At 64.9% G+C, this 57,276-nt stretch carries 51 protein-coding genes (2 of these 51 cut by a window edge); 30 read left to right on the top strand and 21 right to left on the bottom strand.

What is annotated here, in order from left to right:
• The 8 genes from MRB47_RS15500 to MRB47_RS15465 all read right to left on the bottom strand — a co-directional run.
• Positions 1-428 carry the 5' portion of a nitrous oxide reductase accessory protein NosL gene (locus MRB47_RS15500; RefSeq protein WP_252102642.1) on the bottom strand. Its footprint begins 187 nt before the window's first position, so the window shows 428 of its 615 coding nt (coding positions 1-428); it begins with the start codon at positions 426-428; its stop codon lies beyond the left edge, outside the window.
• A gap of 64 nt (positions 429-492) precedes the next feature.
• The gene (locus tag MRB47_RS15495) at positions 493-1,041 is read right to left on the bottom strand and encodes a nitrous oxide reductase accessory protein NosL (protein ID WP_252101142.1); all 549 of its coding nucleotides are present in this window, start codon (positions 1,039-1,041) and stop codon (positions 493-495) included.
• Positions 1,038-1,853: an ABC transporter permease gene (locus MRB47_RS15490; RefSeq protein WP_011804568.1), complete on the bottom strand. Its 816-nt coding sequence runs from the start codon at positions 1,851-1,853 to the stop codon at positions 1,038-1,040. Before MRB47_RS15490 ends, MRB47_RS15495 begins: the two co-directional genes overlap by 4 nt.
• Before the next feature lie 20 nt (positions 1,854-1,873).
• On the bottom strand, positions 1,874-2,806 hold the full coding sequence (locus MRB47_RS15485) for an ATP-binding cassette domain-containing protein (RefSeq protein WP_011804569.1): 933 nt from the start codon (positions 2,804-2,806) through the stop codon (positions 1,874-1,876).
• On the bottom strand, positions 2,781-4,028 hold the full coding sequence (locus MRB47_RS15480) for a nitrous oxide reductase family maturation protein NosD (protein WP_411275755.1): 1,248 nt from the start codon (positions 4,026-4,028) through the stop codon (positions 2,781-2,783). Before MRB47_RS15480 ends, MRB47_RS15485 begins: the two co-directional genes overlap by 26 nt.
• Before the next feature lie 20 nt (positions 4,029-4,048).
• Entirely contained in the window at positions 4,049-6,670 is a 2,622-nt protein-coding gene (locus tag MRB47_RS15475; RefSeq protein WP_252101140.1) for a NosR/NirI family protein, read from the bottom strand.
• A gap of 101 nt (positions 6,671-6,771) precedes the next feature.
• Positions 6,772-8,712 (bottom strand): TAT-dependent nitrous-oxide reductase, encoded by a 1,941-nt coding sequence (gene nosZ, locus MRB47_RS15470; RefSeq protein WP_011804572.1) that lies wholly within the window; start codon positions 8,710-8,712, stop codon positions 6,772-6,774.
• An 11-nt stretch (positions 8,713-8,723) separates the two neighbouring features.
• The gene (locus MRB47_RS15465; RefSeq protein WP_234305558.1) at positions 8,724-8,984 is read right to left on the bottom strand and encodes a hypothetical protein; all 261 of its coding nucleotides are present in this window, start codon (positions 8,982-8,984) and stop codon (positions 8,724-8,726) included.
• 320 nt (positions 8,985-9,304) lie between these two features.
• Here MRB47_RS15465 and MRB47_RS15460 point away from each other — a divergent pair, with 320 nt between their 5' ends.
• Together MRB47_RS15460 and MRB47_RS15455 are read left to right on the top strand one after the other, a co-directional pair.
• On the top strand, positions 9,305-9,745 hold the full coding sequence (locus MRB47_RS15460; RefSeq protein ID WP_041835930.1) for a c-type cytochrome: 441 nt from the start codon (positions 9,305-9,307) through the stop codon (positions 9,743-9,745).
• An 18-nt stretch (positions 9,746-9,763) separates the two neighbouring features.
• Positions 9,764-10,852 carry an FAD:protein FMN transferase gene (locus tag MRB47_RS15455; RefSeq protein WP_252101139.1) on the top strand — a complete coding sequence of 363 codons (1,089 nt, stop codon included), beginning with the start codon at positions 9,764-9,766 and terminating at the stop codon, positions 10,850-10,852.
• Between the two features lie 105 nt (positions 10,853-10,957).
• Here the strand turns inward: MRB47_RS15455 and MRB47_RS15450 are convergent, their stop codons facing one another.
• Together MRB47_RS15450 and MRB47_RS15445 are read right to left on the bottom strand one after the other, a co-directional pair.
• The gene (locus tag MRB47_RS15450; RefSeq protein WP_252101138.1) at positions 10,958-11,803 is read right to left on the bottom strand and encodes a symmetrical bis(5'-nucleosyl)-tetraphosphatase; all 846 of its coding nucleotides are present in this window, start codon (positions 11,801-11,803) and stop codon (positions 10,958-10,960) included.
• A 296-nt stretch (positions 11,804-12,099) separates the two neighbouring features.
• Positions 12,100-13,119 (bottom strand): IS30 family transposase, encoded by a 1,020-nt coding sequence (locus tag MRB47_RS15445; RefSeq protein ID WP_252100635.1) that lies wholly within the window; start codon positions 13,117-13,119, stop codon positions 12,100-12,102.
• Between the two features lie 137 nt (positions 13,120-13,256).
• On the opposite strand from MRB47_RS15445, the gene MRB47_RS15440 reads away from it, so the two are divergent.
• The 3 genes from MRB47_RS15440 (at position 13,257) to MRB47_RS15430 (ending at position 18,232) form a co-directional block, all read left to right on the top strand.
• Complete coding sequence (locus tag MRB47_RS15440) at positions 13,257-13,553, top strand: H-NS histone family protein (RefSeq protein WP_011804577.1); 297 nt, start codon at positions 13,257-13,259, stop codon at positions 13,551-13,553.
• A gap of 389 nt (positions 13,554-13,942) precedes the next feature.
• The gene (locus tag MRB47_RS15435; protein WP_252101137.1) at positions 13,943-16,861 is read left to right on the top strand and encodes an aconitate hydratase; all 2,919 of its coding nucleotides are present in this window, start codon (positions 13,943-13,945) and stop codon (positions 16,859-16,861) included.
• 126 nt (positions 16,862-16,987) lie between these two features.
• Positions 16,988-18,232, top strand: coding sequence for an FAD-dependent monooxygenase (locus MRB47_RS15430; protein WP_252101136.1), 1,245 nt, complete (start codon positions 16,988-16,990; stop codon positions 18,230-18,232).
• Between the two features lie 87 nt (positions 18,233-18,319).
• On the opposite strand, the gene MRB47_RS15425 is transcribed toward MRB47_RS15430, so the two are convergent.
• Genes MRB47_RS15425 through MRB47_RS15410 form a run of 4 tightly spaced genes read right to left on the bottom strand, consistent with a single transcriptional unit; the run spans position 18,320 to position 21,903 of the window.
• The gene (locus MRB47_RS15425; protein ID WP_252101135.1) at positions 18,320-19,582 is read right to left on the bottom strand and encodes an MFS transporter; all 1,263 of its coding nucleotides are present in this window, start codon (positions 19,580-19,582) and stop codon (positions 18,320-18,322) included.
• A 60-nt stretch (positions 19,583-19,642) separates the two neighbouring features.
• Positions 19,643-20,473 (bottom strand): LytR/AlgR family response regulator transcription factor, encoded by an 831-nt coding sequence (locus tag MRB47_RS15420; protein WP_252101134.1) that lies wholly within the window; start codon positions 20,471-20,473, stop codon positions 19,643-19,645.
• Entirely contained in the window at positions 20,433-21,539 is a 1,107-nt protein-coding gene (locus tag MRB47_RS15415; protein ID WP_252101133.1) for a sensor histidine kinase, read from the bottom strand. The genes MRB47_RS15420 and MRB47_RS15415 overlap by 41 nt, the downstream gene beginning before the upstream one ends.
• 43 nt (positions 21,540-21,582) lie before the next feature.
• Positions 21,583-21,903, bottom strand: coding sequence for a 2TM domain-containing protein (locus MRB47_RS15410; protein ID WP_015912771.1), 321 nt, complete (start codon positions 21,901-21,903; stop codon positions 21,583-21,585).
• A 232-nt stretch (positions 21,904-22,135) separates the two neighbouring features.
• Here MRB47_RS15410 and MRB47_RS15405 point away from each other — a divergent pair, with 232 nt between their 5' ends.
• On the top strand, positions 22,136-22,960 hold the full coding sequence (locus MRB47_RS15405) for an undecaprenyl-diphosphate phosphatase (protein ID WP_015912772.1): 825 nt from the start codon (positions 22,136-22,138) through the stop codon (positions 22,958-22,960).
• 5 nt (positions 22,961-22,965) lie between these two features.
• Here the strand turns inward: MRB47_RS15405 and MRB47_RS15400 are convergent, their stop codons facing one another.
• The 7 genes from MRB47_RS15400 to MRB47_RS15370 form a co-directional block, all read right to left on the bottom strand.
• The gene (locus tag MRB47_RS15400; RefSeq protein ID WP_252101132.1) at positions 22,966-24,756 is read right to left on the bottom strand and encodes a diguanylate cyclase; all 1,791 of its coding nucleotides are present in this window, start codon (positions 24,754-24,756) and stop codon (positions 22,966-22,968) included.
• A 118-nt stretch (positions 24,757-24,874) separates the two neighbouring features.
• Entirely contained in the window at positions 24,875-25,690 is an 816-nt protein-coding gene (locus tag MRB47_RS15395; RefSeq protein WP_088888586.1) for an alpha/beta fold hydrolase, read from the bottom strand.
• A gap of 8 nt (positions 25,691-25,698) precedes the next feature.
• Complete coding sequence (locus tag MRB47_RS15390; RefSeq protein ID WP_252101131.1) at positions 25,699-26,526, bottom strand: proteasome-type protease; 828 nt, start codon at positions 26,524-26,526, stop codon at positions 25,699-25,701.
• 166 nt (positions 26,527-26,692) lie between these two features.
• Complete coding sequence (gene mutS / locus MRB47_RS15385; RefSeq protein ID WP_252101130.1) at positions 26,693-29,347, bottom strand: DNA mismatch repair protein MutS; 2,655 nt, start codon at positions 29,345-29,347, stop codon at positions 26,693-26,695.
• A gap of 70 nt (positions 29,348-29,417) precedes the next feature.
• Positions 29,418-31,022 carry an alkaline phosphatase D family protein gene (locus MRB47_RS15380; RefSeq protein WP_411275704.1) on the bottom strand — a complete coding sequence of 535 codons (1,605 nt, stop codon included), beginning with the start codon at positions 31,020-31,022 and terminating at the stop codon, positions 29,418-29,420.
• 13 nt (positions 31,023-31,035) lie between these two features.
• Positions 31,036-32,559 (bottom strand): GGDEF domain-containing protein, encoded by a 1,524-nt coding sequence (locus tag MRB47_RS15375; RefSeq protein ID WP_252101129.1) that lies wholly within the window; start codon positions 32,557-32,559, stop codon positions 31,036-31,038.
• Positions 32,560-32,652: 93 nt separating this feature from the next.
• Entirely contained in the window at positions 32,653-33,627 is a 975-nt protein-coding gene (locus MRB47_RS15370; protein WP_088887371.1) for an NADPH:quinone oxidoreductase family protein, read from the bottom strand.
• A gap of 136 nt (positions 33,628-33,763) precedes the next feature.
• On the opposite strand from MRB47_RS15370, the gene surE reads away from it, so the two are divergent.
• From surE to MRB47_RS15250, 24 genes are all read left to right on the top strand, one after another.
• Positions 33,764-34,546 (top strand): 5'/3'-nucleotidase SurE, encoded by a 783-nt coding sequence (gene surE, locus MRB47_RS15365; protein ID WP_015912780.1) that lies wholly within the window; start codon positions 33,764-33,766, stop codon positions 34,544-34,546.
• The gene (locus MRB47_RS15360; RefSeq protein ID WP_011804593.1) at positions 34,546-35,316 is read left to right on the top strand and encodes a protein-L-isoaspartate(D-aspartate) O-methyltransferase; all 771 of its coding nucleotides are present in this window, start codon (positions 34,546-34,548) and stop codon (positions 35,314-35,316) included. Before surE ends, MRB47_RS15360 begins: the two co-directional genes overlap by 1 nt.
• An 11-nt stretch (positions 35,317-35,327) precedes the next feature.
• A complete protein-coding gene (locus tag MRB47_RS15355) occupies positions 35,328-36,239 on the top strand; it encodes a peptidoglycan DD-metalloendopeptidase family protein (RefSeq protein WP_252101128.1) in 912 nt (303 codons plus the stop codon).
• 14 nt (positions 36,240-36,253) lie between these two features.
• Positions 36,254-37,258: an RluA family pseudouridine synthase gene (locus tag MRB47_RS15350; RefSeq protein WP_252101127.1), complete on the top strand. Its 1,005-nt coding sequence runs from the start codon at positions 36,254-36,256 to the stop codon at positions 37,256-37,258.
• 150 nt (positions 37,259-37,408) lie between these two features.
• On the top strand, positions 37,409-38,113 hold the full coding sequence (scpB, locus tag MRB47_RS15345; RefSeq protein WP_252101126.1) for an SMC-Scp complex subunit ScpB: 705 nt from the start codon (positions 37,409-37,411) through the stop codon (positions 38,111-38,113).
• The gene (locus tag MRB47_RS15340; RefSeq protein WP_252101125.1) at positions 38,110-39,453 is read left to right on the top strand and encodes a pseudouridine synthase; all 1,344 of its coding nucleotides are present in this window, start codon (positions 38,110-38,112) and stop codon (positions 39,451-39,453) included. Before scpB ends, MRB47_RS15340 begins: the two co-directional genes overlap by 4 nt.
• Before the next feature lie 77 nt (positions 39,454-39,530).
• The gene (ndk, locus tag MRB47_RS15335; protein ID WP_011804598.1) at positions 39,531-39,956 is read left to right on the top strand and encodes a nucleoside-diphosphate kinase; all 426 of its coding nucleotides are present in this window, start codon (positions 39,531-39,533) and stop codon (positions 39,954-39,956) included.
• A gap of 84 nt (positions 39,957-40,040) precedes the next feature.
• The gene (gene rlmN, locus MRB47_RS15330) at positions 40,041-41,165 is read left to right on the top strand and encodes a 23S rRNA (adenine(2503)-C(2))-methyltransferase RlmN (RefSeq protein ID WP_011804599.1); all 1,125 of its coding nucleotides are present in this window, start codon (positions 40,041-40,043) and stop codon (positions 41,163-41,165) included.
• A gap of 31 nt (positions 41,166-41,196) precedes the next feature.
• Positions 41,197-42,024: a type IV pilus biogenesis/stability protein PilW gene (pilW, locus tag MRB47_RS15325; RefSeq protein WP_015912788.1), complete on the top strand. Its 828-nt coding sequence runs from the start codon at positions 41,197-41,199 to the stop codon at positions 42,022-42,024.
• On the top strand, positions 42,017-42,991 hold the full coding sequence (locus tag MRB47_RS15320) for a helix-turn-helix domain-containing protein (RefSeq protein ID WP_252101124.1): 975 nt from the start codon (positions 42,017-42,019) through the stop codon (positions 42,989-42,991). The genes pilW and MRB47_RS15320 overlap by 8 nt, the downstream gene beginning before the upstream one ends.
• Complete coding sequence (gene ispG / locus MRB47_RS15315) at positions 42,992-44,269, top strand: flavodoxin-dependent (E)-4-hydroxy-3-methylbut-2-enyl-diphosphate synthase (RefSeq protein ID WP_252101123.1); 1,278 nt, start codon at positions 42,992-42,994, stop codon at positions 44,267-44,269.
• A 97-nt stretch (positions 44,270-44,366) separates the two neighbouring features.
• Positions 44,367-45,656 (top strand): histidine--tRNA ligase, encoded by a 1,290-nt coding sequence (gene hisS, locus MRB47_RS15310; protein WP_252101122.1) that lies wholly within the window; start codon positions 44,367-44,369, stop codon positions 45,654-45,656.
• A 13-nt stretch (positions 45,657-45,669) separates the two neighbouring features.
• Positions 45,670-46,347, top strand: a complete 678-nt coding sequence (locus tag MRB47_RS15305; RefSeq protein WP_252101121.1) for a YfgM family protein — start codon at positions 45,670-45,672, stop codon at positions 46,345-46,347.
• A 20-nt stretch (positions 46,348-46,367) separates the two neighbouring features.
• Complete coding sequence (gene bamB / locus MRB47_RS15300) at positions 46,368-47,495, top strand: outer membrane protein assembly factor BamB (protein ID WP_411275703.1); 1,128 nt, start codon at positions 46,368-46,370, stop codon at positions 47,493-47,495.
• A 19-nt stretch (positions 47,496-47,514) separates the two neighbouring features.
• On the top strand, positions 47,515-48,858 hold the full coding sequence (gene der, locus MRB47_RS15295) for a ribosome biogenesis GTPase Der (RefSeq protein WP_123675222.1): 1,344 nt from the start codon (positions 47,515-47,517) through the stop codon (positions 48,856-48,858).
• 77 nt (positions 48,859-48,935) lie between these two features.
• Positions 48,936-49,187 carry an RNA chaperone Hfq gene (hfq, locus tag MRB47_RS15290; RefSeq protein ID WP_011804607.1) on the top strand — a complete coding sequence of 84 codons (252 nt, stop codon included), beginning with the start codon at positions 48,936-48,938 and terminating at the stop codon, positions 49,185-49,187.
• Between the two features lie 63 nt (positions 49,188-49,250).
• A complete protein-coding gene (gene hflX / locus MRB47_RS15285) occupies positions 49,251-50,429 on the top strand; it encodes a GTPase HflX (protein WP_088887359.1) in 1,179 nt (392 codons plus the stop codon).
• Between the two features lie 51 nt (positions 50,430-50,480).
• Positions 50,481-51,836: an FtsH protease activity modulator HflK gene (gene hflK / locus MRB47_RS15280; RefSeq protein WP_011804609.1), complete on the top strand. Its 1,356-nt coding sequence runs from the start codon at positions 50,481-50,483 to the stop codon at positions 51,834-51,836.
• Between the two features lie 9 nt (positions 51,837-51,845).
• Complete coding sequence (gene hflC, locus MRB47_RS15275) at positions 51,846-52,751, top strand: protease modulator HflC (protein WP_252101119.1); 906 nt, start codon at positions 51,846-51,848, stop codon at positions 52,749-52,751.
• Positions 52,752-52,780: 29 nt separating this feature from the next.
• Positions 52,781-52,960 carry a DUF2065 domain-containing protein gene (locus tag MRB47_RS15270; RefSeq protein WP_103737220.1) on the top strand — a complete coding sequence of 60 codons (180 nt, stop codon included), beginning with the start codon at positions 52,781-52,783 and terminating at the stop codon, positions 52,958-52,960.
• 75 nt (positions 52,961-53,035) lie between these two features.
• Complete coding sequence (locus tag MRB47_RS15265) at positions 53,036-54,184, top strand: ATP phosphoribosyltransferase regulatory subunit (RefSeq protein ID WP_252101118.1); 1,149 nt, start codon at positions 53,036-53,038, stop codon at positions 54,182-54,184.
• Between the two features lie 29 nt (positions 54,185-54,213).
• Entirely contained in the window at positions 54,214-55,590 is a 1,377-nt protein-coding gene (locus MRB47_RS15260; protein ID WP_252101117.1) for an adenylosuccinate synthase, read from the top strand.
• Between the two features lie 71 nt (positions 55,591-55,661).
• A complete protein-coding gene (locus tag MRB47_RS15255; RefSeq protein ID WP_011804614.1) occupies positions 55,662-56,186 on the top strand; it encodes a phosphoribosyltransferase in 525 nt (174 codons plus the stop codon).
• Between the two features lie 79 nt (positions 56,187-56,265).
• Positions 56,266-57,276, top strand: the 5' portion of a protein-coding gene (locus MRB47_RS15250; RefSeq protein WP_252100635.1) for an IS30 family transposase. 9 nt of this gene lie beyond the right edge of the window; 1,011 of the gene's 1,020 nt are visible here — the first part of the coding sequence; it begins with the start codon at positions 56,266-56,268; the stop codon falls past the right edge of the window.

Raw genomic sequence — 57,276 nt, 5'->3', positions numbered from 1 at the left:
GACAGCGCGTCCGTCCAGCGGGCGCCGCCCGCGGCCGCAGGCCGCGTGGTGTCGGTGACGTAGTGCGCCATGATGTCCCGTGCACTGCGGCCGGGGCTGTAGCGGGCCACGTCCTGCAGGTACATGAACAGCGACAGGGGCGAGTCGAAAAACTGTGCGTCGCCATTGCGAAAGATGACCTGCGCCGCCCAGTCGGGCGAACGGGCGGGGAACATGCCGCATACGGGACAGCGCGCATCCACCGGAATGGGGCGCGCTGCCGTGGGAGGCAGGCCTGACGCGGGGTCGTACGGCGTCGGGGGTGCGACGATGCACACGTCCGGCTCCAGGGCGGGAGCCGGCTGGGGCCGCAGCGCGCTGCGCAGGCTCGGCACGCCCCAGAGCCCGCCCGCCGCGGCTGCAAACGCCAGCGTGCCCGCAACCAGCATGCGCCTGCGGCGTGGCTGGTGCGGCGGAGGACTCAGGGTGGATGCAGACATGGTGCAAGGGCTGTTACATGCGGGTGTCGTGCAGCGCACCGCCGCTCAGGTCCACCATGTCGAGCTTGATGTCCGCAAAGCGCAGCACCTTGCCGCCATGTTCACCGGCGAACTTGGCTGCATCGGCCTCCTGCGCGAAGCTGGCGATGGTGGGGCCCATGGAGCCATGCCGCTTGCTGCCCAGCACGTAGACGGCGGTCTTGGCGTCGATCCAGTGGCCTTTGGGTTCGTTCCAGTCGGCCTCGCCCATGTCCTGCACGTACACGGCGCGCACTGCACGCACTTGTTCGCCGGCGAGCAGGGTGTTGAACAGTTCGATGGTGTCGCAGAAGAAGGAGGGCTTTTCCTGGCCCGCGTAGTGGATCTGCGCCTTGGGGCCGGGGTAGTCTGCAAGCAGCATGCCGTCGAGCTCGCAACTTGTGGAACGGTCGATCTCCACGGGCGCAAGGGACTGCTGTTCGGCTGCCTTGTCGCCGCAGCCAGCCAGCAGGCTGCTGGTGGCCAGCGCCGTGAAGGCGGCCATGCACAGTGCACGGCGACGGGTGATGCAGGAACAGGTCATGGCTTGAATCTCCAGTTGGCGATGGCGAGCGGCAGGGCGATCCACGCCAGCATCACGCCACCCATGATTGCGGGGCTACCCAGCGACGAGGGAACGACGCTGGCGAGCCCGTAGAGCGTGCGCACGTCTTCGAGCGAGAACACGTTGAGGATACGGAACACGTCGGCCGGGTTCAGCAGCAGCAGCCAGGCGAACGCATCGCCCGCGAACTGCCCGCCCGTGGCCACCAGCAGGCCCAGCAGCAGCAAATCGAACACCAGCACGAAGAAGAACCAGGTAGCGATGGCCAGGCCCGAGGCGCGCGTGCGGTCGCGAGCCAGCACTGACAGCATCACTGCCAGGCTCAGGAATGCGAGGCCCAGCAATACCGAGCTGATCATGAAGCCGCCGTAGTGGAACAGGGCATTGGCGCTCATGTGACGCCACAGCAGCACCGCCACCAGCCCGAAGCCCGCCAGGGTGGAGAGCGCCAGCGCAGCCGCCAAGCCCAGGTATTTGCCCAGCAGCAATTCCAGCCGGGTGATGGGCAGGGCCAGCAGCAGATCGAGTGAGCCGCGCTCGCGCTCGCCCACGATGGCATCGAACCCCAGCAACAGCGCAATCAGCGGGATGAGGTAGATGACCAGGCTGACGAGGCTGGCGATGGTGAACTCGATGGAGCGAAAGCCCACCGTGCCCTGCTGCGCGCCGCCGAAGTAGGCGATGACGAGTGAGAACACGGTGAAGACGAGGGCCACCGCAAGCACCCAGCGATTGCGCATGCGATCGCGGAATTCCTTGGCGGCGATGGTGAAGATCTGGGTCAGTTCCATGGGGCGTCGTGGGCAGGGTGTCAGTCGGCGAAGCCGAAGAACACGTCTTCGAGCGAGGGCTCCAGCAGCTTGAGGTCGCGCACGCGCGCACCCAGTGGCGCGAGGGCGGCCAGCACGGCCATCTTCTGCTCGCGCGGGCAGTGCAGGCGCAAGCCTTCGGGCGTGTGCTCGGGGACGATGCCCGTCGCTTGTTCCAGCGCCTGTGCGGCGGCGGGCCGGTCGGCGGGTGCGATGTCCAGTTCGAACGACAGCGGCATGCGGGTTTGCTCGCGCAGCTGCTGCACGCTGCCCAGCGCCTGGATGCGGCCGGCCGAGAGAATGGCGAGCCGGTCCACGCGTTCTTGCAGTTCGGCGAGGATGTGCGAGGTGATGACCATGGTCACGCCCTCGGCCTGCAGGCCCCGCAGCGTGGCGTAGAAGTCGCGGATCGCCTGCGGGTCCAGGCCGTTGGTGGGTTCGTCCAGGAACAACACGCGCGGGCTGCCCAGCAATGCCTGCGCGAAGCCCAGGCGCTGGCGCATGCCCTTGGAATACTCGCGCACCGGGCGCTTGCCGGCGTGTGCCAGGCCCACGCGCTCCAGAATGTCCGCGCACTGCGCCAGCGGGGCGGATTTCAGCCGCGCGAAAAAGCGCAGCGTCTCCAACCCGTCCAGGTTGTCGTAGAGCACCACGTTCTCGGGCAGGTAGCCCAGTTGGCGGCGGGCGGCGCGGAATCCCCGCCCACCCACCTGGGCGCCCGCGATCAAAAGCGTGCCCTGCGTGGGCTTCACCAGCCCCAGCATCATCTTGAACAGCGTGCTCTTGCCTGCGCCGTTGTGCCCGATCAGGCCGAAGATCTCGCCCTTGGGGATGTCCAGGTCCACGCCGTCCACGGCGTGCAGCGCGCCGTAGTGCTTGCTGACGCCGCGCAGCGAGATGGCCACGTTGTCACTGGCCGGGGAAATGCTTGCCACGCCATTCACTCCATTGTTGATTGCTGGGCTGCATGCGCGGCTTCGGGTCCACGACCGATGGCACGCGCAGCACAGGGAACTGCCGGCCCACCAGGCGCAGGGCCTGCACGGCCGGGCTGGCCAGCAGCAGCTTGACGCTAGGGTGGCGCCAGGTCAGGCGGTCCACCATGTCGTTGGCCTCGTAGGGCACATCGCCGACACCGTCGCCATCGCGGTCCCAGCCCAGGTAGTTGCTCCAGTGGTTGCCGCTCTTGGCGCCCCAGCGCTCGTCGCGCGCACCCACGTAGCGTACCTGCTCGCGGTTGGAGATGAAGTCGTTGCCTTCGACTTCGTTGTTCTTCGAGCCCGCGGCCAGGTGCACGCCGACGGTGTTGTCCACCACCAGGTTGTTGTTGAGCTTGATGTACTCCACGTCGTAGATGAAGAAGCCCCGGCTGTTGCCGGCCACGACGTTGCCTTCGATCACCGAATCCTGCAGCGTGCGCAGCATGATGCCGTGGTCGGAGTTGCCCCAGGCGCGGTTGTTGCGCACGGTTTGCTCGCGCACTTCCATCAGGGCCAAGCCGCCACGGTTGTAGTAGGTGTCGTTGTCCTCCCACAGGTTGTAGTAGGAGTTCATGTAGTGCGTGCCGTAGCGGCTGTGATGCAGCTGATTGCCCTTGAACAGCGCGTGGTGCGAGACGTCCACGTAGAGCGCGTCGCGCACGAAGCTGATGTTGTTGTTCAGGATCTTTGCGCCTTTGGTGTTGTACAGCTGCACGCCGTTGCCACGCTGCGGCGAGGAGTATTCACGCTTGCCGGTGATGACGTTGTGCTCGATGAGCACGTCATTGGCCTTCTCGATCCACAGGCCGAACAGGTTGTAGGTGAGGTCGCAGCGGCGTACGACGGCACGGTGGGCGCCAGGGTAGAGGTAGATGCCGGCGTTCTGATCCTTGAGGTCGTCACCCGAGTCGCGCACGATCAGGCCCTCGATCACCACGTCCGGTGCGGTGACGCGGATGGTGTCGCCCTGGTTGCCGCCGCTGATGGTGGGGCGGTCCACGCCGCGCAACGTGAGGGGCTTGTCGATCACCAGATTGGCGCGGTACGTGCCCCGTGCAATCTCCAGCACATCGCCTGCCTTGGCTTTGCGCACGACGGCGGTCAGATCGTCGCCCGCTCGCACATGGAGGGTGGCCGCCTGGCAGGCCCCGGCGAGGGTCATCGCCAAGGCCAGCATTAAGTGGGTGACACCGCCCTTCATGGGGTGAACAGTCCCAGCGCCTGCAGCACCAGGAACAGCGCAGCACCGATCATCAGGTTCTTGAATCCTACGTAGCTCATCATGTCCATTACACCTGCAACGCGGTAATTGTCGCGCCACCATGGGCCGTCCTTGACGTACCGGCGGCCCGACAGGCGAATCAGCACCTCGTACACGCTCCAGCCGAACCACCAGCCGATGATGGCGCCCGACGAGAGGTGGCCCATCGCCGCCATGATCCAGGCGATGGTGGCTGCCACCGCCAGCGACAGCCCGGCGATCTGCAGCGCGCGCTGGCTGCGCCAGCCTTCGGCGCTCCAGGGCCAGAGATGGTCGCGCAGTTCCAGCAGCAGCCAGCTCGTGAAGCCTACGTTGCGCTTGTGCGCGGGCAGCGTGGGTTCGGTGGGCATGCGCGGATCGGGGCCCTGGGCCGCCTTGGCCGATATCTGGTCCTGCACGGTGGCGGGGTAGATGGGGATGAAGTAGCCGTTCTTGCCGATGGGCGTCATCTCCAAGCCGTCCTTCTCGCGGCGCTTGCGCTCCTTAGCCAGAGGCGGGCAGCCCTTGGTGTCGGTGTACAGGATCATGCAATCCAGGCAATGCAGGCATTCGCGGTGATCGATGCGCCCGTCGGCGTCGATGGCCTGGGCTCCGCAACCCACTGCGCAGGCCTTGCAGCTGTTGCAGTCCTGCTTGCGCTTCAACCCGAACCAGCGGAAGGTGCTGGGCATGGCCAGCGAGGCGCCCAGCGGGCAGATGTACTTGCAGTAGGGGCGCTCGATGAAGATCGACACGCCGAGGATGGCGGCGACGAACAGGCCATAGGGCCATGCCCGGTTCATCACGCCGACCAGGAACGTGGTCTTGAAGGGCTCGACCTCGGCCAGCTTCTCGGCCAGACCCATGGAGAACATCGACACCGCCAGCAGGACGAAGAAGACGGCGTACTTGATCCACTTGAGCCGGTCATGCCACTTTTGCGGCAGCTGTGTCTGGAAGCGCTTCAGCCCGAGGGCCTTGGCGATCTTGAAGATCGCCTCCTGCAGCGAGCCGAACGGACACATCCAGCCGCAGAACAGCCCGCGCCCGAACAGGAAGACGGTCACGATGATGAAGATCCAGAACAGGAAGATGAACGGATCGGACAGGAACAGCGACCAGGTCCACTGGAACAGGACGGAGTGGAACCAGGTCAGCACCTGGGTGATGGACGGCTGGGCCATGTAGCCAAAGCCGATCCAGAAGATGCTGATGGCCCAGAAGGTGTACTTGAAGCCATTGACCGGCCACTTGTTCTTGTGCGTGGACAGGCGGGTGAGCCTTTCGCGGAAGGCGTACACCACAGTGACTGCGATCAGCAGCAGGGCGAACAGGCTGATGGGCAGGGCCTGCGATTTCCAGATGCGTACCCAGGGGGCATCGGGTTCTTGCACCTTGGGGCGGCCGCCTTCGAGCAGATCTGCCGGCAACCAGTACTTGGACTCGAAGACGGCAAAGCTGCGATGGCCTGTGGCCCGATCGACCCGGTTGCCCAGGAAGGCGAATTTCCACGGATAGGCCGCAGAAAAGGCCTGCGAGCGGATGATGAAGATGGACGACTCGGTGTAGCGGGGTGCGCCGGCGGCCTCCAGGCCGTACAGGTTGAGGGAGTCCAGGTCGCGGAAGGTGAAGGAGTCGGCACCTTGCTTGACCTGCACACGGTCAAAAATGCCGCCGCGTACGAAACCTGATCCCTTGAAGGACTCCTGCCCGCCGGTCTTGATGACGAACATGGCGCTCTCGCCTTCCTTGAGGCGCGAACGCAGGCTTTCGAAACTGTTCTTGCCCAGCAGGCTGCGGCCTACGTCGGGCTGGTTCAGGTCGCCGAACCACATTTCGATGAAGGGCTCGGGGCCGCGCGGCAGGCCCACCTGTTCGGGCTTGACCAGCAATTGCTGCACCGCGCCCATCTTGACGAGTTGGGCCCAATCGTAGGTTTGTCCGGTGGTGACAAAGCGGGGCTGCTCGCGCACCGTGGGAGCAATGATGCCGGTCTGGCGTGCCACGGCCGAGCCCGAGGCCATGACCACCTGGTTCTGAGCCACCACGGTGACGGTGGCTCCGGAGATGGCGTCGACGCCGATGACGTTCTCATCGGGGCGGGAAGGGCCGACTTCGATGGTGTCGGTGACCGACTTGCCGATGTACTGGTTGTTGAAATTGATGAGTGCCGACTCGGGGATGCCCAGCAGAAGGATGGGCTCGGAGTGCTTGAGCACCTTCATGCCGACGAAGCGGCCCTGCGTGTCCATACCGATGAGCGTGACCACCGGCTTGCCCGAGTAGGCGGGCGTGTCGGTGATGTCGGTCGACAGCATGACGTAGCCCAGAAGCTTCTTCTGGGCCGAGTCGTTGTCATACGCCTCGACATAGGGCGGCTGGCCCTTGCGCGGCGAAAAATGCGTAGCACCCGGAAATACTTCAGTGCACGGCAGCAGCGCGCACATGTCGGGCGTGGTGGCCAGGTTCGCAGGCAGTTCCGCCTCGTAGGCTCCTGCGTGCGCCCGCGGCACCCATAGCGGGGCGGCGAGGACCAGAGCAAGACAGAAAGCGGCTAACCGTGAACCTAGGGAAAACATTGCACTATCCAACTAATAGCAGGCGCCGCTTGCTGCTTCTGCGAAAGAAGCCAATTTGATTTGCAACCCTCCCAGGCCAGGCCCAGGAGGGTTGCGCGTCATCAGGCTTCGACGATCATGCGCGTGCGCATTTCCAGGTGCAGCGCATGGCAGAACGTGGAGCAGTAAGCCCAGAACACACCGGGCTTGTCGGCGATGAAGGTCACCGACTTCGTCTCCAACGGGTTGATCACGAACTGGATGTTGTACTTGGGCACCGCGAAGCCGTGCGTCAAATCTTCGATCTTGTCGAGGTTCGTGAGGATCAGCGTGACTTCATCGCCCTTCTTGACGGTGAATTCACGCAGGCTGAAGGCAGGGGCCTGCGACGTGAGCTTCACCGTGACCTTCTTGCCGTTGCGGAAGACGCCGGATTCCTTGGCGTCCTTGACGGCCAGCGGGAACTCGTCCAGGTCGTAGACCTGCTTGGGCTTCACGATGTCACGCTTGAAGATGATGAAGTCGTGGGGCTCGCCGCGCACTGGGTGGTCGGCCAGCAGCACCATCTTGTCGCCCGAGATGTCGATCAACTGCTCGTTCTCGGGGTGGAAGGGGCCCACCGGCAGGAAACGGTCCTTGGAGAACTTGCAACCCACGGCGAGGAACTTGCCGTCAGCGGCCACGGTTTCCGAGTGCGTGGCATTGATGTGCCCAGGCTGGTAGTGCACGTCCAGGCGGTCCACGACGTAGGTGGCGTTCTTGTCACCCTTGTGGAAGGCGATGGCCTTGTCGATGTTCCACTTGACGATCTGGCTGTCCAGGAACAGCGTGGTGTAGGCGTTGCCGCGGCCGTCGAAGGCGGTGTGCAGCGGGCCCAGGCCGATTTCCACCTCGGCGACGATGGCGTCGTCGAGCTTCTCGCTCTTGCCGTCGAACCAGTCCAGCACCTTGGCCAGTTCGATCACGGTGGCCGTGGGCGACAGCTTGCCGGCGCAGATGAAGTACTTCTGGTCGGGGCTGGCGTTCACGCCGTGCGGGTTCTTGGGAACGCTCACATAGGCGGTGAGAGCGGTCTTGGCATCCTTGTTGGCTTCGCGGGTGCCGTCCACCACGGGCACCTTGGACGTGCCGTAGGTCTTGAACTTGCCGGCCTTCACGGCTTCTTCGATGCGGGCAATGTTGAAGAACAGGCAGGCGTCGCGCTCGGCCGACATCATGTCTTCGTAGTGCACACCGTTCTCGGTGTTGTACTGGTTGGTCGCTGCCAGCTTGCCGTCGAACGACGTGGCCGTCAGGTCGCAGTTGCCGTCGATCAGGACCTGCCAGCGCACTTCCATGGTCTCGGCATCCACGCAGGTGAACATCGAGCGGTACTTCTCGGTGGCGTTCACATCCTTGCCGTCGTTGGGCAGGGGAATGCCGAATTCAGCGCCGCAGAACACGCGCGTGGTGTAGTTGATGTTGGGATCGACCGGATCGCGCTTGTCGGGGAAGATGCCGTGGAAGCCCTGCACGTTGGGCAGCTCGGTGATCTTGTCGCAGATGAAGTAGTCCAGGCGGATGCGGGCGATGCGGCTGTTGATCTTGTCGTTGACCCAGGCGTAACGGCCGTCGTAGTTGCCGTCCTTGTACGAGCCGTGCAAGTGGTGGGTGTCCGCCACGGTGTAACGCAGGCTGCCGTCGGGCTTGGTGCCCATCACGGCCTTGGATTCATTGGTGATGCCCCAGCCCACGAGGGCGTCAGGCACGAAGCAGGGAATGCGCAGAAGTTCACGACCGGAGGGCAGGCCCAGCACGCGAACGTCGCCGTTGTGGCCGCCGCTCCAAAGACCGTAGTAGGTATCGAGCTCACCGGGCTTGAGGTGCACATTGGCGCCGGCGTGGGCGGCAGCAGCGGGGGCGGGTGCCGGCGCGGGGGTGCCGGATGCTGCAGGGGCGGCCGCGGGCTTGTCGTTGCACGCGGCAACGCCCACGGTCAGTCCCGCCAAAGCAGCGGTATTGATGAACCGGCGGCGTCCCATGCCGACGGTTTCAGGGTTCAGGCTCTCTCTCTTGTCGCTCATGATGTCCTCTTTCAGGTAGTGCAAGCGGAAAATGGGGGCGCGCGCGCAGGTGGTGGCGCGGCCGTGGGGGCAACGGCCACCACACGAGGCGGTGGCAGGGGTACGGAATGGGTGATGGGCCAGCCCGGCACGGTCAGTACGGCGGGTTGCGGCGGTTCCATGCTGGGCAGGCACAGCGAGCAGTCCATGCCCAGGGTGTCGAGCACGGCATTGCTACCGGCATGGTGAACCACCAAGGTGGCGCCGCTGGCACTGGAACAGACGAGTTCCATGGTGCGCGGCTGAATGAGGGGGGAGGCCAGTGCCGCCCCAAAACCAAGGACGAACCACGCCACTGCCCACCAGCGTAGGAGGTTCAGGGAGCGGAGTTTATCCATGGCGGAAGTATGGGCTCTAACGGCGCGTGGTGGAAGCCACCTCTGTGGTGACAGTGCCTAAATGTTCACTTTGAATGTTTCTTTCGATGTTGATTTACATCAAATGAATGATTCTGGAAACTACAAAACTGACGACCCATTGAAGGGCAGGCTCGTTGCATGGGGCGCAGGCTAAGATGCCCTTTTGGTTTTGGACGTCAACAAGAAAGGCTTTCATGAAAAAGACATCTCTCACGATGGCGCTGGCCGCCGCAACCCTGCTGCTCGCCGCCTGTGGCAAAAACGACGCTCCGGCGCCCGCGCCTGCACCTGCACCCGCTGCGCAAGCACCGGCTCCCGCGCCTACCCCTGCTCCCGCGCCAGCCGCTCAAGCACCTGCCGCCGCCCCCGCGACGGCGGAGAACACCGTCGGTAAGAGCGTGTACGGCAAAACCTGCGCGATGTGCCATGCGGCCGGCGTTGCAGGGGCTCCCAAGCCTGGCGATAAGGCCGATTGGGCGCCGCGTATTGCCCAGGGCAAGGACACGCTCTACAAGCACGCCATCGAAGGCTTCACCGGCAGCAAGGGCATGATGCCCGCGCGCGGCGGCGCGGCTTCGCTGAGCGACGACGAAGTGAAGGCCGCCGTGGATTTCATGGCTGACCAGTCGATGTAAGGACCGGAGGGGCTCGCGATGAATTCAGATCGGTGCATGCCGGCGGTAGGCAACCGGTGGACGCGGCGGCGCTTCGCCCTTGCGCTGCCGTTGCTGGGCGCGCTGGCGTACCTCCACCCGCGCCAGGCTTTGGCTGGCATGGTGGAGGGCGCGCAGCCCCTGGTGCGCGCGAGCCGTACCCTCATGGGCACACGCATGGACATCGCGGCTGCCGTTGGCAATGGCCGCGATGCCGGCGCTGTGCAGCAGGCGATGCTGCACGCATTCGCGGAAATGGAGCGCCTGGAGGCGCTCATGAGCCGTTACCGGGAGGGCAGCGACGTGGCGCGGCTCGGCGCGGCCGCCGGCCGGCATGCCGTGCACGTGGCCCCGGAAGTGATGCAGGTGCTGCGCACGGCGCGTCGCCTGCACCAAGAAAGTGCTGGCGCCTTTGATCCCACCGTCGGTGCACTGCGGGGCTGGCATTTTGAGCCAGGCCACGAAGCCGCGCCGGCACCTGAGGAGATCGCTCAGGCGCTGCGTTTGGTGAACGCGCGCCACCTCGTGCTGGACGAGCGCGCAGGAACGGCCTACCTTGCGCGGCCGGGCATGGGGTTGGATCTGGGCGGCGTGGCGAAGCTACCTATTTTGCAGGCGGGCTTGCAAGTGCTGGAGCGCGCTGGCGTCACGGATGCGCTGGTCAACGGCGGTGGCGATGTCCTGGTCATGGGCCGGCAGCACGACCGTCCCTGGCGTGTGGGCGTGCGCAATCCCTCTGCTCCGGCGCAGCTGCTGGGCGTACTGGAACTGCAAGGGCGCGGCGTGGTGGCATCGTCCGGCGACTACGAGCGGGGCTTCCTGCGTGCAGGACGCCGCCTGCACCATGTGCTCAACCCCCGCACGGGTTGGCCCACGGAAGGTGTGCCTGGCGTGGCGCTCCTGGCCGAGCGTGTTGAAGACGTCAACGGCTGGGGCACGGCGCTGATGGTGCAAGGGGCTGCGGCCGCACCTGCATGGCATGCGGACCACGCACATGTCGAAGCCCTCGTGGCGAGCGCGGATGGCACGCGCTGGAGCTCCCCTGGCATGCTCGCCGCGCTGCGGCCAGTGCCGGCGCGCGCAGGATGAAAATCTTTCTTCGCGGGCCGGTGGCGCCGCGAAGAAGGCTTTTGGCGATTTGCGGCTCAACTGACGGGACAGCAAGCGCCCCAAGCTATATTGTTGATAGCGTGCCTAGGCACCGGGCATTTGCGCCTGCGGGCATTCCACGTGGCAGCGCTCGCGGTCGGCCAGTGTCGTGCCGAAACGCACTGCGCTCAGGCAGCCGCCCCACACGCAACCGGTGTCCAGCCCGAGGACGTCCGCCCGATCCAGCCAGCCCAACGTGGACCAGTGGCCAAAGGCGATCAGTGTGTTCTGCGTGCGACGTCCGGGTGCGTCAAACCACGGCACCAGTCCTGGAGGCGCCTCGGAGGCGCTTTCGGTGCTCTCGAAATCCATACGGCCCTCGGGTGAGCAAAAGCGCATGCGCGTGAGCGCATTCACGATCACGCGCAGGCGGTCCGTTCCCTGAAGCTCCGGGCTCCACAGGTCGGGAGAATTCCCGTACATCTGCTGCAGAAAACCGGCGAACTCCCGGCTTTGCAGGACGGCTTCGACTTCGCCGGCATATGCCAGCGTCTCATCTGCCGTCCATTGTGGCAACACGCCGGCATGCACCATCAGCAGGTCGCCGCCACCATGGTGTACACGCCGCGCCAGCGGCTGGTGCCTCAGCCATTCGAGCATCTCGTCCCGATCCGGCGCCAGCAGGATGCCCTGCAGCGTGTCGCGCCGCGACGGTCGGCGCGTGCCGTAGGCGGCAGCGAGCAGGTGCAAATCATGGTTGCCGAGTAGGGGCCGCACGCTGTCTCCGAGGGTGATGCAGCGGCGCAGCACCGCGGCGGAGTCCGGGCCGCGGTTCACCAGATCACCCAGCACGTACAACGTGTCCCGGCTGGGAGAGAATCCAATGGTGGCGAGCAGGCGTTCAAAGGCGTTGTCGCAACCCTGGATGTCGCCCACACAATATAGAGCCATATTCTTAGAACAGAGTCAGGAGAAGCGGCGATTGTGCTCGCCAACTGGGTGGAATCGGTGGTTATTTGAAGGGCTATGCGACGCTGGCAAAGTGCTGCGCAAACCAGAAGCGTTAGTAACTAGTTGAATCAAATCACCATTTTGGTGCAAGCAATGATACGGATGCATTGGTGCACCTGCGCGAGAAAAGGTTCCTTGAGGGTGTCCATGAGAGGTAGTGATCTGGGCTGGGGTTGTTCGTTGCTTTTTTATGCGGGGCGGTCTCAAATCTGAAGTGCAACACCGCTGGTTGATATTCAATGAATGGTAGCGGAGCTTTTCTCGGCGATAGCCGCCATGAATCGCTGAAAAGCCTGGTAGGGAGAATCCCAGCCGAGAGTCTGACGAGGACGGTTGTTCATCAGATCGGCCATGGAGTCCAGCGCATCCTGGTCATGCATGCTCAGGTCTGTGCCCTTGGGCATGAACTGGCGCAGCAGCCCATTCGTGTTCTCACAACTGCCTTTTTGCCAAGGGCTGTGCGGATCACAAAAGTACACCCGCATGCCAAGGGCTTGGGCGAGTTCCTTGTGCCGGGCCATCTCCTTGCCCTGGTCGTAGGTGAGCGTCTGGCGCATCGGCTGTGCGATCTGGCGCAGCTTGTTGGTGAACGCGGCCAGCGCACTGTCTGCGGATGCGTCAGGCATCTTGCACAGCAGCACCAAGCGCGTTGAGCGCTCTACCAGCACACCCACCGCCGATTGGTTGCCAGCACCCTTGATCAGATCCCCCTCCCAATGCCCCGGGATCACGCGATCATTGACCTCGGGTGGGCGAACATGGATAGAGACCATGTCTGGAATCTGACCACGCCGATCAGAGCCTGCTGAACGCGGGCGGCGTGTACTCTTGCCTTGGCGCAGCAGTGCGATGAGCTGGCGGCGCAACTCACCGCGTGGGTATGCATAGATGGCGGTGTAGATGCTCTCGTGCGAGGCATGCATGGTTGGGTCCTGGGGATACATGCGCTGGAGTGTGCGTGCAATCTGCTGGGGCGACCACAGCCAGCACAGCATGGTGGTCACAAGAGTCCACAACGCCCCGCAGCTGTGCAGCTTGGGGTATGGCTTGGCCTGAATGCGCCGCAGCTGGCACAGACGCTGCGCAGGCGCGCTGGCGTAACCGCCGTGGCAGGCGTTGCGCCGCAACTCACGGCTGATGGTGCTGGGGCTGCGGCCTTGAAGGCGGGCTATGGCCCTGATGCTCCAGCCCTGCTGGCGCAGCGATGCCAGCGTCACTCTGTCTTCTGGCTGCAAGTGCTCGTATCTCGTTCCCATTTGCGTACATTACCCTTGGTGAGGGTGTTGCACTTCAGATTTGAGACCGCCCGGCCAATTGCCATGAACTTGTAACGGGATTGGGTTTAGGACTTTATAATCCGCGTGCCCATTAATCCTTAACGCTCCATACCTCCATGACCGTCAGCTACAAAGAACTGTTGAAACAGCGTGAAGCCCTTGAGCAGCAAATCACCGAGGCGCGACGCCGTGAATTGACGGCTGCTATCTCGCAGGTGCGTGAACTGGTGGCGGAATATGGCCTGACGCAGCAGGACGTGTTCCCTGCAGGCCGCACGGGCCGCGTTTCTGCAACCAGTGGAACCAAGGTCGCGCCCAAATACCGCGACCCCGCCACGGGCCAGACCTGGACGGGCCGCGGCAAGGCGCCGAAATGGATTCAAAACGAAGACCGCGAGAAGTTCGCTATTTGAACACCACGTGGCGGCGCGGCTCGGCGCAATTCTCCGGGCCGACCTAACCGCTGTTTTGCGTGTGATTTGAAGAACCCGCTGGGGCGTGGCCTTGGCGGGTTTTGTCGCTTATGAGGGGTGCAGTATTCGTGGCGCGGTGCGCGGCAATATGGTGGGCGCGTCAAAGGCCCCGCTGATGTCAGACACTCGGTAAAGTGGCCCACGCTCCGATTAACGGATACGGTGCAGGAGCGGTGGAACGGTGCTTTCTGGCCGCGCGGCGACCGCAGAACGCGTATTCATTTAAATCCGATTGCCCCCAGCGTGGGGTAAAGGTATTTCGCGATGCGTTGGCTCTGCAGTGCGGCGCTGCCAAAATGGGCTCTGTCGTTACCCACAGGAGTTCTTGTATGGCAGCCTCCCGCAACCCCGGTCACGCTTTTGCTTCCACGCTCGCTACGTTTGCCACGGCAGCGGGAAAGAGCGGCAAGTTCTATTCGCTGCCTGCGCTGGCGCGCCAGTTTCCGGGGGTGAACCGGCTGCCGGTGTCCCTGCGCATCGTGCTGGAATCCGTACTGCGCAATTGCGATGGCCGCCGCATCACTGCAGAGCATGTGGAGCAGTTGGCTCGCTGGGCGCCCAATGCGCCGCGCAAGGACGAGATTCCGTTCGTGGTGTCGCGCGTCGTGCTGCAGGATTTCACGGGCGTGCCGCTGCTGGCCGATTTGGCCGCGATGCGCAGCGTGGCCCAGCGCCTGGGCCACAACCCCCGCAAGATCGAACCGCTGGTGCCTGTGGACCTGGTAGTGGACCACTCCATCATGGTGGACTACTACGGCACGAAGAAGGCCCTCGACCTGAACATGAAGCTGGAATTCCAGCGCAACCGCGAGCGCTATGAGTTCATGAAGTGGGGCATGCAGGCCTTCAGCACTTTTGGTGTGGTGCCTCCGGGCTTTGGCATCGTGCACCAGGTGAACCTGGAATACCTCGCACGCGGCGTGCACAAGGGCAACGACGGCGTGTACTACCCCGACACGCTGGTGGGCACCGACAGCCACACCACCATGATCAACGGCATTGGCGTCGTGGGCTGGGGCGTGGGCGGCATCGAGGCCGAGGCCGCCATGCTGGGCCAGCCGGTGTACTTCCTCACGCCCGACGTGGTGGGCTTCGAACTCTCGGGCCAACTGCGCGAGGGTGTCACCGCCACCGACCTGGTGCTCACCGTGACCGAGATCCTGCGCCGCGAGAAGGTGGTGGGCAAGTTCGTGGAGTTCTTTGGAGAAGGCACGCGGACCCTGGCGCTGCCCGACCGCGCCACCATCGGCAACATGGCACCGGAATATGGGGCCACCATGGGTTTCTTCCCGGTGGACGAGAAGACCATCGACTACTTCCGCGGCACGGGGCGCACCAAGGCGGAGATCGATGCGTTTGAAGCGTACTTTCGCGCACAAGGCCTGTTCGGTGTGCCGCGCGCGGGGGAGATCGACTACTCGCAGGTGGTGCGTCTGGATCTGGGGGATGTCACCCCCAGCCTGGCCGGCCCCAAGCGCCCGCAGGACCGCATCGAACTGGGCAACGTGTGCCGCCAGTTTGCCGAGTTGTTCAGCAAGCCGGTGGCCGAGTCGGGTTTCAACCAGCCCGCTGAGCTGCTGCACACGCGCCACCATATCCACCGGCGCATGGCGCCCGTGACCGAGGGGGCCCCCAGCGAAAAACCCGCACCCGAAGGGGCGCCGCGCTTCCTGGTCGAGATGGAGCAGAACAAGCCGCGCCTGGAGGTGCAGCACGAAGACGCGGCGATCCATTTGCCCGCCAAGGGGGCGGACCCGACCATCGGCAACGGCGACGTGCTGATCGCGGCGATCACCAGCTGTACCAACACCTCCAACCCCAGCGTACTGCTGGCTGCGGGCCTGCTGGCCAAGAAAGCGGTGGAGGCAGGGGTGCGGGTCGCGCCGCATATCAAGACCTCGCTGGCGCCGGGCTCGCGCATCGTGACCGAATACCTCACGCAGACCGGGCTGCTGCCCTATCTGGAAAAGCTGGGCTTTGCCCTGGCGGGCTATGGCTGCACGACCTGCATCGGCAATGCGGGCGATTTGGCGCCCGAGCTCAACGAGGTCATCACCAGCAATGACCTGGTGTGTGCCGCGGTGTTGTCGGGCAACCGCAATTTCGAGGCGCGCATCCACCCCAACCTCAAAGCCAACTTCCTGGCCAGCCCGCCGCTGGTGGTGGCCTATGCGATCGCGGGCACGGTGCTCAAGGACCTCATGACCGAACCGGTCGGCAAGGGCAAGGGCGGGCGCGACGTGTACCTTGGCGACATCTGGCCCACCAGCGACGAGATCCATGCGCTCATGAAGTACGCCATGAACGGCAAGGCCTTCAAGGAGAACTACGCCAAGGTCAAGACCGACCCCGGAGCCCTGTGGAACAAGATCCGCGGGGTGGACGGAGACGTCTATGTGTGGCCCGGCAGCACCTACATCGCGGAGCCGCCATTCTTTGCGGATTTTGCTCTCGATTCAGTAGCTGGTGGCGCTGGTAAACAGGGCGCTGCAGGCCAAAAATCCTCGGAGTCCGTGATGGGTGCCCGCATCATGGCGCTGTTCGGCGACTCCATCACCACGGACCACATCTCTCCCGCAGGCTCCATCAAGGAAACCTCTCCCGCCGGCCAGTGGCTGCTGCAGCACGGGGTGGCCAAGCCCGACTTCAACAGCTACGGCGCGCGCCGCGGCAACCACGACGTGATGATGCGTGGCACCTTTGCCAACGTGCGCATCAAGAACCTCATGATCCCGCCGCTGGCCGACGGCTCGCGCGAGGAGGGGGGCGTCACCCTCTTTCAGGGCGAGGGACCGATGCAGGGCCAGAAGATGTTCATCTTCGACGCCGCGATGCACTACATCGCCAACAAGACGCCCACGGTGATCTTCGCGGGGGAGGAATACGGCACCGGCTCCAGCCGGGACTGGGCGGCCAAGGGCACCCAGTTGCTGGGCATCAAGGCGGTGGTGGCGCGCAGCTTCGAGCGCATCCACCGCTCCAACCTCGTGGGCATGGGGGTGCTGCCGCTGCAGCTGCGCGACAACGACTCGTGGCAGAGCCTCGGCCTGCAAGGCGACGAGGTGATCGACGTGATTCCAGACCCCGCGCTCACACCGCAAAGCGAGGCGCGCCTGGTCATCCGCCGTGCGGATGGTTCCTGCCAGGAAGTGGCCGTCACCCTGCGCATCGATACCCCCATCGAGGTGGACTATTACCGTGCGGGCGGCATCCTGCCGTATGTACTGCGACAGTTGCTGAGTGCGTGATTCCATCTCTTAGGACGCGATGCTGCGGCCCCAGGCGGTGCGATCTGGTCTGCGCGCCGTGGGATTGCGCCATGCCTGATGCACCGCTGATAGCAGGGTGGCTGCCGGTGGGCGGACAATCGGTCCATGCAGAAACAAGTCTTGATCGCAGGCGGTGGCATCGGAGGATTGGCTGCGGCCCTGGGTAGCTCGCGAGCCGGGTGGGAAGTGCGCCTCTTCGAGCGTGCCGCGGAGCTCACCGAGGTGGGTGCCGGCGTGCAGATCGGCCCGAACGTGGTGCGCCGGCTGCAGGCCTGGGGCCTGCAGGGGGCGCTGCAGGCCGTGGCCGCCTTCCCCGAGCGTCTGCAGGTGCGCAGTGCGCTCACCGGCGCTGAGTTGGCGGCGCTGCGCCTGGGCAACACCGCCATCGAGCGCTACGGCGCCGCCTACGCCACTATCCACCGTGCGGACCTGCACGGACTGCTGCTCGATGCATTGCGCGAGCGCACCGGTGTGCACCTGAACCTGGGCCATTCCATCGTGCACCATGCGCAAGACGGTGGCGTGGTCACCGTGCGCGTAACGCGCCCCGGCCCGGGAAGCGACAGCGAGGGCGGTGCGCAAGATCTGCTGATCGAAGGTGATGCGCTCATCGGCGCCGACGGCCTGCGCAGCGGCACACGCATGCGTTTGCTGGGTGAGACGCCCACGCGAGTCTCCGGCCACCTGGCCTACCGCGCCGTGGTGCGCCAGGATGCGCTGCCCCAGGCGCTGCGCAGCCAGCAGGTGACCGCCTGGCTGGGGCCGCGTCTGCACGTGGTGCAGTACCCGCTGCGCCGTGGCGAATTGCTGAACGTGGTGGCCATCCGCCACGGGCAGCCGCCGGCCGACCTCGATTCCTGGGACCATGGCGCCAACGCGGCCGATCTGGAGGCCGCGCTGGCCCGCACCTGCACGCCGCTGCAGGACTTGATTCGCGCCGTGCCGCAGGCGGGCAGCGGCTGGCGCCTGTGGCCGCTGCTGGACCGCCCGCCCGTCGCCGGCCCGCAAGAGATGGCGCAGGGCTTGGTGGCTTTGCTAGGCGACGCGGCACACCCCATGCGGCCCTACCTGGCGCAAGGCGCCGGCATGGCCATCGAGGACGCGGCCGAGCTGCAGCGCGCCCTGGCCATGCACGACCTGGAAGTGCCGCTGCGCCTGCGCCGTTACGCGCTCAACCGCTGGCAGCGCAACGCGCGCGTGCAGGAGCGCTCGCGGCGCAACGGGCGCATCTTCCATGCCACGGGCCTCGTGCGCTGGGGGCGCGACACGGCGTTGCGGCTGCTGGGAGAGCGGCTGCTGGACGTGCCCTGGCTCTATCGGGGCGACGGCTCCAGCGCCAGCTCGCTGTGAGCGTGCGCTGGGGCAGTTGGCATGTGATGCTATTTAATTGATAGCTATTTGCGCTTATCCTATAAGCGATAACGGCAGATTTGACTGCTATCTTCCACCCTGCGGCGGATGCGGCAGCAGCCGAAACGCCAGCGCCGCCAACGCGAGCAGCACGGCGATGCTGGCCATCACTGCCAGGTAAGGGTCCGTCCCCCCGCGCTTGGCAAGGGACGCGACCAGCCCCGTGAGCCACTGCATGGCCGCCACACCCAGGAACATGGCCATGGTGAACACCGCCATGGCCCGCCCGGTGAGCGCCGCCGGGTAGGCCGCGCGCACGTCCGCGTACTGCAGCACGATGAAGCCCGACAGCAGCCCCACGGCCAGCATGCAGGCCACGTCCAGCAGGGCGGAGTGCGGCAGCACCATGGCCGCGAACAGGACCGCCATAGCCAGGGTGCAGGCCACGATCCAGCGGCGGCGCCGGGCGGGGCCGGGGTCGATGCGGCCGAACAGCATCGGCCCGCACAGCGCCACCACCGACAGGGCCAGCGCCACGTTGCCGCTTTGCACCAGCGAGAAACCGTGGCGCTCGATCAGCATGGGCCCCAGCCACAGGCCGCGCAGGGAGATGAGCGCCGCATAGGTCACCGCGCCCAGCACCACGATGCCCCAGGTGTGCGGCACGGTGAACAGCGCGGCGAAGCGCAGCACCGCCTCGCGCACGGATTCGCGCGGGGCCTCCTGCTGCGCATGTGCGGCCGCAGGCTCATGCACGCTGCGCCAGATCCACAGCCATGCCGCCAGCGCCAGCACCGCCAGCACCACGAATCCCGCGCGCCAGGACCACTGCTGCACCAGCCAGGCCAGCGGCGTGCCGGTGAACAGCATGCCCAGCGTACCCAGCGCCATCGCCATGCCCGACATCGCCGCGAAGCGTTGCGGCGCGAAATGCCGTGCAATGAACACCGTGCACACCAGGAAGGCCGGCGCGCAGCCCACGCCGATCAGCGCCTGGCCCAGCAGCAGCGCGCCGTAGCCCGGCGCCAGCGCCGACAGCAGCGCCCCCGCGATACACAGCGGAAACGCCGCCAGGATCGTGCGGCGCACGCCATACAGGTCGATGCCGATGCCCATGAAGAGCTGCATGGCGCCAAAGGCGAAATGGAAGGTGCCCGCGAACACCCCCAGCGCTTGCGGCGACAGCCCGAAGTCCGCCTGCAGCGGCGCGGCCATGATGGCGGCCACGGTGCGAAAGGCCGAGCTCAATGCGAAGCCCGAGGTCAGCGCCACCAGCATCAGCAGGGCGGCGCGCGGCGCCATGGCGATGGGGGCGGGTGGAAGCGGCGCGGCGGAGGGGGCGTTGGGCATGGGGCCCGAGGCTACACCGGACGCGGCGCGCGTGCAGGCGCCGTGCGCACCGGCCCGCGCTTACATGGCCTTGAACAGCGGCGCATACAGCCGGCTCACCGCCAGCCGCTCAGGCCTGCCCCGCAGCTGCAGATGCATCCGGCCCGCTTCGTCGCGTATGGCGCTGGCGATGGCGGCGGCACGTACCAGCGTGCCCCGGTGCACCTGCCAGAAGTCGGCCGGATCTAGCTGCCCGGCCAGTTCCTTGAGTGGCGTGCGGATCAGGTATTCACGCTCGGCGGTGAGCACACGCACGTACTTGTCGGCCGCCTCGAAGTACACGACCTCCTGCACAGGCACGAGGTGGATCTGCGTGCCGCTGCTGGCCTGGATCATGCGCAGCGGCGCGCCGCCGCCCGCTGGGGGCTGCACCGATCCGCCCAGCCCTGGGGCCTGCGCCAAAGCGCGCAACTGGGTCAGCGCTTGCTCCAGCGCCGGCAGCGCGCCAGGGGCGCCGCGCTGTGCCAGCAGTTGCTGCAGCCGCTGCACCGTCTGGCGCAGCCGCGCGGGCTGCACGGGTTTGAGCAGGTAGTCCACCGCCTGGGCTTCAAAGGCCTGTACGGCGTATTGGTCGTAGGCGGTGACGAAGACCAGCGCGGGAAAGGCTGCGGTATCGGGCCAGGCATCGGCCAGCTCTGCCGCCGCCTCCAGGCCGCTCTGGCCGGGCATGCGGATGTCCAGCAGCAGTACGTCGGGGCGCAGCGCCAGCGCCTCACGCACGGCGCTCAGACCGTCGCCCACGCTCGCAGCGACCTCCAGCGCGGGCCAGGCTTGCTGCAGCTCATGGCGCAGGGCCGCGGCCAGCAGCGGCTCATCCTCGGCAATCAGGGCTCGGGGGAACGTCGAGTGCATGGTGCTTCAAGGGAAAAGTGATGATGCAGGCCGTGCCCTGTGCGCTAGCAGCTATCAATTCGAGAGTGCCAGCGTCGCCGTACAGGGTGGCGAGGCGCTCGCGCACCTGCTGCAGGCCAAAGCGCGCGGTGGTCGTGCCCGCGGTGCCCGTGGGTGGTGTGTCGCACAGGCCCGCGCCGGTGTCACGCACGGCCAGCTGCACGCGCGCCGCCGGGGTGCCTCCCTGCAGCAGCGCGGCCTGTACGTGGATGTGGCCACCCTGCACCTGTGGCTCCAGGCCGTGGCGGATGGCGTTCTCCACCAGCGGCTGCAGCAGCAGGGGCGGGACGGGCACGTTGCGCAAAGCCTCGGGCAGTTCCAGGGTGTAGTCCAGGCGCGGGCCCATGCGCACGGCCATGAGGGCCAGGTAGTCCTGCAGCCGCGCGAACTCGTCGGCCAATGGGTGCAGCGCGGCGCGCGATGCGCCCAGGGTGGCGCGCAGGTAGGCGATGAAGTGGTCCAGCATCTCCTGGGCGCGCGGCGGATCCGTGGCCACCAGCACGCGCAGGTTGGCCAGGGTGTTGAACATCATGTGCGGCTCCAGCTGCGTTTCCAGCAGCTTCAGGCGTGCCTCGGCCGCGTCACGCTGTACCTGGGCCACGCGCGCCTGCAGAAAGCGCGCCTTGCCACGGCTGTGGAAGAAAAACGAGATGGATGCGCTGGCAGCGATGGTGACGACCAGGGTGGACACGGCCTCGTGCCCGCGCAGCCAGGCCAGGTCGCCCAGTGCGCCGCCGTTGTACAGGTGTCCCACCACCGAGCCGGAGACAAAGCCCATGGCCGTGCCCGCAAAGATGAGTACCGCTCCCCATGGCCGCCGCGGCCACGGAATGGCGCTTTGGCGTGTGAGCGCCATGCGCCCCAGGTCCACCGTGAACCAGCTCACTAGGCCGATGGTGAGCGAATACACCAGGTTCGCATCCCAGGGCGTGGATCTCGCCAGTGTGACGCCCAGCGCCACCAGGCAGCAGAACGCCGCCGTGGTCAGCAGCCGGCAGAGGAAGGCGATGGGGTGGTTGACGCTCATGGAACAGGCGGGGTACGAGCCATTGTGCTGCAGGGCCGGCCCGTCATTGCGGTGCCGAGTCGTTGTGGCCGCTGCGCTCGCGTGCCAGCGCCGCCCGCTCGCGTGCGACAAGCGCTTCGCGCCAGTGGGCTCCGGGCAGGGCCAGCCACACGACCGCCCCATGCAGCAGCAGGCCCAGACCCCAACCGAGGGCGGGGTAGGGCGTCCAAGTCCGCCCCTGCATCAGCGCCAGGCCCGCCAGCGCCAGCTGAACGGTGAGGTAGACGCCCGCGTGCAACAGCCAGCCCAGCTTGGCACCCGCGCGCCGCCGGGCCAGGCGGTCGAGGGTATCCGGGTGGTTCGGGGAATGAAGAGAGTGATGCATGGCGCGTCTCCAGACGGGGTACTGCACCCCGTTGCCGTACTGTGCAAGGAGAGGGGGCCCACCAAACAGTGCATTGCGACGAACGGCAGCCGCGTGGCGCGGGCGGTTGCCTGGCGGGCGCGAGCGGAGCCGTTTCAGCGTATGGCCCGGCAGGACACAGGGCGTGACACCCGTGTCACGCCGCACGGGGCTGATAATCCGCGCTTTGCTTTTCCGCTGTCAGGACGCTTGCGTGGACACTCTTTTGCTGCTCAAGGCCGCCATCATGGGCGTGGTCGAAGGGCTGACCGAATTCCTCCCCATCTCTTCCACCGGCCACCTGATCCTGGCCGGGTCGCTGCTCGGGTTTGACGATGCCAAGGCCAAGGTCTTCGACATCGCCATCCAGACCGGCGCCATTTTCGCGGTCATTCTGGTCTATTGGCAGCGCATCCGCGCGACGCTGGTGGCGCTGCCCACCGAGCGGCAGGCGCGTCGTTTCGCCTTGAACGTGCTGATCGGCTTTCTTCCGGCCGTGCTGCTGGGCCTGTTGCTGGGCAAGGCCATCAAGGCGCATCTGTTCACGCCGGTGGTGGTGGCCAGCACCTTCATCCTGGGCGGCTTCGTCATCCTTTGGGCCGAGCGGCGCCAGCAGGCCGCCGTGCGCATCCATGCCGTGGACGACATGACGCCGCTGGACGCGCTGAAGGTCGGCCTGGTGCAGTGCCTGGCCATGGTGCCCGGCACCAGCCGCAGCGGTGCCACCATCATCGGCGGCATGCTGCTGGGGCTGTCGCGCAAGGCGGCTACCGACTATTCGTTCTTTCTCGCCATCCCCACGCTGATCGGCGCAGGCGTCTACAGCCTCTACAAGGAGCGCGCACTGCTGTCGGCGGCCGACATTCCGCTGTTTGCCGTGGGACTGGTGTTTTCGTTCATCAGCGCCTGGCTGTGCGTGCGCTGGCTGCTGCGCTACATCAGCTCGCACAGCTTCGTGCCGTTCGCCTGGTATCGCATCGCGTTTGGCCTGGTGGTGCTGGTCACGGCATGGAGCGGCCTGGTGACCTGGGCCGAATAGCCGCGTCAGGACGACGCCAGCGCCAGGTCGCCCTTGTTGCGGCGCACGCAGAACTTGCCCTGCTGCTTGCCGCTGTACATGGCGGCGTCCGCCAGGCGGATGAGGGTGCAGGCGTCGCAGGCATCATCGGGCGCAAGTGCGTAGCCGATCGTCAACCCCACGCGGATCTCGACGCCCTGCACGTAAAACGGCTTCAGGAAGGATTCCAGCAGTGCGATCCCGAGATCGTGCGCCTGCATTACGCTGGGCAGCTGCTGGGCCATGACGACGAATTCGTCCCCGCCCAGCCGTGCGATCAGGTCGGCGTGGCGCAACTGGGCGCGCAGCCGCTGCGCCACGGCCACCAGCAGCCGGTCGCCCACGGCGTGTCCATGCTGATCGTTGACGGGTTTGAAGCCGTCCAGGTCCAGCATAAACACGGCCAGCAGCCGGTCGGCTTGCGCGTGGGGCAGCGCGGCGCCCAGGGCTGCGTCCAGGCCGCGCCGGTTGGGCAGGCCGGTGAGGGGGTCGGTGCGGGCCAGCGACATGAGCGCATCGCGCTCCCGGCTGGCGTCTTGCACTGCGTCACGCAGGCGTGCGTGGCGCAGGCCCAGCATGCGCATGAACAGCAGCATGTTGACCACGGCTGCGATCTGGAAGAGGTGCATGGGCCAGAACCGGGCGGGGAGCTCCCCATGCACCAGCAGAGCGAGCGCGACGGCGGTGCCGATATAGGCCGGCCATGCGAGCAGCAGCGTGTGCCCGACGGGGTCGTTCTCGTGCATGCGCCGCGCGGCCATGGGCAGGCTGATCAACGCCGGCAGCGGCCCCAGAAGTGCCAGCGTGGCGAGGGTCGCGGGCGTGTTCAAAACGTTTGACAGGAACGCGGCGCAGAGCAGGACGGACAGCGCGGCTCCTCCCTGCATGGTGCGCAAAAATCGACCGGGCCGGTTGTCGCGCGCCAGCGAGTGCCCCATGAACAGGAAGGCGCCGATCACCGCGATGCAGACGAACAGCGGGCCGGCGTGCTGCTGCATCCAGGGGTGGTGCCCCCAGATGAACAGGCTGCCGATGCCAAAGAAGTGGATGGAAAACCCCGCGCTGCCCAGCACCAGCAGCGCGTAGTAGGCGAACACCTTTTCCCGTAGCGCAACGGCCTGCAGCAGACCGTAGATGAACAGACACAGCGCCAGGCCCACGAACAGGCCCTGCAGCATCTGCTCGCGCAGCATGGGCGCAGCCATGTCTCGCCAGGTGCCGATGCGCAGCGGGACAATCATTCCGCCCAGCGTGCGCACGCGCACCAGCAGCTCGTAAGTGCGTTCGTGCTCCAGCGCCAGAACCACCGCGGGGGTGCGCCAATCCAGCGCGTGGGGGCTGGGCTGCTGCAGGTTGCCCAAGGCGTGATGCTGCAGCACCTCGCCGTCCGCCACCAGATAGACGTCGAGTTCGTTCAGCAGCGGGAAGTCCACATTGATGACCCAGGGCCCTGCGCGCGCCTGGGGGACCAGTGTCGCCTTCAGCCACACGGCATCCGGGCGCACGCCCAGTGAACCGCCGCGCGTCACAGGTGCCGCGAACTCCGTGGGCGTGGCCAGCATCTCCTGCACCGTGCGTGCCAGCGTGGGGTCAGAGCGCATGCACAGGTGGGCCCACAGATCCACGGGGCCCCTGCCCGGCTCCAGCACTGTGGCTCTGCAGGCCTGCGCCGGGCCGGGGTGCAGCGCGCCGAGCAGGCACAGCATTCCGCCCAGCACCGCGCGCAGCCGCACGCCGCCACGCAAGATTCCGCACCAGAGCAACAGCAAAAGCCGCATCGCACCCTCCGCAGGAGGTTCAAATGTATCACCGCGTAACGACTGCGGTGTGAGCGGATAGAGGGCAAGTCGCCGCGGGCTGCCGCGGGCTGTTGCGGACTGCCGCGGGCTGCGCGTGTCAGGAATCCGCGATGTGGGCCAGGTTCAGCAGCGCGGCTTCGATCGCCGCGGCCGTGGCGCGGGGCTGCTCCATGGGAAAGAGGTGACTGCCGTCCAGCATCGTCACGCGGCCCTGGGTGATGCGCTGGGTCATCGCCATGCCCACCTGGCGCATCTCGGCGGAATCGCGCCCGCCGATGAAGGCGGCCGGGCAGCGCAGCGGATGCGCGTGCAGCAGCCGGGCCAGGTTGTGGGGCAGGGTGTTGTAGATCTGGGTTTCCACCGCGCGGTCAAAGGCCAGCACGCGCTTGCCGTCCTGGTCCTGCAGGCCGTGTGTCACGTAGTCCCGCAGCACGCGCGGGTCCCAGTGGGCGAAGGCCTTCTTGCGGCGAAAGTGCTCCAGCGCCTCCTCGTTGCTGGACCAGCTGTTGCGCCGCGCGCGGCTCACGCGTCCGGGCGAGACGGCGCCCACCACCTGCGTCTGCTTGGCGACCCCCAGGGCACTGGCGCGCCAGCCGCCGATGAGGGGCGAGTCGATCAGCACCACGCCCCGTGCCAGCTCGGGGTGGCGCGCGGCGGCCATCACGCTCAGGAAGCCCCCGAGCGAATGGCCCACCAGAAAGGCCTGTTCGCCGCTGCGTTGCTGCTGCTCGGCGGCAAAATCCGCCAGGTGCTGCACCAGGTGGGGCCAGTTGTTGCTGACGGGGTATTTCTCGTCATGGCCATAGCGCTCGATGGCGCTGACGCGAAAGCCGCGCTCGCGCAGTTCATCGAACAGCACGCGGTAGGTGCCGGCGGGGAAACTGTTGGCGTGGGAGAAAACGATGCAGGCCATGGAACGGTTCACACGAGCTTGTCGCGCGGTGTGGTGATCTTCTTGATCGGCCGGCTGCGCAGGGGCTCCACGCGGATGGGCACTTCGGTCACGCCGCCGTTCCATGCCGGGTCCTCGATGCTGTCGAACACCTGGCGCAGCTTCTCGCCCCAGCTGTCGTGCAGCATGCGGAAGTAGGGGTTGTGCTCGTCGATGCACACGATCTTGTCGGTGGCGAGGCGCCCCTCCTCGTACACCACGAGGTCCAGCGGCAGGCCGACCGAGAGGTTGGACTTGAGCGTGCTGTCCATGGACACCAGCGCGCACTTGGCCGCCTCGCTCAGCGGCGTGTGGGGCGTGATCACGCGGTCCAGCACGGGCTTGCCGTACTTGGACTCGCCCACCTGGAAGTACGGCGTCTCGGCCGTGGCCTCGATGAAGTTGCCTGCCGAATACACCTGGAACAGGCGCATGCCCTCGCCCTTGATTTGGCCGCCCAGCAGCAGGGAGACGTTGAAGTCCACCCCCGCGCGCTGCAGTGCGGCGCCGTCGCGCTCGTACACGCGACGCACCGCCGCGCCCAGCACGCGCGCCACGTCGAACATGCTGGTGGCGTTCCATAGCGTGATGGGCGTGCTGTCGCCGGGCTCCTGGAGCTGCTCGACCTGCAGGATTTCGCGCACCGACTGCGAGATGCTCAGGTTGCCGGCCGACAGCAGCACCATGAAGCGGTCACCGGCCTGCTCGTAGACCATCATCTTGCGAAAGGAACTGATCTGGTCCAGCCCGGCGTTGGTGCGCGAGTCGGACAGGAACACCAGGCCGGCGTTGAGCTTGATGGCGACGCAGTACGTCATGGGATGGGCAGTGAAGGCGAAGAGGGCGAGTGTAGGGCGCTTTGCCGGGTGGCCGTGTCGCGGCTGCGGCGCTGCGGCGGGCGCAGGGCGGGCATGCTCATGAGGTTTTGTTTGCTACCATAAACATAGCTGCTAGCGCTTTACTGGTAAGCGCTAGAGCCTTATTTTATTCAAAACCGGGCGTGCTCAGCCGCTTGAGCTGGTAGAGCGCGTCCAGCGCCTCGCGGGGCGACAGCTGGTCCGGGTGGATCTGCGCCAGGGCGGATTCCACGGGGCTCACGGCCGCCACCTCGGGCGCGGGCGGCGGAGCGAACAGGTCCACCTGCAGCTCATCCTCGCCCGCGCGTTCTTCCAGCGCGGCGAGCGTGTGGCGCGCGTGGTGCAGCACGGCGGCGGGCACCCCCGCCAGCTTCGCCACCTGGATGCCGTAGCTGCGGCTGGCGGGGCCGGGCTGGATCTCGTGCAGGAAGACGATGTCGTGGCCGGACTCGGTGGCGCCCACGTGCACGTTCACCGCGTGCGGGTGGCGCGCCGCCAGTTCGGTCAGCTCGAAGTAATGCGTGGCGAACAGCGTGAACGCGCGGGTCTTGTCATGCAGATGGGTGGCGATGCCGCTGGCCAGCGCCAACCCGTCGAAGGTGCTGGTGCCCCGGCCGATCTCGTCCATCAGCACCAGGCTGTGCGGCGTGGCGGCGTGCAGGATCTGCGCCGCCTCGGTCATCTCCAGCATGAAGGTGGACTGGGCATTGGCCAGATCGTCGGCCGCGCCGATGCGGGTGTGGATCGCGTCGATGGGACCCAGCCGGCAGGCCGCGGCCGGCACGTGGCTGCCCATGCTCGCCAGCAGCACGATCAGGGCGACCTGCCGCATGTAGGTGGACTTACCGCCCATGTTGGGGCCGGTGATGATCTGCATGCGCGCGTTGGCGTGCAGGCGCGTGTGGTTGGGGATGAAGGCGCCGCTCGATGTTTCGGCCAGCCGGGCCTCCACCACGGGGTGGCGGCCCGCCTCAATGTCGATGCAGGGCTCGTTGACGAATTGCGGTGCGCACCAGTTGAGCGTGAGCGAGCGCTCGGCCAGCGTGCACAGCACGTCCAGCGTGGCCAGCGCATGCGCCACGCGCGTGAGCCGCGGCACGTACTGCTGCAGCTGCTCCAGCAACTGCTCGTACAGCCATTTCTCGCGCGCCAGGCCTCGCTCCTGCGCGGAGAGGGCCTTGTCCTCGAAGGTCTTCAGCTCGGGGGTGATGAAGCGCTCGGCGTTCTTCAGTGTCTGGCGGCGGCGGTAGTCTTCGGGCACCTTGTCCGCGTGGCTGCTGGTGACCTCGATGTAGAAGCCATGCACCTTGTTGAACTGCACGCGCAGGTTGGGGATGCCGGTGCGCGCCTTCTCGCGCGTCTCCAGATCGAGCAGGAAGTCGTCGCAGTTGTTCTGGATGCCGCGCAGCTCGTCCAGCTCGGCATCGAAGCCCGGCGCGATCACGCCGCCGTCGCGCACCAGGGCGGCGGGCTCCTCCAGAATGGCGGCACGCAGCAGTGCCGCGCAGTCGACGGGGGGCTGCAGGTGGCTGAAGATTTGGGCCAAAAACGGCTCTGGCGCTTGACTGTTAAGCGCGAGCAGCTCTGCTTTTTGTAGCGTCTTGCACAGCGCCACCAGCTCGCGCGGGCGCACCTGCCGCAGCGCGATGCGCGCGGTGATGCGCTCCACGTCGCTCACGCCGCGCAGTTCGCTGCGCAGGAGCTGCCACGGGCCCTGGCCGCTGCCGGCGCCGCGCAGCGCGGCCGTGGCCGCCAGGCGCTGGCGCGCGTCGCTGCGGTCGCGGCGCGGCTCCAGCAGCCAGGTCTTGAGCAGGCGGCTGCCCATGCCGGTCATGCAGGTGTCCAGCAGCGAGAACAGCGTGGGCGCGTCCTCGCCGCGCAGGGTCTTCACCAGTTCCAGGTTGCGCCGCGTGGCCAGCGGCAGGTGGATCAGTTCGTCGCTTTGCTGTACGCGCACGCCGTGCACATGGGTGAGTGCGCGGCCCTGCGTGTGCTCGGCGTACTGCAGCAGCGCGGCGGCGGCGGCGTGGGCGTGGGGCAGGCCCTCGGCATTCCAGGCCTGCAGGCTGGCCGCGCCGAGCTGCTCCAGCAGCTTGCGCTCGCCCAGGGCACCATCGAACTGCCAGTCGGGCCGCAGGCTCATGGGGCAGGTGAACACGCCGCCCTGGCGCAACTGGGTCAGTTGTTCTTCAAAGCGCTGGGTGATGCCCGCGCTGTAGATCACCTCGCTGGGGGCGATGCGTGCGAGCCAGGTGCCCACGTCGGCCTGTGCACATTCGGCCAGCTGCACCACACCCTGGGTGACGGAGAGCCACGCCAGGCCGCAGCGCGCACGCGCGCCCTGGTGCACGGCCAGCAGCATGGACTCGCTCTTGTCGGACAACAGTTCGCTATCGGTGAGCGTGCCGGGGGTGACCACGCGCACCACCTTGCGCTCCACGGGGCCCTTGGCGGCGCCCACTTCGCCCACCTGCTCGGCAATGGCGACCGACTCACCCATCTTGATGAGGCGGCCCAGGTAGTTCTCCAGCGCATGAAAGGGCACGCCTGCCATGGTCACCGGCTGGCCGGCCGACTGGCCGCGTTGGGTGAGGGTGATGTCCAGCAGGCGCGCGGCCTTCTCGGCATCGGCGTAGAAAAGCTCGTAGAAGTCGCCCATGCGGTACAGCAGCAGCGTGTCGGGGTGCTGCGCCTTCAGGGCCAGGTACTGCGCCATCATGGGCGTGTGGTTCGAGAAGTCGGCCTCGTCGGGGCGCGGGGTGGGCGCGGGTTTCCCGGTCATCTGCGTGCGTGTTCCTTGGGTGCGGACGAAAGTGGCAAGGGCGCGCGACGCGCCAGGATTGGTGCGGGCCCTAGGCCGGCTGCGGGCCGGGGCGGCCGTCTTCCACCACGAATCGGGCCAGAGTGTACGCGGCGCTGCCGGCATCCAGCGGGTCGCGCAGGGCGCGCAGCGTGGTGGTCCAGCGCGTGGGCGTGATGTCGCACAGGCCGTAGCCGCGCTCCTCACAGCGGGCCAGCAGTACATGGGGGTTGTGGCGGGCGATGGCATCCACTTTGTCCTGCGTGGTGCCGGCGCGCGAGGAGATCGACGTGCCGCAGAACTCGCTGGCCAGGATGCGCGGCGCACCGTGGGCATGCGGCCCGTGTGGCGCCATCACGTTGCAAACATAGTTCTGGTGGATGTCGCCGCCCAGCAGCACCGTGTTGCGCGGCGGGTGCTGCGCCAGCGCCTGCAGCAGGCGGTCGCGTGCGGCGGGGTAGCCGTCCCAGCTGTCGGTGGACTGTAGGCCCGAGGGGTAGCGGCGTGGCGAGAACAGGGTCTGCTGCGCCAGTACGCTCCAGCGCGTAGTTTGGTTGCGCGCATCGGCTGCCAAGCCCGCGTGTAGCCACTGCTCCTGTTCCCAGCCGAGGAAGCTGCGGTGGCCGTCCAGGATTTCGGGGCAGGCGTCGGGCCGCACCGCGCCGGTCGCACCCTTGCCCGGCGTGCGGCAGGCCTGCAGGTCGCGGTACTGGCGTGTGTCCAGCATGTGCAGCCGCGCCAGGCGCCCCCAGAGCAGACGGCGGTGGATCTGCAATTGATGGAAGCCGGAGCCGGCCAGCGTGGATACACGCATCGGCATGTGTTCATAGAAGGCCTGCCACGCGGCGCTGCGCAGCGGCAGCCATTCGGCGCGCTCGCCCCGGCCCTGGCCAGCGGCGTAATCGTTCTGTACCTCGTGGTCGTCCCAGGTCACCGCCCACGGGGCGCAGGCGTGCGCGGCCTGCAAGGCGGGGTCGCTCTTGTGCAGGGCGTAGCGGTCGCGGTAGTCCTGCAGGTTGCGAGGCAGGCGCAGCGCGTGCACGCGGGCCAAGCCCGTGGCGTCCTGTGGGCTGGGATATTCGTAGATGTAGTCGCCCAGGAACAGCACCAAGTCGGGCTGGTCCGCGCAGGCATGCCGCCAGGCGGCGTAGTGGCCGTGCTCCCACCGCTGGCAGGAGGCGAACACCATTCGCAGGCGCCCGGGCAGCGCATCCGGTGCGGGTGCGGTGCGGGTGCGGCCGACGGGGCTGGTGGCGTCACCCAGCATGAAGCGGTAGTGGTACCAGCGGTCGGGGCGCAGGCCGGCCACCTCCACATGCACGCTGTGGCCCAGTTCAGGCAGCGCCATCGCCGTGCCTTGCTGCACGATGTGGCGAAACTGCGCGTCGTCGGCCAGTTCCCAGCGTACGGTCAGGGGGCCGACCCAGGGTGCGTGGGCGCCGGCCAGGTCCGCGGGCGGAAGCACGCGGGTCCAGAGGACCACGCCGTCGTGTACTGGGTCGCCACTGGCCACACCCAGGCGAAAGGGGTCGTGCCGCACGGCGGCCTGGGCCCAGGCCCAGCGGGGCAGTTGCGTGGCCATGCCGGCCCAGGCGGCCTGACGCAGCAGTGTGCGGCGCGAGATGTCAAGCGAAGGCGGGTGCACGGGACATCGCACAAGGGTCCAGGCGTCAGGCGGCAACCACGCGGTTTTTGCCGGTGCGCTTGGCCAGGTACATGCCCTGGTCGGCGCGGCGGATCGCGTCGGCGCTGCCTTGTTCGCCCTCCACCTGGGCCACACCGGCGCTGAAGGTGATGAGCACCCGTTCCTGGTCTTTGAGGAAGTAGCGCGTGGTCAGCTCGCGTTGCAGGCGCTCCATGGCCTTCACGCCTTCCGCCAGTTCGGTGTCGGGTAGGATGATGACGAATTCCTCGCCGCCATAGCGCGCCAACTGGTCCTGCGGCCGCATCACCTCGCGGGTGACCTGCGCCAGATGCACCAGGGCCGCGTCGCCGGCGGTGTGGCCCAGGCGGTCATTGATGGACTTGAAGTTGTCCACGTCCAGCAGCGCCACGCACAGCGGCGCGTCCTGGCGGCGCGCACGCGCGATCTCGCGCTCCATGGCCTCGGCAAAGCCCTTGCGGTTGAGCGAGCCCGTCAACGGGTCGTGGCGCGCCTGGGCGCTCGCGCGGTCCAGCTCCTGGCGCAGTTGGTCGATTTCGGCGTGCTTGGCCTCGGTGCGCTCGCGCAGTTCCTGCAGTTCGCCGCGCGTCACCCGGCTGCTCAGCGCCATGGCGCGCGTGGCGGCCATGACTTCCTCCAGCAGCGGCATGATGTCCTGCAGCTGCGTGGCCTGGCTGATGCGTTCGGCGCAATCCTCCATCTTGGCGTTGTAGGCGCTGCTGGATTCATCCATCTGCGCCAGGCGCTCGATGAATGTGGCCAGCAGTTCGCGCATCTGCATCTGCGCGTGAACGGTGCGTTCCTTGGCCTCAGTCTGCTTGAAGATGACGTCCTTGAGGCGTCGCTGCACGTCGTCCAGCCGGCGCAGCGTGAGCGGCGGGGTGGAGGCCGCAAGCAACGCCTCGGCCTGGCCGTGCAGCCACTCGTCGTCCATGCTCAGGGCGGCAATGTTCTCGAACACCAGGCGCAGCAGGCTGAGCAAGCTCAGCCGGATGGCGGCTTGGTCTTCCGCCGCGAAAGACAGGCGGTAGCTGAAGTTGCCGAGCATCAGCTCGGTGGTGGAGACGGGAGGGTCGGGCTCGCGCAGGAAGGTGCTCAATTGCGCAGCCAGCTCATGCACGCGGGCATCGTCCTCGCCCAGCGCCGGCAGGGTGTTGTCCACCAGCCGCGCCAGATTCTGCGCCAGTGTCAGCGGCAGGTGGTCAATCCGGGTGCTCGCGGGCTCGGGCGCGGCCACGGGCGAGAGTCCCAGGTTGGCGTATCCCACCAACACGTTTTGCAAAACGCCCCAGTCCTGCTGGGTGATGGCGGTTTCCAACAGGCCCAGCAACCGCTTTTGCGCCGGGGTCTGGCCGGGGATCACCCGCGAGATCTGCCGCAGCTGGGCGCTGGGAAACGCCGGCGCGCTGGTGGTGCCGGCCACTTCGTCATAGAGGGCCTGGTAGTGGTCGGGCGTGGGAGGAAGCCGGCGCGTGGCGAGTAGCTTGAGCGTCTCGCGGGCAATTTCAGAAGGGGATTTGGCGGAGGCCATCTGCAGGGACGCAGGAAGATGCAAACAGCCAAAAGTGTGACAGAGTGCAGCCCGCTTGGATAGCAGGCCGGGTCAAGCCATGTGTAAATCGTGTCAGTTGACCAGAACCAGTTTGCCGATCACCGCACGTGCGCCCATGTGGGCAAACGCGGCGGGTAGCTGTGACATGGGCATGGTTCGGTCGATGGCGGGCCTGATCTTGCCCTGTGCATACCACTGGAGCAGGGTGCCCATCATCGAAGCATTGGCCTGGGGCTCGCGCTTGGCGAATTCGCCCCAGAACACGCCGACGACAGAAGCACCCTTAAGCAGTGGTAGATTCAACGGCAATGAAGGGATGGGGCCTGATGCGAAGCCGACCACCAGATAGCGGCCTCGCCAGGCGATGGAGCGAAATGCGGGCTCTGCCAGTGCGCCGCCCACCGGGTCGTAGATGACGTCCGGTCCCCGCCCGTCGGTCAGTGACTTGGCGGCGTCGCGCAGGTCCTCCACGCTGTAATTGATCACGGCATCGGCGCCCAGCTTCAGGCACACGTCGCATTTTTCGTCCGTGGAGGCGGCGGCGATCACGCGCGCTCCCTTGGCCTTGGCGATCTGAATCGCGGCGGTGCCCACGCCGCCAGCCGCGCCCAGCACCAGCACGGTCTCGCCAGGCTGGAGCTGGCCCCGGTCCAGCAGGGCGTGGTAGGAGGTTGCATAGGTCATGATGAATGCCGCCGCATCCACATGGCCAAAGCCGTCCGGCAGGGGTATACAGCGTGCGGCCGGGGCGATGGTGTGCGTGGCGAAACCGCCCGTGCCGCTAAGGCAGGCCACGTTTTGACCCACCTGCAGATGGGTGACGCCGTCGCCCACGGCCTGCACGACGCCCGCGAACTCCGAGCCGGGCACGAAAGGCAGGGGTGGCTTGATCTGGTACTTGTTCTGCACTATTAGCAGGTCGGGAAAATTCAGGCTTGCCGCGCGGATCTCGACGAGGACCTCGCCCGCCTTGGGAGCCGGGTCGGGCAGTTCTGTCCAGGCCAGGGCCTCGACGCCGATGGGGTTGGTGCAGAGCCAGGCGTGCATGAATGTCTCCTTGGTCGCTACGAATCTGTTGGGCGGGCATCATAGGGGCCGTCTCTGAGGCTGGGTTGTCCCTTGCGTGACCAGCGACAGCGTGTGTGCGCGCTCCTACAATGCCAGCCGTTCCGCCTTCCAGACCATGAAAATCCTCATCTCCAACGACGACGGCTACCAGGCGCCTGGCATCGTGGCGCTGCATGACGCCCTTAAGACCATTGCTGATGTGGAAGTGGTGGCTCCCGAACACAACAATAGCGCGAAGTCGAACGCCCTGACGCTGCATTCGCCGCTGTATGTGCAAACCGCGCACAACGGCTTTCGCTATGTCAATGGCACGCCTGCCGATTGCGTGCACATTGCGCTGACGGGCCTGCTGGGTTACCGGCCCGATCTGGTGGTCTCCGGCATCAACAACGGTGCCAACATGGGCGACGACACAATTTATTCCGGCACGGTGGGTGCTGCGATGGAAGGCTATCTTTTCGGGATCCCGTCCATCGCCTTTTCGCAGGTGGACAAGGGGTGGGGCGAGATCGAGTCGGCTGCGCGCAAGGCGCGCGAGATCGTTCAGCAGATGGATCGCCAAAACCTGGTCGGCGAAGCCCCCTGGCTGTTGAATGTCAACATTCCCAATATGCCGTATGACGCATTGCGGCCCTTGCGCATGTGCCGCCTGGGCCGGCGCCATGCGGCAGAGCGTGTCATTGAGCAGCAGAGCCCGCGTGGGGAACTGATGTACTGGATCGGTGGCGCTGGCGCCGCCAAGGACGCGGCGGAGGGCACCGATTTTCATGCCACGGCCCACGGCCATGTATCCGTCACGCCATTGAAGGTGGACCTGACCGATTACGACGGACTGGGGTATTGGGCGCAGACGGTGGCCCGTCTCGTACCAGCGCAGGCGTCCGGCGAGGTGGCTTGATGCAGCGGCGGCCAGGTTTTCCTGCGCGGATCGACTGGCGCCAACCCGGTGCACCCACCGCGGCGCCACCGGTAGGCGCGCGCCGCGAGGTGCAGCCGCCCACGCCGCACGGCGTGGGGCTGGACTCCGCTGCCGTGCGCGCACGCATGGTGCAGCGACTCGCAGCCTCGGGCATCTCGGCGGGGGCGGTTCTTCAGGCCATGGGAATGATTGAGCGGCATCGTTTTGTCGACACCGCCTTGGCCAACCAAGCCTATGAGGACACCAGTCTGCCCATCGGACTGGGTCAGACCATTTCCAAACCCAGCGTCGTAGCACGCATGATCGAATTGTTGCTGGGGGCCGAGTGCGCGCGCGGAAAGGGAATGGGCCGGGTGCTGGAGATCGGCACGGGCTGCGGCTATCAGGCAGCGGTGCTGTCGCGTGTCTCGCGCGAGGTGTATACCGTTGAACGCTTGCGCGCGTTGCATGAAAAGGCGCGAGACCACTTGCGCCCCCTGCGCCTGGCCAACGTGCACCTGATCCTGGGCGACGGAATGTTGGGTTACCCCAGCGGCGCGCCCTATGCGGGCATTATTGCCGCGGCGGGGGGGGATAGCCTTCCCGCCGCGTGGTGCGAGCAACTTGCCGTGGGTGGCCGGCTGGTCGCCCCACTGGCGGGCGCCGACGGCCAACAGATGCTGCTGGTCGTTGATAAAACTGCGCAAGGCTTCAAGCAGGGCATTCTGGAAGCCGTGCATTTCGTCCCCCTAAAATCGGGGATCGCCTGAAGGATTTGCTTATGTTGGTATCGCGTAGTCTTGTGGTTTGGGGAGTTGCCGTGCTGGCTGGCGGTTTGCTGGCGGGGTGCAGCACCCCGATCAACAGGGCTCCCGTGGAAGATCGCGGCACCTTTGCCGCGAGCAGCGGCACGACTGCGCCCGCCGGGGCCGTGCCTGAGGTCAAGCCCTTGCCTGGTGCTGAGAACGCGGGCAAACTTGGCTACTACACCGTGAAGCCAGGCGACACGCTGATTCGCATTGGCCTGGAAAACGGGCAAAGTTGGAAAGATATCGCGCGCTGGAACAACCTGGAAAACGCCAACCTGATCGAGGTGGGCCAGGTGCTGCGTGTTGTGCCCCCTGCTGCGGCTGCGGCGACTGCGGTGGCATCTGACACCGGTGTGGTCACCCGCCCCGTCACGTCTTCGCCCTTGGCTGCAGCATCGGCTGCGAGCGCACCCAAGCCGTCGGCGTCGGCGGCGTCTACACCGGCCGCGGTGGCGCCGGCAGCGGCACCCAGCGCGCCGGCGATGGCTACCGCGCCGGCCGCTACCGCTGCAACGGATGACGTCAACTTCATCTGGCCCTCGTCGGGCAGCCTGTTGGCGGGATTCGACGAGGTGCGTAACAAGGGCTACGACATCGGCGGTAAGGCAGGCGATCCGGTGCTCGCCGCTGCCGATGGGCGTGTGGTGTACGCCGGGGCTGGGCTTCGCGGCTATGGCAACCTGGTGATTTTGAAACACAACAACACCTATCTCACGGCCTATGCGCACAACCAGACGCTGCTGGTGAAGGAAGATCAGAACGTGCGCCGGGGCCAGAAGATTGCCGAGATGGGAAGCACCGACGCGGATCGTGTGAAACTGCATTTCGAAATCCGGCGCCAGGGCAAGCCCGTGGACCCCGCCCGCTACCTCCCCTCCCGTTGAGCGCGCCGGCTTCCATGGGAGAGGCGTCCTGGCTGGAGGATGCTGATCCAGCAGAGACAGGTGGGAGTCAGGCGGACGAGTTTGAGGCGGAACTGCGGGAGGTCGTGGTGGGCGCCGAGCAGCATGCTCAGCGGCTGGACAAGGCACTCGCGGAACTGGTCCCAGAATTTTCCCGCAGTTATCTGCAGCAGTTGCTGCTCCAGGGCTGTGTACGCCTGAATGGGCGGGAGGTACAGAAGCCGGCGTCCCGGGTCAAGGCCGGGGACCGCATCGCGGTCGAGATGCGCCCTACGCAGCAGAGCCAGGCTTTTCGGCCCGAGCAATGGCCATTGGATGTGGTGTATGAGGATGAGCACATCCTCGTGATTCACAAGCCTGCGGGGCTGGTGGTGCATCCCGCGCCCGGCAATTGGAGCGGCACATTGCTGAACGCCTTGCTTGGCCGGGATGCGCAGGCGATGCAGGTGCCGCGTGCGGGCATCGTCCATCGACTGGACAAGGACACCAGTGGCCTCATGGTCGTTGCGCGCAGCCGGTCGGCCATGGATGCACTCGTCCGCATGATCGCTGCACGCGAGGTCAGCCGCCAGTATGTGGCGCTGGGGTGGGGCGGCTGGACGGGGGCCGCACATCGATCGGTGCATGCCCCGATCGGTCGTGACCCGCGCAATCGCCTGCGGATGGCGGTGGTCGATCTAGCACAGCATCCAGGCAAGGAAGCCCGCACCGATTTCGACCTGATAGATGCCAACGAGGAGGTGTGCCTCGTGCGTTGCACGCTGCACACGGGGCGAACGCACCAGATCCGCGTGCATATGGCATCCATACGTCATCCCTTGGTGGCAGATGTACTGTACGGCGGCGCGATGGCCGGGCCCATGCATCGACAGGCGCTGCATGCATTCCGGCTGGCGTTTGTACACCCGGTCACTGGCGCTCCCCTGGAGTTCCACGCGCCGCTGCCGGAAGACATGACGCAGGCGCTGGATTTTTGGGGGCTGCGCTACAATCGCTCCTAACGGCTGTTCTGCCGTGAACCGCCGGTCAGCACGAGCTACCGGCCCCGTGAAGGCGCATTGCCACGCTCTGCTTTCTGCGCCGCAATATCTCCAACCCAAGGCGCAGCCTCCCGTTTGATGCGAGGCTGCCTTTCCAGGGACTGTTGGACCATGAATTCGGTGGACGCCAAACGGGTTCTTGAAACCGCGTTGATCTGTGCCCCGCAGCCTGTATCGATCCGTGACTTGCGGACACTGTTCGATGACGCGCTGGGCTCCGATACAGTAAAGATGCTGCTGCTGGAACTGCAGCAGGACTGGGCCTTGCGAGGGGTGGAGTTGGTACAAGTGGCCACAGGTTGGCGTTTCCAGAGCCGGCCCGAGATGCGCGAATTTCTGGACCGGCTGCATCCTGAAAAGCCGCCCCGCTACACGCGAGCGACGCTGGAGACGCTGGCCATCATTGCTTACCGGCAGCCCGTGACCCGCGGGGACATCGAAGACATCCGTGGGGTGACGGTCAACAGCCTCATCATCAAACAACTGGAGGACCGCGGCTGGGTGGAGGTCATTGGCCACCGCGAGACAGTGGGCCGGCCTGCGTTGTTTGCTACCACACGGCAGTTCCTGGACGATTTGGGACTGCAATCACTGGATCAACTGCCTACGCTCGAAGACCCCGGCGTGCAGGTCAGCATGCTTGAAGCGCTGGGCGCCATTCAGGGGGCACCGCAGAGCGAAGACACTGCAGGGGTACCTGAGGACGGCGTGCAGGTGCCGGCCGTAGACGAAGTAGATATTGAAGATGCCCCTGATCTGGTAGTGGGCGCGACACACAGTGGTGCCGAAGAGGGGCCACGGGACATTGACATATGAATGATGAATCTCACAAGGATCCGGACTCCATGGCGGGTCACTCGACGTCGCCCGCATCGGAGGCTGCTGCGCCGCGCAGGCCCCGCAAGCGCAAGTCTGCGGAAGGCGCGCTTCAGGAGGATGCGGCAGTGCCGCAACTGAGTGGTGCTGACGGTGCCCAATCGGACGTGAAGATGCAGGAAGTGCATGAGCAAGGCGCTGCTGTTGAGGTGCCACGACAGTCCAGCGGCCATGCTGCCAAGCGCGCGCCGAAGGGTGATGGCTATCAGTTTGCCGACGTGGTGTCGGGTCAGTTCGACGAGGATGAAGCCAACGCCGAGCTCGCCCCCGCCAAGCGGGTGCTGCTTCCCCAGCCAGAAACCCCCAAACTGCACAAGGTGCTTGCCCAGGCGGGCATGGGGTCTCGGCTGGAAATGGAGCAGCTCATCCTGGAAGGGCGTATTTCCGTCAACAATGAGCCGGCCCATATCGGACAGCGCGTGCAGTTTGGGGACCAGATAAAGGTCAACGGCAAACCCATCCGCTTCCGTATTGCACCACCGCCGGTACGCGTGATTGCATACCACAAGCCGGTGGGCGAAGTGGTTACGCATGACGATCCGCAAAACCGCCCCACGGTGTTTCGCAAACTACCCCGGCTGCAGCAGGGCAAATGGCAATCCGTCGGGCGACTGGACCTGAATACCGAAGGTTTGTTGCTATTCACCAGTTCGGGGGAGCTTGCGAACAAGTTGATGCACCCCCGCTTCGGGCTGGAGCGTGAATATGCGGTCCGCGTGTTGGGTGCGTTGAGCGCCGAGGAAAAGCAACGCTTGCTGGAAGGCGTGCCGCTGGAGGATGGCATGGCTTCCTTTGGCTCCGTGGAAGACGGCGGCGGCGAGGGCGCCAACTGTTGGTACCGGGTCACCATCTCTGAAGGCCGTAACCGCGAGGTCCGCCGTATGTTCGAGGCGGTAGGACATGCGGTGAGCCGGCTGATTCGGATTCGCTACGGGGCCATGATGCTGCCGCGCGGGCTCAAGCGCGGGGCATGGCTGGAGCTTGATGAGCGCGACATTCGTGCCCTGATGCAGGCGGCAGGTGCAACGCTGGACGGTGGTGGTGCGCGCCCCACTAGTGGCCAGGGCAGGGGCGGCCGCAAAGGCGATCGTCGATCCGCGGGGCCGGGCAAGGCATCTGGCAGTGGGCGTGACAAGACGGGGGGGCGTGCGGGGCGATCGCCCTCACCGAATGCCCAGCCGGACCCGATGAAGACGTCGCTCGGCTATATCGGGGCTGACAGTTTCTCGCGCCATCGCCAACAGCAACGCAACAACGGGCCGCGCCGCGGCGGCCGTTAGGGGATTGGCGTAAAGCTAAAATTGACGGTTTGCCTTCAGGGCAAAAAATACCGCAACACCTCACTAGGAAAATCAACATGGCTATCGAACGCACCCTTTCCATCATCAAGCCGGACGCAGTTGCCAAGAACGTGATCGGCCAGATCTATGCGCGCTTTGAAGCCGCGGGCCTGAAGATTGCCGCTGCGCGCATGATCCACCTGTCGCGCGCCGAAGCCGAGCAGTTCTACGCAGTGCACAAGGAGCGCCCCTTCTTCAAAGATCTGGTGGACTTCATGATTTCCGGCCCCGTGATGGTGCAGGCCCTGGAGGGTGAGAACGCCGTCCTGAAGAACCGCGAACTCATGGGCGCGACCGACCCCAAGAAGGCGGCGCCCGGCACGATCCGCGCCGACTTCGCGGACAGCATCGACGCCAATGCGGTGCACGGCTCCGACGCTGCCGAAACCGCCCAGGTGGAAGTGGCCTTCTTCTTCCCCGGCCTGAACATCTACTCGCGCTAATGCAGTGGCTCCGCGTGCCGGGCGGTCCTGGTTTGGCCGCCCCCGCGCGGATGCGCTATGTGGGCGTGGACATCCGTGAACGTTATGACCACGAACCTTCTGGATTTTGACCTGGACGGCCTGGCTGCTTTTTGCGAGCGGCTGGGAGAAAAACGTTTTCGGGCCACGCAACTGTTTCGCTGGATCCACCAGCGCGGTGCCAGCGATTTTGACCAGATGAGCGACCTGGCGAAATCGTTGCGCGAGAAGCTCAGGGGCTGCGCCCATGTGGCAGGGCTGCAAGCCATCAGCGAACATGTCTCTGCGGACGGCACGGTGAAGTGGCTGTTCGACGTGGGTGACGGCAACGCCGTGGAGACAGTCTTTATTCCTGAGGACGATCGCGGCACCTTGTGCATCTCCTCGCAGGCTGGATGCGCCGTAGGCTGCCGTTTTTGCTCCACCGGTCACCAGGGGTTCAGCCGCAATCTCACTACTGGCGAAATCCTGGCCCAGCTCTGGTACGCCGAGCACGCACTACGGCAGCGCCGCGGTGACGGTGAACGCGTGATTTCCAACGTGGTGATGATGGGAATGGGCGAGCCGCTGCAGAACTATGCTGCACTGGTGCCTGCGCTGCGTGTCATGCTCGATGACCATGGTTACGGCTTGTCGCGGCGTCGCGTAACCGTGTCTACCTCAGGCGTCGTGCCCATGATGGACCGCCTGGCGCAGGATTGTCCTGTGGCGCTCGCTGTTTCGCTGCATGCTCCCAATGACGTGTTGCGCGACAACCTCGTTCCCCTGAACCGCAAGTACCCGCTGCATGAACTCCTGGCGGCGTGTCGGCGTTACTTGGACCACGCACCGCGGGACTTCATCACTTTTGAATACTGCATGCTGGAAGGCGTGAACGATCAGCCAGAGCATGCGCGACAGTTGATTGACCTGGTGGGCCGCAAGGCGGCCGACGGCGGGGTGTCGTGCAAGTTCAATCTCATCCCCTTCAACCCGTTCCCGGCTTCCGGTCTGCGCCGATCTCCCCCGGCGGCTGTGACGGCTTTCGCACAATTGTTGAGTGACGCGGGTATCGTCACGACCGTTCGCAAGACGCGCGGTGACGATATTGATGCGGCATGCGGACAACTGGCTGGCGATGTGAAGGACCGAACACGGGTCAATGAACGCATGGCCAAGCTCAGGACCATCGAGATCAAGCCGGTCATCTGACGGCGTGGCGCAACAATTACGGGAGGCTTTCATGGCGAAGTGGCGGATCAATCATGGCGGGTGGCAGGCGATGGCGGCGATCGGCATTGCCGTTGTCGTCTCGGGCCTTGCCGGTTGTGCCCACCAAGGGGCGTCCGATGCCAATGGTGCCGTGGCGGAATCCGCGTCCGGCGGCGGCGAAGCCGACGTGCGTCGCCGTGCACGTATCCGGCTGGAGCTGGCTGCGAACTACCTGCAAATGGGGCAGACCACCGTGGCCATGGAGGAGGTGCGGCAGGCGATCACGACCGATCCCACGTACGCCGACGCCTACCACCTTCGCGGCTTGATATACATGAACATGGGCGACCTGGCGCTCGCGGAAGACAGCCTCAAGCGCGCCCAAGGCATGAAGCCTTCCGATCCAGACATCATGCACAACTATGGCTGGCTGCAGTGCCAGCGCCAGCAGTACGACGTCGCCAATCAGATGTTCGAGCGGGCGCTTGCCGTACCGAGTTACAAGGCACGCAGCAAGACGCTGATGTCCCAGGGCCTGTGCTACCAGCGGGCGGGGCGTCTTGCAGAGGCCGAACAGGCGCTGAAGCAGGCCTATGAGATTGATGCGGGTAACCCGGCGGTGGGTTACCACTTGGCGGCCGTGCTGTTTGCGCGGGGCGAGGCCAAGCGGGCGCAGTTTTATGTCCGTCGCGTGAACAATGGCGAGTATGCCAATGCCGAATCTCTGTGGTTGGGTGTGAAGATCGAACGCGTGCTCAAGGAGTTCGTGGCCATGCGCCAGTTGGGTGATCAATTGCGCAAGCGCTTCCCCAACGCAAAAGAAACCCTGGCATTCGAACGAGGGGCCTTCGATGAGTGAGCCCATGGGCGCCGCTGGGGGGATTGATCACCGGATGCAGGATCACGGCACTGAACCCGCGGGCGGCGTTACCGCGGGGCAGTTGCTGAGGCAACTGCGCGAATCCGCAGGGGTCCATGTTGATGTGCTGGCCGGAACGCTGAAAGTGCCCGCGTACAAACTGCATGCGCTGGAAGCGGACCAATACGACGCATTTCCCGACGCCGTCTTCATGCGGGCGTTGGCGTCGGGCGTCTGCCGGACCTTGAAGGCCGATGCTGCGCCGGTGCTCGCATTGCTGCCCCAGAGCGGCCCCGTGCAGCTTGTGGTGGACAAGGGACTCAACGCGTCTTTCAGAGACCCTGGTCACCGGTTCATCAAGGGGGGAACGCTGGAGCGACCCAAATCGCGCATGATGGGTGTGACGGTTGCCGCGCTGTTGGCCGCCGCGGTGGCCATCGCCTTTCTCCCGAAGGGCAACGACAGTTTGCCGGTCGCCAGCAGTCCGGAGGCGATAACACCGCCACAGCGCGCGCTCGAAGCCACGCAACTGGACCCGGTGACTGCTGCGGTGCCCTCAGTACAAGAATCCGTTGCCTCAGGGGGACAGGCAACCGCTCGGGCAGAGCCATCTTCTGCTGCGGTGGCCTCAGCGGCCCTCGCCGCATCGACCCCCGCTGCGGCGGTGGAGCCGGCCCCATCCCACGGCGTGACCAACGAGGCCGGAGTTGACGCCAAGGGCACCGAGGCTTCGGGCGTGCTGGTCATTCGCGCCCGGGGAGAATCCTGGATTCAGGTGCGCAACGCCGCGGGCGGCGTCGTGCTGCAGAAGATCCTGGCTGCGGGCGAGAGTGTTTCCGCGGCGGGCAGCCCTCCCTGGTCGGTCGTCATTGGCAAGGCGGATGCCACGGAGGTGGTTGTGCGCGGCCAGCCCATGGATCTGAATGCGATTGCGCGCGAGAACGTTGCGCGTTTCGAGGTGAAGTAAATGAATATCTCCGGCACAGCCGCACCGATCGCTATGGCACAGCCCCAGGCACGCCGCTCGCGGCAGGCACGCATCGTCTGGGGCAGCCGGGTGGTCACGGTGGGTGGCGGCGCACCGGTTAGGGTGCAGTCCATGACCAACACCGACACGGTGGATGCGATCGGCACGGCCATCCAGATCAAGGAACTGGCGCAAGCGGGCTCCGAGTTCGTTCGCATCACGGTGAACACGCCGGAGGCCGCAGCGGCCGTGCCTTACATCCGTGAGCAGCTGGACCGCATGGGCGAGACGGTGCCGCTGGTGGGCGACTTTCACTACAACGGCCACCGCCTACTGACGGAATTTCCCGACTGCGCACAGGCATTGTCCAAGTACCGCATCAACCCGGGCAACGTGGGCAAGGGCGACAAGAAGGACAAGCAGTTCGGCCAGATGATCGAGGCCGCGGTGCGCTGGGACAAGGCCGTGCGCATCGGCGTGAACTGGGGCAGCCTGGACCAGGAGTTGCTGGCCGAGCTGATGGATGCGAACAGCCGCCGCGCCCAGCCGTGGGATGCGCGCCAGGTCATGTACGAGGCGCTGATCACCTCCGCCATCGAATCGGCGAAACGCGCCGAGGAAATGGGCCTGAGCGGCGACCAGATCATCCTTTCGTGCAAGGTCAGCGGAGTGCAAGACCTGATCTCGGTGTACCGCGAACTCGCGCGCCGCTGCGACTATGCGCTGCACCTGGGTCTGACCGAGGCGGGCATGGGCACCAAGGGTATCGTGGCGTCGACCACCGCGCTTTCGATCCTGCTACAGGAAGGCATTGGCGACACTATCCGTGTGTCGCTGACTCCGCAGCCCGGCGAGGCGCGCACCCAGGAGGTGGTGGTGGCCTCCGATATCCTGCAATCGCTGGGGCTGCGCGCGTTCGTGCCCAGCGTGACCGCTTGCCCGGGGTGCGGCCGCACCACCAGCACCACATTCCAGGAGCTGGCCAAGCAGATCGACGATTACCTGCGTGCGCAGATGCCCGTATGGCGGCTGCGCTATCCCGGCGTGGAAAAACTCAAGGTGGCCGTGATGGGCTGCATCGTCAACGGCCCGGGCGAGAGCAAACATGCCGACATCGGCATCAGCCTTCCCGGCACGGGCGAGGCGCCCGCCGCCCCGGTCTTCATCGACGGCGAAAAGGCCATGACCCTGCGGGGCGAGGGCATCGCGCGAGAGTTCCAGGATATCGTTGAAGGCTACATTGCCCGGCGTTTCGGCAACGGCGCAGGCGCACAGTAAAGTGCGCGCAAGTTTGCTATAAATATTATAGCTTATAGCGCTTGATGGATAAGCGCTAGAGGCTGATTTGATTCAAAATCACAAACAATAGAACAAGATGCAGAAGCTGGTTGCCATCAAGGGCATGAACGACATTCTTCCGCCCGATTCGGCGCGCTGGGAATGGCTGGAGGACAAAGTGCGCACCCTCATGGCGCGCTACGCTTATCGCAACATCCGCACGCCCATCGTCGAGCCTACGCCGCTGTTCGTGCGCGGTCTGGGCGAAGTCACCGACATCGTCGAGAAGGAGATGTACTCCTTCGAGGACCGGCTCAACGGTGAACAGCTGACGCTGCGCCCCGAGGCAACGGCGGGGGTGGTGCGTGCGGTGGTAGAGCATTCCATGCTCTACGACGGCGGCAAGCGCCTGTACTACATGGGGCCGATGTTCCGGCATGAACGGCCACAGCGCGGCCGCTACCGCCAGTTCCACCAGATCGGTGCCGAGGCGCTGGGCTTTCCCGGCGCGGAAGCCGATGCCGAAATCATTCTGCTGGCGCATGCGCTGTGGGCGGAACTGGGGCTGGAGAACGTGCGGCTGGAATTGAACAGCCTGGGGCAGCCCGACGAGCGCCGCGCCCACCGCGCGGTGCTGATCGCATACCTGGAGCAGCACATGGATGTGCTCGACGAGGATGCGCGCCGCCGCCTGCACAGCAATCCGCTGCGCATTCTCGACACCAAGAACCCCGCGATGCAGGCGCTGGTGGAAGGCGCCCCGCGGCTCATCGACTTTCTAGGCGAGGCGTCGCTGCAGCATTTCGAGACCGTCAAGGCGATCCTGGATGCCAACGGCGTGGTCTGGAGCCTCAACCCCCGCCTGGTCCGCGGGATGGACTATTACAACCTCACGGTATTCGAGTTCGTGACGGACCAACTGGGTTCGCAGGGCACGATCTGTGGTGGTGGCCGTTACGACTACCTGATCGAGCAGATCGGCGGCAAGCCCGCTCCGGCCGTGGGCTGGGCGCTGGGGGTGGAGCGCGTGCTGGAGTTGCTCAAGGAGCAGGAGACGCAAGTGGCCCGACCAGCTGCCGATGCCTATGCCGTAGTGCCCGACGCGTCAGCCCTGCCGGTGGTCATGGCTACCTTGCAGCGGCTGCGTGCGCAGGGGGTGTCGGTGCAGATGCACAGCCCCACCACCGCAGGCGAGGGCATGGGCAGCATGAAATCCCAGTTCAAGAAGGCGGACGCCAGCGGCGCACGCTATGCACTGGTCTTCGGCGCCGACGAACTGGCCCGCGGGGCCGTGACCGTCAAGCCGCTGCGGGATAGCGGCGAGCAGGCGGAGCGCCCGCTGGCGGCGCTGGCCGAATGGGCGGCCACCCTACAATCCTCGCGCTGAACGGAACCACAACATGGCCAACAACTTCGACCTTCAAGAACAAGAACAGCTTGAGCAGATCAAGCACTTCTGGAACACGTGGGGCACGCCCATCACCTGGGCGTTGATTGTCATCATGGGGGGGCTTGCCGCCTGGAACGGCTACCGGCTGTGGCAGGGCCGCCAGGCCCAGCAGGCGACGGCACTGGCCGAGGCCGTGGAAATGGCCGTGCAGGCGGGTGACCTTGCGCGCGTGGAGCAAGCCGTGGGCGACTTGAAGTCGAGTTACGGCGGCACCGCGCAGGCGGGGCAGGCAGGCCTTCTGGCTGCCAAAGCGCTGGCCGACGCTGGCAAGTGGGATGCCGCCAAAAGTACGTTGGCTTGGGTGGCCGAGAAAGCGTCTGATGAGGGTTACCAGGCCTTGGCCCGGCTGCGCCTGGCCAGCGTCCTGATCGAGCAAAAGGCCTACGACGAGGCCTCGGCGCAGCTGTCGGGGAAATTCCCCGCAGAGTTTGCTGCTACGGTCGCGGATCGCAAGGGTGATGTGTTCGCGTTGCAGGGCAAGAAGCAGGAAGCCATCGCCGAGTACCGCCGTGCCTACCAGGCTTTTGACGAGCGTGTGGAATACCGCCGCCTGGTGGAAGCCAAGCTCAACGCTTTGGGCGCACAGGTGGAGACGGTAGCCTCCGCTACGTCGGGGGGCGTGCAATGAGCCAGGCACGTAGTCATGCCATGAGGGCGCTGACCGGCGCCTCTTTGCTGGTGAGCCTGCTGGTGATGGGAGGTTGCTCGTTGTGGGGCGGCACGCCGAAGCCGAAGGCGGCGGAGCTCGGTCCCAACGTCCCTGTGCTGGGAGTGCGTCAGGCGTGGGTGTCCCAGATTGGGACGCAAGAAGGCCTTGAGCTCGACATACACGTGGAGGGCAGCGTGGTGACGGTGGCCTCTGCCAATGGCGATGTGGCGGCCATCGATGCTCGCACGGGGGGCGACGTATGGCGCACGCGCCTCAACCAGCCGCTTGCCTCGGGCGTGGGAAGTGATGGGCGCTGGACGGCGGTGGTGTCGAAGGGCAACCAAGTTATCGCACTGGACGGCGGTCGGGAGATCTGGCGCAAGCCATTGCCCGCCCAGGCTTATACGGCGCCGTTGGTCGCGGGCAAGCGCATCTTCGTGCTGGCGGCGGATCGCTCCATTTCCGCCTTCGACGCGGCGACTGGCTACCGGCTCTGGAGCCAGCAGCGGCCGGGTGAGCCCCTGGTCTTGCGCCAGGGCGGTGTGCTGATGGCCGTGGGTGACACCCTGGTTGCGGGGCTGTCCGGCCGTCTGGTCGGCTTCAATCCCGACAACGGCGTGGTGCGCTGGGAGGCGCCCTTGGCCAGTCCGCGCGGCACCAATGACGTCGAGCGGCTGGTGGAGATCGTTGGCCGTACGAGCCGTGTGGGCGACAGCCTGTGCGCGCGGGCTTTCCAGGCCTCGGTGGGTTGTATCGATGCATCCCGGGGGACGGTCTCGTGGACGCAGCCCGCCAGCGGCGGCGTGGGCATCCACGGGGATGACACCATGCTGTTCGGCACGGAAAGCAACGGAACAGTGATTGCATGGCGACGCACTGATGGGTCCCGCGCCTGGACATCGGACAGGCTGCAGTTCCGCAAGCTCACAGCGCCCTTGGTGCTGGGGCGTTCGGTGGTAGTGGGTGACGATACAGGGCTGGTGCACCTGCTGTCCCGTGAGGACGCCGCACCGCTCAACCGCCTGACGACTGATGGCTCGGCCATTGCGGCGGCCCCGGCGGTGGCGGGCGACACCTTGGTGGTGGTGACGCGCAAGGGCGGCGTCTACGGCTTCCGTCCGGACTGATAGGGATATAGGACACAGGATGAAGCCTGTCATCGCTTTGGTGGGGCGGCCCAATGTGGGCAAGTCCACCTTGTTCAACCGTTTGACCAAGTCGCGCGATGCGATTGTGGCCGACTTTGCCGGCCTCACGCGTGATCGCCACTATGGCAATGGGAGACAGGGCAAGCACGAGTACATCGTCATCGACACCGGGGGGTTCGAGCCCGATGCCTCCAGCGGCATCTACCGCGAGATGGCCAGGCAGACCCAGCAGGCCGTGGCGGAGGCAGATGTCGTGGTTTTTGTCGTGGACGTGCGCGGCGGACTGTCCGCCCAGGACCACGACATTGCCAACTACCTTCGCCGCCTGGGCAAACCCTGCGTGTTGGCAGGCAACAAGGCCGAAGGCATGCAGGACAGCATGCATCTGGCCGAGTTCTATGAGTTGGGCCTGGGAGAGGTGCACCCCGTATCGGCGGCGCACGGCCAGGGTGTGCGCAGCCTGGTGGATCTCGCGCTGAAGCCGCTCGCGTTGCCCGAGATTGAGGAGGAGGATGCGGGGGCCGAGAAGAATGTCATCCGTCTTGCAGTGGCAGGGCGCCCCAACGTGGGCAAGTCCACACTGATCAATACCTGGCTGGGCGAAGAGCGTCTGGTGGCTTTCGACATGCCCGGCACCACGCGCGATGCCATATCGGTGCCTTTCGAGCGCAACGGGCAGAAGTTCGAGTTGATCGACACGGCGGGCCTGCGACGCAAAGGCAAGGTGTTTGAAGCGATCGAGAAATTCTCGGTCGTGAAGACCCTGCAGGCCATCGAGTCAGCCAATGTCGTGCTGCTGCTGCTGGACGCCACGCAAGGAGTGACGGACCAGGACGCACATATTGCCGGCTACATCCTGGAGAGTGGTCGCGCCGTGGTGATCGCAGTGAACAAATGGGATGCGGTGGACGACTATGGCCGGCAGCAGCTGGAGCGTTCCATCGAAACGCGTCTGTCGTTTCTAAAGTTCGCGCCGTTGCACTTCATCTCTGCGAAGAAGCGGCAGGGCATCGGGCCGCTGTGGTCATCCATCATCCAGGCGTACAAATCTGCCAACCGCAAGATGCCTACGCCGGTGTTGACGCGCCTGCTGCAGGAGGCGGTGCAGTTCCAAAGCCCTAAGCGCTCGGGTATGTTCCGGCCCAAGATGCGCTATGCGCACCAGGGCGGCATGAATCCGCCGGTGATCGTGATCCATGGGAATTCGCTGGAGCATGTCACGGACGCCTACAAGCGCTTTCTTGAGGCGCGTTTTCGCAAAGAATTTGACCTCGTCGGTACGCCGCTGCGTATCGAAATGAAAACCTCCAGCAATCCTTATACGGACAAGCAGAACTCCTGAGCCCCTGGACGGCGTATGGCCGTCTGGCTGTGGTAAGGTGCTGGTTTACAACAACATTTTTGAACACGGAGAATATCGTGAGCAATAAAGGTCAGCTTCTTCAAGACCCCTTCCTGAACGCATTGCGTCGGGAGCATGTGCCGGTTTCGATCTATTTGGTGAACGGCATCAAACTGCAGGGTCAAATCGAATCCTTCGATCAATACGTCGTGCTGCTGCGCAATACCGTGACGCAGATGGTGTACAAGCACGCCATTTCCACGATCGTGCCTGGTCGTGCCGTCAACTTCTCGACTGCGGAACCCGCCGCCGACGGGGACAACCAGTAAGCCCCTGCGGCAGTTCAAGGCTGCGCCACGGCGCAAGCATTGCGCATCCCAGGGCACGCAGCCTTGAGTTCCCATTCTTCTCCTGACACGAAATCCACGCCTGTTCTATTGGTAGGCGTGGATTTTGGTTTGCCCCATTTCGATGCCGAACTCGAAGAGCTTGGCTTATTGGCCCAGACTGCAGGCTTGAATCCTGTCGCGCGGCTGACGTGCAAGCGAAAGACGCCTGATGCGGCGCTGTTCGTGGGTAGCGGCAAAGCCGATGAGATCCGCACTCTGGCGCAGATGCATGGCGCGAAGGAGGTGCTGTTCGACCAGGCGCTGAGTCCGGCGCAGCAGCGGAATCTGGAGCGAAGCCTGGAATTGCCCGTCAATGATCGCACGCTGCTCATTCTGGAGATCTTTGCCCAGCGCGCCCGCAGCCACGAGGGCAAGCTGCAGGTGGAGTTGGCGCGTTTGCAGTACTTGAGCACTCGACTTGTGCGGCGCTGGTCGCACTTGGAGCGTCAACGCGGGGGGATTGGCACACGGGGCGGACCGGGCGAAACACAAATTGAGCTCGACCGTCGCATGATCAGCGAAGCCATCAAGCGCACGCGGGAGCGCCTGGTCAAGGTCAAGCGCCAACGGGCGACCCAGCGGCGGCAGCGGCAGCGGCGCGATACATTCAATATCTCGCTGGTGGGCTACACGAATGCGGGCAAATCCACGCTGTTCAATGCATTGGTGAAGGCGCGAGCCTACGCAGCGGACCAGTTGTTCGCCACGCTGGACACCACCACGCGTCATCTTTATTTGGGCGAAGCAGCGGGTTCGGTGTCCCTGTCCGATACCGTGGGCTTCATTCGTGATCTGCCGCACGGGCTGGTGGATGCGTTTCAGGCCACGTTGCAGGAGGCCGTGGACGCGGATCTGCTCCTGCATGTGGTCGATGCCGCCAACCCCGCCTTTCCCGAGCAGATTGCACAGGTGCAACTGGTTCTTGGTGAGATTGGCGCCGCAGATATTCCACAACTCTTGGTATTCAACAAATTGGATGCCCTCACGCCCGAAGTGCGTCCTAACGTGCGGCAAGATACCTATGAACTGGATGGGCGGCCTGTACCGCGGATTTTTGTCAGTGCCGGCCTTGGCGAAGGGGTGGCTGACTTGCGGCAGCTATTGGCAGACATGGTTCAGAAGTCACTTTCGTCAGGCATGCCCCCTGTGACGGCGGCTGAATTGAAGGGCGAGTGGGACTGATTGGGCACAATGCTGGTGTTCTATTGCTATTGAGAGTACGAGAATTCGCGCATGAACCTTCTTAACCGTGCCTCTCGCTGGGCCGTGCTGCCTGAGCGTATTCGGGGGATGTTCAATCTCAACGATCCTCGTTGGGGCCGTGGGGACGATAAGGGCGAGGGTGGACAGCGCCCTGATTCGGAGCGCCCTTCTCCGGATAACTCACAGCGTCCACGTGGACGTGACCAGAATCCTTCGGGACAGCCGCCGGACCTGGATGAGTTGTGGCGTGATCTGAACCGCAAGCTGGGTGGGTTGTTTGGCGGCGGCGGGTCGCGTGGTCCCGCTTCTGGTGGCGGCAATGGTGGTTTCCAGCCAGACATGAAGAACGCGGGAGTTGGCGTGGGATTGATCGCCGCCATAGCGGTGCTGATCTGGCTGGGCACTGGCTTTTTCATCGTGCAAGAAGGCCAGCAAGCGGTGATCACCCAGTTCGGCAAGTACAAGAGCACGGTCAACGCCGGCTTCAATTGGCGTCTGCCTTACCCCATTCAGCGCCATGAACTGGTGTTCGTGACCCAGATCCGGTCCGCTGATGTGGGGCGGGATAGCGTCATCAAGAGCACGGGACTGCGTGAGTCCGCCATGCTGACCGAAGACGAGAACATCGTCGAAATCAAGTTCGCAGTGCAATATCGTTTGAATGACGCGCGTGCGTGGCTGTTCGAGAGCCGCAACCCGGCCGAAGCCGTGGTTCAGGCGGCAGAGACGGCGGTGCGCGAAGTCGTGGGCAAAATGCGCATGGATACCGCCTTGGCGGAAGAGCGGGACCAGATTGCTCCGCGCGTGCGCAACCTGATGCAGACCATCTTGGACCGATACAAGGTCGGCGTGGAAGTCGTTGGCATCAACCTGCAGCAAGGGGGGGTGCGCCCTCCTGAGCAAGTACAGGCGGCTTTTGATGACGTGCTCAAGGCGGGCCAGGAGCGGGAGCGCGCTAAGAACGAAGCCCAGGCTTATGCCAATGATGTGGTTCCGCGTGCCACGGGTACGGCGTCCCGCTTGATCGAGGAGGCGGCAGCCTACAAGGCGCGCATCGTGGCGCAGGCGCAGGGTGACACACAGCGCTTCAGCGCCGTCCTTGCTGAATACCAGAAGGCGCCGCAGGTGACGCGAGACCGCATGTATCTGGAGAGCATGCAGCAGATTTACGGCAATGTGACCAAGGTACTGGTGGAGTCGCGGCAAGGATCCAACTTGCTGTACCTGCCGTTGGACAAGATCATGCAGAGCGTTTCACAGCAGACTTCGGCGGCTGCGGCGACCGATACGCCGCCAGCGACAGTCCCTCCTGCCGCGACCTCTCAATTTCCCGGCGATTCTCGGTTGCGTGATGCCAACCGTTCGCGCGAACGTGAGTCCCGATAGGAGAGCCGTGTGAACAGAATCGGATTTATCGCATCGACAGTTCTGCTGTTGCTGGCATTGCTCAGCTCGATGGTGTTCGTCGTCGACCAACGCCAGTTTGGCGTGGTGTACGCGTTGGGGCAGATCAAGGAAGTCATCACGGAACCAGGCTTGAATTTCAAGCTACCTCCACCTTTCCAAAACGTTCGCTACATCGACAAGCGTCTGCTCACGCTGGACAGTTCAGACACCGAGTCGATGCTGACAGCCGAGAAGCAGCGCGTGGTGATCGATTGGTATGTGCGCTGGCGCATTACCGACCCATCCGAGTACATCCGCAATGTGGGACTGGACGAGAACGCAGGTGCACTGCAGCTCAATCGGGTGGTCCGCAATGCATTTCAGGAAGAAGTCAACCGTCGCACCGTCAAGGAGCTGCTGTCGCTCAAGCGCGATGCACTGATGTCCGACGTGAAACGGGAAGTGCTGGAAGCTGTCCGCGGCTCTAAGCCTTGGGGTGTCGATGTCGTGGACGTGCGCATCACGCGGGTCGACTACGTAGAAGCGATCACGGAGTCCGTCTATCGACGCATGGAAGCGGAACGCAAGCGCGTTGCGAATGAACTGCGCTCCACGGGCGCGGCGGAGGGGGAGAAGATTCGCGCAGACGCAGATCGGCAGCGCGAGATCACCATTGCCAATGCCTACCGCGACGCCCAGAAGATCAAGGGCGAGGGTGATGCGGAAGCTGCGCGTCTGTATGCGGAGGCATTCGGCCGTGATCCTCAATTTGCACAGTTCTACCGTAGCCTCGAAGCTTACAAGGCGAGCTTCAACCGCAAGGGCGATGTCATGGTGCTGGATCCGGCGAGCTCTGAATTTTTCAAGGTATTCAGAGGCGGGACGGGTAACGCATCTGCGGCCCCCCGCCGCTGATGAGCGACTGATGGCGGTGGTCGGCTTCCATGAACGGGTTCTGGATCGCGTTGGGTTGGGTGCTGGTCATCGAAGGGCTGCTGCCCTTCTTGTCACCTGGTGGTTGGCGCCGCATGTTCACGCAGCTTTTGCAATTGCGTGACGGCCAGATTCGCTTTTGCGCGCTGTTGGGGCTGATCGCTGGCGGCGCCATTCTGCTGCTCGCGTAGCCTGGCCGCTTTCGGTCCCGGGGTGGGGCTTATCCATGCCGGTAGAATCAACGTTTTAACAGCCTGCCCCATCCCATGTCTGCCTGGGTCCTGCCGGATCATATTGCCGATGTCTTGCCTTCCGAGGCGCGGCACATTGAAGAACTTCGCCGCGGACTGCTCGATACGGCACGCAGTTACGGTTATGAGTTGGTCATGCCTCCTTTGCTGGAGCATCTGGAATCACTGTTGACGGGCACTGGCGAGGCGCTGGACCTCCAAACGTTCAAATTGGTGGACCAACTCTCGGGTCGATCTCTCGGCTTGAGGGCCGATACGACCCAACAGGTCGCACGCATTGATGCGCACCTGCTCAACCGGCAGGGGGTGGCGCGTCTATGCTATTGCGGCCCAGTACTGCACACGCGTCCCGATCGTCCGCACGCCACCCGAGAGCCCTTGCAGTTTGGAGCCGAGATCTACGGTCATCCAGGTATCGAGGCGGATATCGAAGCAGTGTTGCTGTCGTTGGAGTGCTTGCGCAGTGCCCACGCACAGGAGGTGAGCGTAGATCTGGCCGACGTCCGTATCGTGCGCAGTCTGCTTGCAGGACTTCCTGTCGGTATGCATCAGCTCGCCCACGTCCACGGTGCGCTTGCTGCCAAAGATGCCAGCGAATTGGCGTCGTTGACGCGCGATTTCCCGTCTGCATCGCGGGAAGGGTTGTTGGCACTGTTGCAGCTGTATGGCGATGCAACAGTGCTGAATGAGGCCGAAAACTTGCTGAAGCCCTTTCCTGGTGCGCGCGAGGCGCTATCAGATTTGAGGGCGATTGCAGCACGAATGGACGGTGTGCGGGTCACATTTGATCTGGCAGATCTGCGGGGTTATGCCTATTACAGCGGCGCGCGTTTTGCGATTTATGCGCAGGGCGCCAGTGATGCGCTGGTGCGAGGCGGCCGCTATGACGAGGTCGGCGCGGTCTTCGGCCGTAACAGGCCAGCCGCAGGCTTTAGCTTGGACGTGAAGCAGCTGGTGGGTGTGGTGTCGGCTCCGTCATTGCGTGCGGCCATCCGGGCGCCCTGGGGCGATGGTGGTGCGCTCAGTGCTGCCATTGCTACGTTGCGTCGTCAGGGCGAAACCGTGGTGTGTGTGCTGCCGGGGCACGGCAGCGAAGTGGACGAATTCCACTGCGATCGGGAGCTTGTCCTGGTGGATGGCAACTGGGTCGTAAAGGCGATTTGAGTTTCTTCAGCATTTGAATCGGGTTTGACATGAAAGCAAGCAAGGGTCGTAACGTTGTCGTGGTCGGCACCCAGTGGGGCGATGAAGGCAAAGGCAAACTGGTTGATTGGCTGACTGAGAGCGCCCAGGGGGTGGTGCGGTTTCAGGGCGGGCACAACGCTGGTCACACGTTGGTCATCAACGGCGTCAAGACGGCGCTGCACTTGATCCCCAGCGGGATCATGCGCCCGGGTGTCAAGTGCTACATCGGCAACGGCGTCGTTCTCTCGGCAGGCAAATTGTTTGAGGAGATCGAGGGGCTCGAAAAAGCGGGCGTCGAAGTGCGCTCGCGTCTGCGCGTCAGTGAAGCTTGTCCATTGATCCTGCCGTTCCATGCGGCGCTGGATGTGGCGCGTGAAGCGGCGCGTGAACACGGTGGCGCCGAGAAGATTGGTACCACGGGCCGTGGTATCGGACCGGCCTACGAGGACAAGATCGCTCGCCGTGCCCTGCGCGTACAAGACCTCAAGTATCCAGAACGCTTTGCCGCCAAGCTGCGCGAATTGCTGGCGTTGCACAACCATGTCCTCAGCACCTTCTTGGGCTCGGCCAATTTTCAGTTTGGCGACGCACTCAAGCCCTACATCACGGGCGGGCAAGTGCAGTTTGAGCCGGTCTTTGAGGAGGCCATGCGGCATGCAGAGATGCTCAAGCCCATGATGGCAGATGTCTCGCGTGAACTGAACGAAGCGCATGCCGCGGGCGCAAATCTGCTGTTTGAGGGGGCCCAGGGCACGTTGCTCGATGTGGACCATGGCACCTATCCCTATGTCACGTCCAGTAACTGTGTGGCGGGTAATGCGGCAGCGGGGTCAGGTGTTGGCCCGGGGCATCTGCACTACATCTTGGGGATCACCAAGGCATATTGCACGCGGGTGGGGGGAGGGCCTTTCCCGACCGAGCTGGACTGGGAAACGCCTGGAACACCGGGTTATCACATGAGTACAGTGGGCGCCGAAAAAGGGGTGACGACAGGGCGCAGCCGTCGCTGCGGTTGGTTTGATGCTGCGCTCCTCAAGCGTAGCGCGCAGGTCAATGGTCTTTCAGGGCTCTGCATCACCAAGCTGGATGTTCTGGACGGGTTGAGGGAACTGTCGCTGTGCGTGGGATACGAGTTGGACGGTGAAACGATCGACCTTCTGCCAATGGGTGCCGAAGAAATCGCGCGTTGCGTACCTATTTACGAGAATATTGCCGGTTGGACGGAATCCACCGTGGGAGTGACTCGCTATGAGAACCTGCCGTCCAATGCGCGTCGCTATCTGGAGCGTATTGAGCAAGTGACGGGGGTGCCTATCGCAATGATCTCGACCAGTCCAGACCGTGATCACACGATCTTGATGCGCCATCCCTACGCGGCGGACTGAGGGCATAGTGGGGCAGTAGGAGTGTGTCGCCCGCTGTTAAGGCGATTGTTGCTATCAATTCAGGAGTTAGTATGCTGACGGAAGACGGCAAGCATTTGTACGTGAGCTACGACGAGTATCACAACCTCATAGAGAAGCTTGCGCTAAAGGTGCATCAATCCGCATGGCAGTTCGATACGATCCTTTGTCTTGCACGTGGCGGCTTGCGACCTGGGGATATTCTGAGCCGTATCTTTGACAAGCCCTTGGCCATCATGTCCACAAGTTCTTATAGAGCAGAAGCTGGGACAGTCAAGGGGCACTTGGACATCGCTCGCTTCATCACGACTCCCAAGGGGGAGATCGCTGGCCGCGTGCTACTCGTGGATGATCTGGCGGACTCGGGTCATACCCTGAATGCTGTGGTGGAAATGCTCAAGACCAACTACGCACCCATCACGGAGCTGCGTAGCGCGGTGATTTGGACGAAAGGGCTGTCGACTTTTGCGCCTGACTATTCTGTGGAGTTCCTTCCCACCAACCCCTGGATACATCAGCCCTTTGAGGGCTATGACAGTCTGACGCCCGAAAAACTGCTTGAAAAGTGGCAATGGTGAGATGTTGGATGAAAGTAGAAAATTTGTTGGCGGTCTCAAATCTGAAGTGCAACACCCTCACCAAGGGTAATGTACGCAAATGGGAACGAGATACGAGCACTTGCAGCCAGAAGACAGAGTGACGCTGGCATCGCTGCGCCAGCAGGGCTGGAGCATCAGGGCCATAGCCCGCCTTCAAGGCCGCAGCCCCAGCACCATCAGCCGTGAGTTGCGGCGCAACGCCTGCCACGGCGGTTACGCCAGCGCGCCTGCGCAGCGTCTGTGCCAGCTGCGGCGCATTCAGGCCAAGCCATACCCCAAGCTGCACAGCTGCGGGGCGTTGTGGACTCTTGTGACCACCATGCTGTGCTGGCTGTGGTCGCCCCAGCAGATTGCACGCACACTCCAGCGCATGTATCCCCAGGACCCAACCATGCATGCCTCGCACGAGAGCATCTACACCGCCATCTATGCATACCCACGCGGTGAGTTGCGCCGCCAGCTCATCGCACTGCTGCGCCAAGGCAAGAGTACACGCCGCCCGCGTTCAGCAGGCTCTGATCGGCGTGGTCAGATTCCAGACATGGTCTCTATCCATGTTCGCCCACCCGAGGTCAATGATCGCGTGATCCCGGGGCATTGGGAGGGGGATCTGATCAAGGGTGCTGGCAACCAATCGGCGGTGGGTGTGCTGGTAGAGCGCTCAACGCGCTTGGTGCTGCTGTGCAAGATGCCTGACGCATCCGCAGACAGTGCGCTGGCCGCGTTCACCAACAAGCTGCGCCAGATCGCACAGCCGATGCGCCAGACGCTCACCTACGACCAGGGCAAGGAGATGGCCCGGCACAAGGAACTCGCCCAAGCCCTTGGCATGCGGGTGTACTTTTGTGATCCGCACAGCCCTTGGCAAAAAGGCAGTTGTGAGAACACGAATGGGCTGCTGCGCCAGTTCATGCCCAAGGGCACAGACCTGAGCATGCATGACCAGGATGCGCTGGACTCCATGGCCGATCTGATGAACAACCGTCCTCGTCAGACTCTCGGCTGGGATTCTCCCTACCAGGCTTTTCAGCGATTCATGGCGGCTATCGCCGAGAAAAGCTCCGCTACC

The sequence above is a fragment of the Diaphorobacter sp. LI3 genome, from assembly GCF_022807955.1.
GTDB classification, from domain to species: Bacteria; Pseudomonadota; Gammaproteobacteria; order Burkholderiales; family Burkholderiaceae_C; genus Diaphorobacter; species Diaphorobacter nitroreducens.
The sequence above is the reverse complement of the archived record's forward strand: the minus strand, read 5'-3'. Positions and strand labels throughout refer to the sequence as shown.

Excerpts from the sequence above, each read along its gene's own strand:
- MRB47_RS15495 (WP_252101142.1), bottom strand. The coding sequence starts at position 1,041 with ATGACCTGTTCCTGCATCACCCGTCGCCGTGCACTGTGCATGGCCGCC.
- MRB47_RS15490 (WP_011804568.1), bottom strand. The coding sequence starts at position 1,853 with ATGGAACTGACCCAGATCTTCACCATCGCCGCCAAGGAATTCCGCGAT.
- MRB47_RS15480 (WP_411275755.1), bottom strand. The coding sequence starts at position 4,028 with ATGCTGGCCTTGGCGATGACCCTCGCCGGGGCCTGCCAGGCGGCCACC.
- MRB47_RS15475 (WP_252101140.1), bottom strand. The coding sequence starts at position 6,670 with ATGTTTTCCCTAGGTTCACGGTTAGCCGCTTTCTGTCTTGCTCTGGTC.
- nosZ (WP_011804572.1), bottom strand. The coding sequence starts at position 8,712 with ATGAGCGACAAGAGAGAGAGCCTGAACCCTGAAACCGTCGGCATGGGA.
- MRB47_RS15465 (WP_234305558.1), bottom strand. The coding sequence starts at position 8,984 with ATGGAACTCGTCTGTTCCAGTGCCAGCGGCGCCACCTTGGTGGTTCAC.
- MRB47_RS15460 (WP_041835930.1), top strand. The coding sequence starts at position 9,305 with ATGAAAAAGACATCTCTCACGATGGCGCTGGCCGCCGCAACCCTGCTG.
- MRB47_RS15455 (WP_252101139.1), top strand. The coding sequence starts at position 9,764 with ATGAATTCAGATCGGTGCATGCCGGCGGTAGGCAACCGGTGGACGCGG.
- MRB47_RS15450 (WP_252101138.1), bottom strand. The coding sequence starts at position 11,803 with ATGGCTCTATATTGTGTGGGCGACATCCAGGGTTGCGACAACGCCTTT.
- MRB47_RS15445 (WP_252100635.1), bottom strand. The coding sequence starts at position 13,119 with ATGGGAACGAGATACGAGCACTTGCAGCCAGAAGACAGAGTGACGCTG.
- MRB47_RS15440 (WP_011804577.1), top strand. The coding sequence starts at position 13,257 with ATGACCGTCAGCTACAAAGAACTGTTGAAACAGCGTGAAGCCCTTGAG.
- MRB47_RS15435 (WP_252101137.1), top strand. The coding sequence starts at position 13,943 with ATGGCAGCCTCCCGCAACCCCGGTCACGCTTTTGCTTCCACGCTCGCT.
- MRB47_RS15430 (WP_252101136.1), top strand. The coding sequence starts at position 16,988 with ATGCAGAAACAAGTCTTGATCGCAGGCGGTGGCATCGGAGGATTGGCT.
- MRB47_RS15425 (WP_252101135.1), bottom strand. The coding sequence starts at position 19,582 with ATGCCCAACGCCCCCTCCGCCGCGCCGCTTCCACCCGCCCCCATCGCC.
- MRB47_RS15420 (WP_252101134.1), bottom strand. The coding sequence starts at position 20,473 with ATGCACTCGACGTTCCCCCGAGCCCTGATTGCCGAGGATGAGCCGCTG.
- MRB47_RS15415 (WP_252101133.1), bottom strand. The coding sequence starts at position 21,539 with ATGAGCGTCAACCACCCCATCGCCTTCCTCTGCCGGCTGCTGACCACG.
- MRB47_RS15410 (WP_015912771.1), bottom strand. The coding sequence starts at position 21,903 with ATGCATCACTCTCTTCATTCCCCGAACCACCCGGATACCCTCGACCGC.
- MRB47_RS15400 (WP_252101132.1), bottom strand. The coding sequence starts at position 24,756 with ATGCGGCTTTTGCTGTTGCTCTGGTGCGGAATCTTGCGTGGCGGCGTG.
- MRB47_RS15395 (WP_088888586.1), bottom strand. The coding sequence starts at position 25,690 with ATGGCCTGCATCGTTTTCTCCCACGCCAACAGTTTCCCCGCCGGCACC.
- MRB47_RS15390 (WP_252101131.1), bottom strand. The coding sequence starts at position 26,526 with ATGACGTACTGCGTCGCCATCAAGCTCAACGCCGGCCTGGTGTTCCTG.
- mutS (WP_252101130.1), bottom strand. The coding sequence starts at position 29,347 with ATGACCGGGAAACCCGCGCCCACCCCGCGCCCCGACGAGGCCGACTTC.
- MRB47_RS15375 (WP_252101129.1), bottom strand. The coding sequence starts at position 32,559 with ATGGCCTCCGCCAAATCCCCTTCTGAAATTGCCCGCGAGACGCTCAAG.
- MRB47_RS15370 (WP_088887371.1), bottom strand. The coding sequence starts at position 33,627 with ATGCACGCCTGGCTCTGCACCAACCCCATCGGCGTCGAGGCCCTGGCC.
- surE (WP_015912780.1), top strand. The coding sequence starts at position 33,764 with ATGAAAATCCTCATCTCCAACGACGACGGCTACCAGGCGCCTGGCATC.
- MRB47_RS15360 (WP_011804593.1), top strand. The coding sequence starts at position 34,546 with ATGCAGCGGCGGCCAGGTTTTCCTGCGCGGATCGACTGGCGCCAACCC.
- MRB47_RS15355 (WP_252101128.1), top strand. The coding sequence starts at position 35,328 with ATGTTGGTATCGCGTAGTCTTGTGGTTTGGGGAGTTGCCGTGCTGGCT.
- MRB47_RS15350 (WP_252101127.1), top strand. The coding sequence starts at position 36,254 with ATGGGAGAGGCGTCCTGGCTGGAGGATGCTGATCCAGCAGAGACAGGT.
- scpB (WP_252101126.1), top strand. The coding sequence starts at position 37,409 with ATGAATTCGGTGGACGCCAAACGGGTTCTTGAAACCGCGTTGATCTGT.
- MRB47_RS15340 (WP_252101125.1), top strand. The coding sequence starts at position 38,110 with ATGAATGATGAATCTCACAAGGATCCGGACTCCATGGCGGGTCACTCG.
- ndk (WP_011804598.1), top strand. The coding sequence starts at position 39,531 with ATGGCTATCGAACGCACCCTTTCCATCATCAAGCCGGACGCAGTTGCC.
- rlmN (WP_011804599.1), top strand. The coding sequence starts at position 40,041 with ATGACCACGAACCTTCTGGATTTTGACCTGGACGGCCTGGCTGCTTTT.
- pilW (WP_015912788.1), top strand. The coding sequence starts at position 41,197 with ATGGCGAAGTGGCGGATCAATCATGGCGGGTGGCAGGCGATGGCGGCG.
- MRB47_RS15320 (WP_252101124.1), top strand. The coding sequence starts at position 42,017 with ATGAGTGAGCCCATGGGCGCCGCTGGGGGGATTGATCACCGGATGCAG.
- ispG (WP_252101123.1), top strand. The coding sequence starts at position 42,992 with ATGAATATCTCCGGCACAGCCGCACCGATCGCTATGGCACAGCCCCAG.
- hisS (WP_252101122.1), top strand. The coding sequence starts at position 44,367 with ATGCAGAAGCTGGTTGCCATCAAGGGCATGAACGACATTCTTCCGCCC.
- MRB47_RS15305 (WP_252101121.1), top strand. The coding sequence starts at position 45,670 with ATGGCCAACAACTTCGACCTTCAAGAACAAGAACAGCTTGAGCAGATC.
- bamB (WP_411275703.1), top strand. The coding sequence starts at position 46,368 with ATGAGGGCGCTGACCGGCGCCTCTTTGCTGGTGAGCCTGCTGGTGATG.
- der (WP_123675222.1), top strand. The coding sequence starts at position 47,515 with ATGAAGCCTGTCATCGCTTTGGTGGGGCGGCCCAATGTGGGCAAGTCC.
- hflK (WP_011804609.1), top strand. The coding sequence starts at position 50,481 with ATGAACCTTCTTAACCGTGCCTCTCGCTGGGCCGTGCTGCCTGAGCGT.
- MRB47_RS15270 (WP_103737220.1), top strand. The coding sequence starts at position 52,781 with ATGAACGGGTTCTGGATCGCGTTGGGTTGGGTGCTGGTCATCGAAGGG.
- MRB47_RS15265 (WP_252101118.1), top strand. The coding sequence starts at position 53,036 with ATGTCTGCCTGGGTCCTGCCGGATCATATTGCCGATGTCTTGCCTTCC.
- MRB47_RS15260 (WP_252101117.1), top strand. The coding sequence starts at position 54,214 with ATGAAAGCAAGCAAGGGTCGTAACGTTGTCGTGGTCGGCACCCAGTGG.
- MRB47_RS15255 (WP_011804614.1), top strand. The coding sequence starts at position 55,662 with ATGCTGACGGAAGACGGCAAGCATTTGTACGTGAGCTACGACGAGTAT.